Source organism: Rhizobium sp. Root483D2 (assembly GCF_001426685.1).
Taxonomy (GTDB): Bacteria; Pseudomonadota; Alphaproteobacteria; order Rhizobiales; family Rhizobiaceae; genus Pararhizobium; species Pararhizobium qamdonense.
The window spans coordinates 111,697-162,217 of record NZ_LMFB01000038.1 but is presented as its reverse complement, the minus strand read 5'-3'; the positions used below and the strand labels follow the sequence as shown (position 1 = coordinate 162,217).

Genomic DNA, 50,521 nt, shown 5'->3' with positions numbered 1-50,521 from the left:
TGGGAGCAAGCTCAATTTCCCAATTGGCCTGCAGAGTTGTGAGATGAGACCTTTGTCAGCAGCCTGACGGCTCCGCATAAAAGGAGCCCTTTGTCATTTATCCGAGCAGCACCGCTTTGCTGGCAGCCAGAAAATCTTCCAGCGTGGTCAGTGGTGCGCCCGAGAGCTTGCCGGCATCAGTGGTGACGAGGTCGATATGGCCTTCGCGCGTGTTGGTATCGAAGGATACGATGACGGGAATGATGAAGTCCGGCATGCCGGCACCCTTCAGACCGCCTGCCAGCTGCTCGTCGGTGACATCGATGACGTCGAGCGGCTTGCCGGTCACTTTCGAAACAAGGGCTGCGACTTCGCCGGTGGTGCGCTTCGTTTCGCCGGTCAGCGTATAGACGGTGCTTTCGGTTGCGCCGGATGCGAGCGCGTTTGCGGTCGCCTTGGCGATATCGGCGCGGGCGATATGGGCGAGCTTGCCCTGGCCGGAGGCGCTATACCATTTGCCTTCTGACAGCGCGTGCGGCAGAGCCATGAACAGGTTTTCCATGTACCAGCCATTGCGCAGGATCGTGTAGGCGATACCTGTTGCCTTGATCGCATTTTCGGTACCGAGATGATCCGGCGCGAAGGGAATGACCGAGGTTTCCGGGTTGGGCATCGAGGTGTAAAGGATGTGCTTGGCGCCGGCCTTCTTGGCTGCCGCGACGGCTGACAGATGCTGGCGCAGGCGCTTACCGGGTTCGTCCAGTGCGTCGGTGGAGATGATCAGGATGCGGTCGGCGCCCTTGAAGGCGGCATCCAGCGACGCGGCATCATCGAAATCGGCGGCGCGGGTCTGGACGCCCTTTGCCGCGTAATCGGCCAGTTTTTCGGTGTCGCGGCTGGTGGCGATGATATCGGCAGGGGCGACCTTGCCTGCGGCCAGAAGTTCATCGAGGACGAGCCGGCCAAGCTTGCCGGTGGCGCCGGTGACGAGGAGAGTTTCGGACATGATGGTTCCTTTGTGTGTCAAGTGACGTCGGCTTGTTGCCGAAGCATCCCGTTTGAGATATGGTTCCGAAATGAGACCTTCTCTTATTTCGTCATCTGCCGGCGGATGTAAAGGAGGCAGTTTTTTCTACGGTGGTTACGTGAAGGATACCGAGCCCCATGAACAAGATGACCGGAAAGACCGAAGGCGAGCGCGTGATCGTCGTCATGGGCATGGCGTTTTCCCGTGAGCAATGCCCGGTCCGTGACGTCATCGACAATATCGGCGGCAAGTGGAATACGCTGATGATCCTGGCTTTGGCTGATGGCCCCATGCGGTTTTCCGCACTGCGCCGTCTCATCCCGGATATTTCCCAGCGCATGCTGACCCAGACGCTGCGCGACCTGCAGCGCGACGGCTATATCGGCCGTCAGGTCTTTCCGACGCAGCCGCCCAGCGTCGAATATAGCCTGACCCCGCTTGGCCAGTCCTTTCTCGTGCTGGTGAAGGGGCTCGTGGATTGGTCGGTGGAGCATCATCAGGCGATCCGTTCGGCCCGAACCGAATATGATGCCGCCGCGTGAAAAGCATGTGTCTTTCCCGGCTGGACGGTGCGTTGCGCCGGCTGTTAGAGATGCGGCCGGGGCGCTATCCGGATAGGCATGGATGAAACAGATCGATATTGGTGTGGTGGGGGCGGGGCCTGCGGGACTGGCGGTTGCGCTTTTTCTCACGCGGGCCGGTCACCGCGTTGAAATCCTCGAACGGTTCGACACCCCGGCGCCGGTTGGCTCCGGCCTGTTGATGCAGCCGACCGGTCTGACGGTGCTGGCAGCCCTTGGCCTGTTCGACACGATCCACGCACTCGGCAATCGCATCGACCGGCTGCACGGCGCCGATGCCGTCAGCGGCCGCACGGTTCTCGACGTGCGCTACGACGCGGCACCCGGCGGGCGCTATGGGCTGGCGGTGCAGCGCGCGGCTCTGTTCAACTCGCTGCATGATGCGGCGGTTGCGGATGGCATTCCGATCCGCACGGGGATCAATCTGGCTTCGACTGTGCAGCATGGAGGGCGTGCCGAATTGCGGGATCAGGCGGCACGGGTGGTTGGTGCTTATGATCTGGTCATCGATGCCAGCGGCGCGCGCTCGCTGCTGGTGGCGGGATCGGAGCGTGCGCCGCACATTCGCGACCTGGCCTACGGCGCCTTCTGGGCGACGCTGGACGGTGCGGGTGCGCACTATGATCCAACCGCGCTGTCGCAGCGCTATGACAAGGCCAAGGTGATGATCGGGTTGTTGCCGGCAGGCCGCGCCAGCCCTGGTGATCCCGATAGGGTGGCGTTTTTCTGGAGCCTGAAGATTGCCGATGTCGAAGCGGTCAAGGCGGCCGGTCTGTTGCGGTGGAAATCGGTCATCCGCACTTACTGGCCGGACTGTGAGCCGTTTCTCGATCAGATCGGCGATTGGGAGCAGCTGACGCTCGCGCGCTACACGCATCGCACTGCGCTGCCGCCCTATAGCGGCAATCTGGTTTTCATCGGCGACAGCGCCCATTCGACCAGCCCGCAGCTGGGGCAGGGCGCCAATATGGCGCTGCTTGATGCGGCTGCGCTCAGCCATGCGCTTGAAACGTCCGGCGATATCCGCTCGGCGCTGGCCGCCTATGCCTGGGCCCGGCGCAATCATGTGCGGCTGTTCCAGCTGTTGTCGCTTGCCTTCACGCCGTTCTACCAGTCGGATTCCGCTGCGATTGCCTGGATACGCGACCGGCTGGTCTCGACCATTGCCAAAGTGCCGCCCATGCCGGGCCTCTTGGCCGCAATCGTCGCAGGCACCGTGATCGATCCGTTCAAATCCGCCGGGCTGACGGAGCATGACTGGCTTTCGAAGCCCTATCAGGCGGATGGAGCTGTGCCGGAATCTGGGGCCGTCAGGTCCAGCGCCCAGATCTGACCGTTGAGGTCCTTGCCGAACGAGTGGTGCGGCTCTTGCCGCTCCAGCGTGAACCCGGCGGCGACATAGATTTTTCGTGCGGACACGAGAATATCATTGGTCCACAGTTCCAGCCGCCGGTAACCGGCGTACTTGGCAAAGGCGATGCATTCATCGACCAGTCTCGTGCCGAGACCTTGGCCGCGCGCGGCGGCTTCGACGCTGAGAAGGCGCAGCTTAGCCGTCCCTTCGCCGCTACCCTTGACCAGAAAAATGCTGCCGAGAAACACGCCGTTGCGTTCTGCGATCCAGCAACGTTCGCAGGCGGGATCGAAATTGCGGATGAAGGCAGCGCAGATCTCCGCGACCAGCGCCTCATATTCGCCGTTCCAGCCATAGGTCTCGGTATACGCCTTCGCCTGGCTGGAAATCACCATGCCCATATCGCCGATCCGGTGCGGCCGGATGGTGATGGGAGCCTCGGTGCTGCTGGCGCCGGAAAGCAATGTTTGCACCAAAGCCATGGCGGCAGCGAGATCGCGGCGGCCTTCTTCTGCGATCGGCTGCAAAAGCGCAACGATGCGTTGGCGCGACCGTTGCGCAAGGTCGGTTGCGACCCCGCAGCCGCGCAGCGTCAGACGCAGCAGGCGGCCACGGCCGTCGGCCGGGTCCTTGGTGGTTTCGAGAAGACCGGCATCGCTGAAGGATTTGAGCATGCGGCTGAGATAGGCGGGGTCGAGCGACAGCTCCTCCGTCAGCCGGGACGCCGAGGTGGTACCCTGGGCTGCAAGCTCATAGATCACGCGCGCCTCGGTCAGCGTATAGGGCGTGTCCATAAAAGCGCGGTCGAGCACGCCGATCCGGTTGGTGTAGAACCGGTTGAAGGCGCGGATCGCTTCGACCTCGTCGTCGCCAATGTCAGTAAAGGCCTGATGGGACGCAGCGGGCAGGCTGTGTTGCGGCATGGCATTCTCCTTCGAACGCCATGATCGCAATTTATTTGACTGAGTCAAGTATTATGGGGCGGACTTCAAGCCGCTTTTTTGCCGCCCTGCGACACGCCTTCGAGCGCGAAAGCGACTGCGGCATCCGCGTGGATGGCGGTGGAATCAAAGCCGGGCAATGGCAGGTTTTTCGGGTCCAGGATCAGGCAGATCTCGGTGCAGCCGAGAATGATGGCGTCGGCGCCCTGGCTTTTCGCCCCCTCGATGACTGCCATCAAAGCCTGGCGGGAACTGTCGCGGATGATGCCGGCGCAGAGTTCGCTGAAGATGATGTCGTGCACGAGGGTGCGGTCCTCGGCATTCGGCACCATGACATCGACGCCGTCGGCAGCCATGCGGTTGGTATAGAAGCCATGCTCCATCGTGTAGCGCGTGGCTAAAAGCAGCGGACGCTTGATGCCGGCGGCCTTCATCGAGGCAGCCGTTTCGTCGATGATGTTGATCAGCGGCACGGCGATTGCGGCCTGAACCTCGTCGGCGATCAGGTGCATCGTGTTGGTGCAGATCAGGACGCAGGAGGCGCCGGCGGCTTCCAACCCTTGTGCGACCTCGGACAAACGCCGGGCGGCGTCATCCCAGCGCCCGGCCTTCTGCATATCGACGATGGTCTGGAAATCGACGGAATGCAGCATGACTTCGGCGGAATGCAAGGCACCCAGCCGTTCGCGCACGGCTTCGTTGATCATCCGGTAATAGACTGCCGAGCTTTCAAAGCTCATTCCACCGATGAGGCCGATCTTGCGCATGATGCTGTTCCTGTACCGCTGTGTTTGTTTATGCGCAGATTGTCACTGATACCAGACGGAAAGAGTTCGCTTTGTTGCGTGACATCAGCGGCGTTTGCGCGTATTTTTTGCGCGATTTTAAATCGTGGCGCAAATATTTCTCGTTTACGCCCATGTGCCAGGGAGAGCAGGGCGTGCTGGACGAAAGAGACCGGAAGATTCTGTCATTGCTGCAGGAGGATGCGAGCCTGTCGGTTGGCGACCTCGCCGACCGCGTCAGCCTGTCGATCTCCGCCTGTTCCCGCCGCATCCAGCGGCTGGAGGAGACCGGTTATGTCGCCCGCCGGATCGCGGTTCTCGATCGTGACCGGATGGGAGTGCCGACCACGGTCTTTGCGCTGATCAAGACCGCGCATCATTCCGACGACTGGATCGACATCTTTCGCAAGGTGATTGCCGATATCCCCGAGATCGTCGAAGCGCACCGGCTGACCGGCAATTACGATTATATCCTCAAGGTCGTCCTGCCGCGCGTCGAACATTACGATGTCATCTACAAGCAGATCGTCCGCAAGGTCGAACTGTTCGATGTCTCGGCCTCGATCTCGATGGAAATTCTCAAGAGCGGAATGTCGGTGCCGGTCGAATATGCGCGATAGATGCCGATAGAGTTACCGGCCGGACGGCGCAGGGGTGTCATGCCGAAAGCACAGTTGTATATCTCCCGTGCAAGCTTAGAGATTAAACTGAAAAAACAGGAGATCGGATCATGCCGCAGGATAGTCTTCACCATGTCGTCGTCATCGGTGGCGGGTTCGGCGGATTGCAGCTGGTCAAGGATCTCAAGGGTGCGCCCGTCAGGATCACCCTGATCGACCGGCGCAATCATCACCTTTTCCAGCCGCTGCTCTACCAGGTCGCGACGACGCTGCTGGCAACATCCGAGATCGCCTGGCCGATCCGGCGGCTGTTTCGCGACAGGCCGGAGGTGACGACGCTTCTGGCTGCGGTGGAAAGCGTCGATCCGGTGGCCAAGACCCTTGCGCTGGATGGCGGCGAGATCATCGCTTACGACACGCTGGTACTGGCGACAGGGGCGACGCATGCCTATTTCGGCCATGACGAATGGGAGCCCGTGGCGCCGGGTTTGAAGACGCTTGAGGATGCGACCACCATCCGCCGCCGTCTGCTGCTTGCCTTCGAGCAGGCCGAACTGGAGACAGATGCCGAGGCGCAGGCCGCACTCTTGACTTTCACCATCGTCGGCGCCGGGCCGACCGGCGTCGAGCTTGCGGGGATCATTGCAGAGCTTGCGCATGTCACCCTGCCGCAGGAGTTCCGCAATATCGATACGCGCAAGACACGGGTGATCCTTGTCGAGGCGGGGCCAAGGGTTTTGGCGAGCTTCGCCGAGGAATTGTCCGTTTATGCGCAGGGTGCGCTCGAAAAGCTCGGTGTCGAGGTGCATACCGGAGAGCGTGTGACGGACTGCAGCGCGCAGGGCGTGATGATCGGCGAGCGGTTCATCGGCAGCCGGACGATCGTCTGGGCAGCCGGCGTGCAGGCTTCACCTGCTGCCAAGTGGCTCAACGTCGCGGCCGACAAGGCAGGCCGCGTCATCGTCGAAAAGAACCTTGGCGCACCCGGTCTTGCCGATGTCTTCGTGGTCGGCGATACCGCCTCCGTCATTCAAGACGACGGCAAGCCGGTGCCGGGAATTGCGCCGGCTGCCAAGCAGCAGGGCGCCTATGTGGCCGGGGTCATCAAGGCGCGGCTGGCGCTAAAGCCCAGTTTGCCCCCCTTCCGCTACCGCCATCAGGGCAGCCTTGCGACGATCGGGCGGCGCTCGGCGATCATCGATTTCGGCCGGTTCAAGCTGAAGGGCGCGCTCGCCTGGTGGATCTGGGGCCTTGCCCATATCTACTTTCTGATTGGCACCCGCAGCCGCTTCGTCGTCGCCTGGAGCTGGCTGTGGATCTATCTCAGCGGCCAGCATACCGCCCGGCTGATCACCCAGAAGGAAACGCTGCCGGCGCCGCCAGCCGGGAATGATCAGGGCAGATAGCCGCGACACAGATGAGATGTTGCGGGTTGCGGCCATCCGGATGCCGGATGGCCGAAGCATCGTTGGATTACGGAATGATCCGCTGGGCACGCATCTCGCGGAAAACCGACAGGAACATCTCGTCGGTCTGCACGTAGCCGTGAAAGCCCAGCCGCCGTGCCTTGCTGCCATCGGCAAAGAAATCGTAGTTCCAGCTGAACACCGCATCGCCGAAACCCCAGGACGAGACGGCCTCATAGGGGTGATCGGCAAGCCCGTATTTTTCTTTCATCGTCTGCCAGAGTGCGGCTTTGTCCGCCATCACCCCATGGAGCGACATCGGCAGCGGTGCCGCCGTCTCCATGTCGAAAAAGCGGGCGATCTTCGGCCACATCTCGTTCCAGCGGAACAGGTCGCCATTGGTGATGTTGAAGGCCTGGTTGGCGCATTGCGGATGGGTGGCGGCCCAGACGGTTGCCCTCGCCAGAAGGCCGGCATCGGTCATTTCGAGCAGCGTATCGTAGGCGCCGGGCTTGCCGGGGAAGCGCAGGGGCAGGCCGAGTTCCTTCGACATCGCCGCATAGAGCCCGATCACCATCGCCAGGTTCATTGGATTGCCGGTGGCGGTGCCGATGACGACGGAGGGGCGCAGCGCCGACCAGGTCCAGGACTTGCCCTGCTGCTGCTTTTGCAGAAAGGCCTGCTGGTCCATGTTGAATTCCGGCGGCATGTGATTGTCTTCGTCTTCGCGGGCCGGCGTCTTGAAGGGGCCGAGATGGGCGCCGTAGACCTTGTAACCCTGCATCAGGCTGACATGGGCAAGGTTCCGCGCCACTTTTTCGATTGTGGTGACGGTATTAACCAGCATGGCAAGATTGGGCGCGACCAGCGCCGCGAAGGTCGGGCGCTCCTGGTAGGCGGCGTGGAAAATGTGAGTCACGCCCGTGAGATCGGCGAGTTTGTTCAAGCAATCTGTGGGATCGAGCAGATCGACGGAGATATGCCGGATCTTCCCGGTCGATTGCCCGCCGCGCCGCGACAGGCCGATTACCGACCAATCGTTCAATGTTTCGAGATGCCGGGCGAGATTGCCGCCGATGACGCCGTTGGCGCCGACGATGAGTGCGGTTTTGTGCTGGTCCATGACAGTCTCCTATGTGTCGATGGATCAGATATGGACGCGCGCCGATTTGAGAACTAGACAACGCTAAGGCATAGGATTTGTGAGGTGACGGCACAATGGCGCGGTTCGATATCAATCGCTCCGGCGAAATGGAAGTGTTTGTGCGGGTGGTCGATCTCGGTGGCTTCTCGGCCGCCGCCCGTGATTTTGCCATGACGCCGTCTGCGGTGAGCAAACTGGTGACGCGGCTGGAAACCCGGCTGAACGCCCGCCTGGTCAACCGCTCGACGCGCAAGCTGCAGCTGACGCCGGAAGGCTGCCGCTACGACGAACATGGCGTGCAAGTTCTGGCCAATCTCGATGAGGCGGAGCGGGCGGCTGCTACCCCCGACAGCCCGAGCGGCCGCATTCGCGTCAGCACCAATGTGCCATTTGCCCGCCACATGCTATTGCCGGTGCTTCCCGAATTCCTGGCGCAGTTTCCCGAGGTCTCGCTCGACCTGTCGCTCACCGATCACGTCGTCGATCTACTTGACGATCGCACTGATGTCGCCGTGCGGGCGGGGCCGCTTAAGAGTTCGGCGCTGATGGCGCGCAGGCTTGGTGCCGTGAAGATGCATATCACTGCCGCACCCGCCTATCTCGAACGCAAGGGCATGCCCCGGCATCCCGGCGATCTGGCTGATCACAATCTGCTCGGTCCGAACTATGTCCGCGCAAGCGGCGGCTGGCCATTCTGCATCGATGGCGTGGACCGGGTGATCAAGCCGGTGGGCAGCATCCAGGCGAGCGATGGCGAGGCGTTGCGGGAATTGGCGCTGTCGGGCGCCGGGTTAGCGCGGCTTGCGGATTTTCAGGTGCGGCGCGATTTCGCGGCAGGCCGGCTGTTGCCTGTTCTGGAGGCATTTGCGGCATCAGACAGCGAAGAGGTGCACGCGATCTTTCTCGGGCAGGGCGGCCATATGCCGGCGCGGGTGCGGGTGTTTCTCGATTTTCTGGCCGAACGCTGCCGGGTTGGCTGAGGTCGCCCTGCTCATCAGGGCTTCAGGCGTTTGCAGTCGAACATGTCGCCGCTGGCCATCGACAGCCATTGCATCGACGTTGGCGTGACGCTTGAAAGGCCGATCTGGTAGTTGCCGTCGAAGGAGAGGATATAGTTGCCGTCCTGCTTTTCGACCTTGCGGATCGGCATCGGCCCTTCGCCGGCATCGTAGCTATCCACCGTGAAGCTGAAGGTCGCGACGTCGCAATCCCAGCGCCCGGCATAGGGCGCGTCTCCGGCGGCAAGCACCGGCGTTGTGGTGGCAAGAGCAATGACGGCTATCGACGCGATAATATCAAAGCGCATGGTTTCCCCCAGGCGTTCAATTGTTGATGCTGATCACGGCCCAATGGGACGAACTGCAATCACCGGTGTCGCAGACATTGCTCATCCAGACGGCACCGTCGGCCAGCATCACACCGTCACTGTTGACGAAGAGCTGTGCGAAGCTCTGGCCGGCGACCGCATCGCGGGTATCCTGCGTCACCAGCGTGTCGAAATTCTCGATGAAATCGTCGGCGTTCTGGATCTCGTAGCTTTCGCCATTGGCCGCCACCCGCAGCGGATATTCGGCAAGTCCGGCGATCGTTGCCGCGTCATCACTGCCCATCGCTTCCACGAGGCTCAGCAGCGGTTCGCTGAGGTCTCCGGCATTGCCATGCAGGGATTCGATGCGGTTATAGACCTCCTCGTCGGATTGAGCGGCGGCGGCTACGGGGAAGAAGGCAAGCGTCGCCGACAGGAGCAGGGCTGATATGGGCAGGCGGGGCATGAAAACTCCGGGCTATAGTGTGTCTGGGGCCGCACACTAGCCGAGCATACCCCGAAACGGAACGGGACCTGATGGCGCTGAGGTGTCCATTTTTGGGGCTGGCGGTGATTATTCTTTCGACCTTGAGGGGGGCTTCTGTTTGCGGTGTGGAGGGTTTGTTTGCGCTTTCTCTGCTTCCTCAAATTCCATCGCAAACGGGGTTGACCGGTCCAGCTCTTTGCGGCATAAGCGGCGAACCGTACCGTACGGTACTGTTGATAAGGACGATTTCTTGCAGCTTGCCGCCCACCCGCACCAGCCGGACTATTCGCCGCGCCAGAATGATGTTCTGGACAGCGCGCTGCGTCTGCTGGTCGATGGCGGCGAGAAGGCTCTGACGACGGCGGGCGTGGCGCGGGCGGCCAACTGCTCGAAGGAAAGCCTGTATAAATGGTTCGGCGATCGCGACGGTCTCCTGTCGGCGATGATCGGCTTTCAGGCCAGCAAGGTCCGGACCTTCGACGATACCGCCGAAACGCTGACATCAGTGACTTTGCAGGAGCATCTGGTGCTGTTTGCGCGCGACCTGTTGGAGGTTTTGGCCGGCGATGTGTCGCTGGCGCTCAACCGGCTGGCGATCGGGCAGGCGAGCCGCGATGGTTCCAAGCTTGGATCCATGCTGCAGGAGCGCGGCCGCCGGCAGATCGGCAAACGGGCAGGGGCGCTGCTCGAAGCGGGTCGCGACGCCGGACTGCTGGTGTTCGATGGTCGCGACGATGCCTATGATACGCTCTACGGCCTGATCGTTTCCGACCTGCATCTGCGCATGCTGCTCGGTGAGGATAGCGGCCGTTTGGCCAAGGATTTCGGCCGCAGAGCGCAGAAGGCGGTATCCGCCTTTCTGCGCCTCTACGGCAGTGAAAAAAGTTCGGCACAGTCCTGAGGGCGGCCGGAAGAGTTTAGAAGAGACAAGCAAAGGGAAGGAAATTACAATGCGCGTCTATTACGATCGTGATGCTGATCTCAACCTCATCAAGTCCAAGAACGTCGTTATCGTCGGTTACGGCAGCCAGGGCCGCGCGCACGCGCTGAACCTGAAGGATTCGGGCGCGACCAACGTCGTCATCGCGCTCAAGGCCGGTTCCGCCACCATCAAGAAGGCCGAAGCCGATGGCTTCAAGGTCATGACCGTTGCCGAAGCCGCCAAGTGGGGCGACCTGTTGATGATGGCGACCCCGGACGAACTCCAGGCCGACATCTACAAGGCCGACATCGCTGGCAACATCCGTGATGGTGCTGCCATCGCCTTTGCTCACGGCCTCAACGTTCATTTCGGCCTCATCGAGCCGAAGGACACGCTCGACGTCGTCATGATCGCACCAAAGGGCCCCGGCCACACGGTTCGCGGCGAGTACCAGAAGGGCGGCGGCGTTCCCTGCCTCGTTGCCGTTGAAAAGAACGCTTCGGGCAACGCGCTTGATCTCGCTCTCTCCTACGCCTGCGGCGTCGGCGGCGGCCGTTCGGGCATCATCGAAACCAACTTCAAGGAAGAGTGCGAAACCGACCTCTTCGGCGAACAGGTCGTTCTGTGCGGCGGTCTCGTCGAGCTGATCCGCGCCGGTTTCGAAACGCTGGTCGAAGGCGGTTATGCGCCGGAAATGGCCTATTTCGAGTGCCTGCACGAAGTCAAGCTGATCGTCGACCTGATCTATGAAGGCGGCATCGCCAACATGAACTACTCGATCTCCAATACGGCAGAGTGGGGCGAATATGTCTCGGGCCCGCGCATCATCACGGCGGAAACGAAGGCTGAAATGAAGCGCGTTCTCACCGACATCCAGACCGGCAAGTTCACCTCCGACTGGATGCAGGAATACCGTTCGGGTGCAGCCCGCTTCAAGGGTATCCGCCGCATGAACGACAACCACCAGATCGAAGAAGTCGGCGCCAAGCTGCGCGGCATGATGCCGTGGATCGCCAAGAACCAGCTGGTCGACAAGGCCAAGAACTAATATTGCTGCAAAGCAAAATTAGCGTATTGCACTTGCGTAATACTGAAGAGGCCGGGGGTATCTCCCGGCCTCTTTCGTTTTTACAAGTAATATTTGGAAAATTGCCAGTTTAGGAGTATTCTATTCGCCAGGAGGATACTGCTATGACAACGTTCTTCTATCATTTCGCCATGTTCGACGCTTTTATCGTGGGTGCCATCGTGCTCCTGATCGGATTGAGCATGGTCGGGCATCACGAAGCCTGATGCCCTGATCGCCTTTGCCCGGCTCTAAGGGACGGTCCTAATAGGTGATGACGAAGCGGCCGGCGGCCTTGCCTTGGTCGAGTTCGCTCAGCGCGCGCGAAACGCCCTCGAGCGCGATCGGCACGATGTCGTTCTCCAGCGGTTTTGCAGCGTGAAGGTCGACGACCGCGCGCATCTCTTCCCGTGTTCCAACGCTCGTTCCCGTGATGACGACGCCGGTTGCCGTCAGCCATTCCTGGCTGACCGGGACAGGGTCCGGCACCAATGCTGCCGCGACGATACGGCCGCGTGGCCGGATCGCTGCTATCATCGGCGCCCAGGTTGCGGCGGTGGGGGCGAAGTTGATGCAGACATGGCTTTTGTACGTGGGCGTACCCAGCGTTTCCGTCAGCGCACCGTCGGCGAGCAGGGTGAGGGCTGCACCGTAGCGGCTTGCAAGCTCAAGCTTGGCTGGGTCCCGGTCGATAGCGATGACGCGTGCGCCAAGCCTGGCGGCAATCTGGACCGCGTAGAGGCCAAGGCCGCCACAGCCGAAAATCGCACAGGTTTCGCCAGAGCGAAGGCCTGAGCGTTTCACCGCGCCATATGCGGTCACCCCGGCACACATGATCGGTGCCAACGCCACCGGATCGAGGCCATCCGGTAACGGGACGGCATAGGCGGCATCGGCGATCACATATTCGGCAAAGGCGCCCGGCACATTCAGGCCATGCGCCCGCTGGTTCTGGCAAAAGGATTCCATGCCATCCGCGCATTCGTCGCAATGGCAGCAGGTATCATGCAGCCAGGGCACGCCGGCGCTGGCGCCGATCTGCCAGCCGGTGACGCCCGGCCCGGTGGCAAGGACGGTGCCGACACCCTCGTGGCCGAGGATGAAGGGGACGGGATCGGATGGCGGGCGGACATGCCCTTTCCAGATGTGCACATCCGAATGGCAGACGCCGCAGGCCTTCAGCTTGACGAGGATCTGGCCGGGGCCGGGTCTCGGGACGGGGACTTTGCGCTGTTGCAGCGGCGCGTCATAAGCTTCAAGCACCGCCGCATTCATGAAATCCTGGATAACGCTCACGGCTGAAGCCCCAGGGCGGCCTGCACTGCGGCAAGGGCGGGCGCGCCGTCGAAGGTGGTGACGCCGGCAAGCCAGCTGTTAAGCTTTTCCGGATGGTCCTTGATCATCTGCTTGGCAGCGTCTTCCGCAGACAAACCCTTGTTCGAAATCAGGTCCATGCCGACATTTTCATAAGTGAGGTCGAACACCAGATTGGCAAACAGCTTGGCCGTATTCGGGCATTCCGCCGCATAACCGCCGCGGGCAATGGTGCGCACCGTCGCGCCGCCGAAATTCGGACCATATTCCTTGTCGCCGCCGGAGAGATAGGTCAGGTCATACATCAGGTTCATCGGGTGAGGTTCCCAGCCGAGGAACACGACCCAGTCCTTGGTCTTTGCCGTCTTGGCCACCTGCATCAGCATGGCTGCTTCGCTGGATTCGACCACTTCCCAACCGGCGAGCTGGTGGTTTCCGGCGGTGATCATGTCGAGCAGCGGCTGGTTCGATCCCGGTTCGATCCCATAGATCTTCCGGTCGAACTTGTCGGCATGGGCGGCGAGATCGTCATAGGATTTGACACCGGCCGCAGCGACATAGGTCGGGACCGCAAGGGTGAATTTAGCGCCTTCGAGATTGGTGGCCAGCGGCTCCACCGACTTCTCGTCGAAATAGGCCTTGAACTGCTCGTCCTGGACCGGCCGCCAATTGCCGAGGAAAATATCGAGCTGCTTGCTCTTGAGCATTTCATAGGTCACGTTGAGGCCAAGAAGCGTCTGGGTGGGCTGGTAGCCGAGCGCCGTCAACATGACGGCCGCTGTGGTGTTGGTCAGCGAGATATCCGTCCAGCCCAGATCCGACATGCGCACGGCGCGGCAGGATTCCGCCTCCGCGGCATGGGCCGAAAGCGGCAACAGGGTTGCGCCGAGCGCGGCGAGAGCAAGCTTGCATGCGTTCATATCCATTCCCCTTTTTTTAGGTATTGCTGGAAACGATAGGTCAACAATATTTTTTGTCAAAATAAAAATTTGTTAGAGCGTACAAAAAATCTTTCAGATATTGAAAACGCATGAGCGCACAACCGAAAAAGCAGAAGAAACGCATCGAGGAAATCCGCCGCATCGAGCTGATCGAGGCGGCCTACCGGATTTTCATCAAGGATGGGCTTAAAGGACTGACGACCACGCGCATATGCCAGGAGGCTGGCATGTCGCAGGGGATTCTGACCTATTATTTCAAGGACAAGGACGAGGTCCTGTTCGAGATGGTCCGCCATGCAAACCGCATCCTGATGGATGATGTGGTCGTGCGGCTGCGCGGCGCTGTTACCCGCTGGGACAGGATCATTGCGGTGATCGACGGTAATTTTCCGGAAAGCCGGTTCGAGCGCACCACGGCCAATGCCTGGGTGTCGTTTTACGCCGCAGCCGGGCATAATGCGCGTTATGCCCGGCTGCAAAGGCTGTTTTACCGGCGGCTTCATTCCAATCTGGCATCTGCGCTGGTGCCTGCGGTGGAGCGGGCTGCAATCGATCCGTTCGTGCTCGGTTTTGCCGCCATGCTGGATGGCATATGGCTGCGGCGCGGACATTCGGAAGAGGATATCAGCCTGTCGCAGGGCAAACAGTTGCTGACATGCTACACGCAGAATAGTCTGGGCGCCGCCGCTGTCGAGCGCCTGAAGGCGCTGCCGGTGGCCGGCTGATCGCAGAAAATGCATCTTCACGCCTCAGTATAGGTCAGCATTATTGACTTAATAGGCGCGGCGTGATGTGCTCCGCAAAAAGCATAATCTGAGGAAACTTCCATGCTCGATTGGGAAAATATCTTCGCGACGCGGTCTTCACGGATGCGCGCCTCGGAAATCCGCGAATTGCTGAAACTGTTGGACCGTCCCGACATCATCTCGTTTGCTGGCGGCATTCCGGATCCGGCGCTGTTTCCGGACGAAGAGTTCAAGACTGCCTATGCCGATATTTTCGGTGGCCCGACGGTGAGCGCCGCGCTGCAATATTCTGTCAGCGAAGGCTATCTGCCGCTGCGCCAATGGCTGGCTGGCCGGATGGCCGCGATCGGCATCCCGTGCGAGCCGGAGAACATCCTGATCACATCCGGATCGCAGCAGGCACTCGATTATCTCGGCAAGCTGTTCCTCTCGCCCAACGATACGGCACTGGTCACCTGGCCGACCTATCTTGGCGCGCTGCAGGCGTTCAATGCCTATGAGCCGTCTTATGATCAGCTGTCGCCTGGCGGCAACCGCACGCCGCAGACCTATCGCGATGTGGCAGCGGAAGCCGGCGGGCGGGTGAAATTTGCCTATATGTCGGCCGAGTTTGCCAATCCTACTGGCGAAACGCTGGATCTGGCCGCGCGCGAAAAGGTCCTCGATCTTGCCGAGGAGCTGGATATCGCCGTGATCGAGGATGCCGCCTATCAGTCCTTGCGCTACGACGGCGAGGCCGTTCCGCCGATGCTGGCGCTCGAGATCGCCCGCAAGGGGTCAATCAACGACACAAGGACGATCTATTGCGGCAGTTTCTCCAAGACTCTGGCGCCAGGGCTTCGCGTCGGTTTCGTGGTTGCGGCCATGCCGATCATCCGTAAGCTGGTTCTGATGAAGCAGGCGGCCGACCTGCATTCCTCAACCATCAACCAGATGGCCATCTGCCATGTGGCCGAGCGCGGCTTTGACGCGCAGGTCAACAAGATCCGGGCCGTCTACAGCAAGCGGCGCGACGCCATGCTGGCAGCACTTGGAAAATACATGCCGAACGGTGTCAGCTGGACGGTTCCGGAAGGCGGCATGTTCGTCTGGCTGACTTTGCCGGCGGGCATGGACGGCGCCGACCTTCTCGCCAAATCGCTGGTCACGGCCAAGGTCGCCTTCGTTCCCGGCAAGGCCTTCTTCGCCGACGGCTCCGGCGCCAACACGCTGCGCGTCAGCTTCTCTTGCGCCGACGAGGCCATGATTGAAGAAGGCATCTCCCGCCTCGGCCGCCTGATCGGCGAAGAGGCGGCAGCGATTGCTGCATAGTCCCGCTCAATCAGAGCGTTGATATTGGGGCATCGCTGAGCACGTTGCCCCAATATTTGGTATTTTAGCCGCTTCTGGAAGGCTCGCTTCTACATGCTGGGTTCGATCCCCCACAGCCGGTCGCGCACCGCATAATCTGACAGAATTGCATCATTCAGCCGGTTCAGCCCCATTTGCCCGGCCAGTGTCGTTTGACCGGACAAAAGAGAAACGCCAAGGGCCGCTTTTCGGCCAGGAAGGGTGTAGCCGAGCGCTTCCAGCAGTGTCGGATAGGTATCGACCATGGTTGCTGCGGTTGCGTTGAGCTGGGGCGCAAGCCCATCCTTCAGGAGGATGAATGTGTTTTTCCGGTCTTTGCTTTTCAATTGCCGGTAGATTTCGTTGCGCATGGCGAGATGATCACTCTGAACGACGACGACTGTGTTCTTCAGAAGACCTGTCTTGCCCAATCTGTCGATGAAGGCCTCAGCAAGTTTGTTGGTGCAATAGAAGGCTTGCAACGTTTTGTTTGGCAGCGCCATGACATCGGGATTGGCAAGACAGCTGCGCGAGATGTAACCCGCAGGGCTATGTCCGCCAATGGTGGTCATCGTCACACCAAAGGGTTTTTTCAAGCCGGACAGGGCGGTGATTTCTTTGAAGGCGGCATCGAACAGATCCTCGTCGTCGATACCCCACGGATTGATGGGCACTCCCAGTGCGTTGACACGTATAGGGTAGTTTGCCCCGATCTGTTCGTAGCCAATTCCCTTTTGATAGCTATGCGCGCTTACGAATCCGTCGGTTCCGGCAAATTCAAGCTTTGCGCCCTTCATAAACGTCAGATTATAGCCGTCACGGACCAGAATATCGCTGAGACATACGGCTTTTGGAAGCAGGGCATCAACGTTGCCAAAGTCATTGCGGTCGATCGCGCCCAAGCCCAGCAATGGTGTTCCGCAGTTGCTGGCAACATGGCCCGCGAGTGTCCAATTGGTCATTTCCGATTCGGCGATGCCGGTTGCCGAGAAACCCCGGTTTTCCAGACGTTTCAAAGGCGATGCCGCTTTTCCAAACAGGCTTTCGTCCCAAAGGGTCCGCTCGGTGCTTTCGAGATAGATTTGGATCAGATTGGGTTGCTGGCCTTGCGGCCTCATAGCCAAGGAAGCATCGCTGAAATGGTCCATGAGGTTGGTTTGATCGGAAGCATTGGCGCGCATGACATGATCGCCAATTCCAAGCGTAAACGGATTAAGCAAGAGGCAAGGAACGGTCAGCCAACTGCCAAGCGTCTGCATCCCGTGATGGCCACGCGCGGCCTGCCGCCAGCATACAAACACCAAGATGAACGGCAGCAATTCCAGCGCTATCTGAAACGCCACAGAACTCACAACACCGTTTGATTCCATGTCGTATTGAAAATGGAACAGGATCGGAGCAAGGGAGAAATAGCCGAAAATCCGCACGAAGACATACCAGATCATCAGCATCGATAGCGGGATCAAAGGAAGCCACCACCCGCTGGTTGGGCGTCCGTTGGACAGCTTCCTGCCAAAACCGGCGGCGATCAAGATGAGGAACAGAAGCGGAAATCCATAAAGGATCAGTTTTTTGTCCTCGTCCAATGTTTTCACGGCAATGTTGAGGACCGCGATTGCAAATATCGCCGCCCAGATCATCCAATAAGGACGTGTCGGTTCCGACCGGTCCGCCTTCCAAAAAATCCACATTTTGTAAATTTCCGCAATCTATCGTAGTGATAACATTGCGGGAATTTAAGGATGAAATACTAACGGCGGGTTGAAATTTCAACCGTGACGATTGCTTTCACGAAACGCATTGAAAAAACTCTATCGAATGTCCCTGCGGTGCCATTGGTCTGATGCAAGTGAATTGTTGCCGTGACAGCGCAAGCAGCCGGTAAAGTCAGCCAGCCGCTTAATCTTCCTCTGAAAGGCAGGCGAGAGCCGCCTCGTAGATGATGTCGGGCAGGATTTCGAATGTGTAGGGCATGTGGACGCGCTCCCATTTCTGGTGGTAGTCGCGGCCCCAGGGGCCGATATTGACAACGGGATAAGACAGAAGTCCGTCTGGTGCCTGGTCGACGAAGGCCGAGCAGGGGGTGTTGTCTGAAAGAAGCTGTGTCTGTCCGGCGGCTGGCCGATGGCCGAAGAAGCTCATGTCTGAAATGCCGGCGAAGAACTGTTTGGGCTTGATGCTTGTCTTGTGCCGTTTCGCGCATGCCGTGGCGGCCGCCATGATGGTGTGTTCGAATGTTCTGCCGTGGTCTGCGGCGCTGTCCAGATGCACGCGCGGATAGTGCAGTGTCGAAAAACCGATAATCACCAGCGGGCCTTCGAGGCCGGCTTCGGCGAGCGTTGCCGCAACGATCTGGCGTGTGATCGATAGCGGGTCTTCGCCGTCTGCCAGCGACTGGTCGAGCGCCCTTAGCCGGGCAACTGCCGCCTCTCCGCCATGCAATAGGGCAAGTTGGTAGAGCTCGGCATAGGTGAGGACCTGTCCCTCATGGGATTCTGCGCGGCCCGAACCCTGGCGTTCGAAGAAGGCTTTTGCGTTGCGCGCCTGCGCATCCAGCGCCGTGCGCACGGCTGCGGTGGCAAGGGCGTGGAACGCGGTCAGAACGTCTTCCGGCGTGCGCTGATGCGTCAGCCAGTTGAATGACAGCCAGACATGCGCCGGGGTCGTCACCTCGTAGCCGTGGCGGACGTCTTTGGCCTCGAGGCAGACCGGGGCGGGGGAGATCTCGCCATGGGCTTTGTCGCAGAGGGCGCTGTTCATCTCCATGGCTCGCATGATTTCGGCGCCGATCAGATGGGCGCTGACGCCGTCGAAGGCATAGCCGGCATGGGTGGGACGGCCGGCGACGAAAGCAAACGGCGAAAACTTGCCGACCGATCCGAGATAGACGGCGCGGCCTTCTTCGCCGTCGCCATCATCGCCGCTGGCATCGAGATTGATGCCGCCGATGATGTCGAGATCGAATTCTTGCGCAATCGTGGGCAGGGCGTCGCGCAGGGACCGCATGCCGCGCGACCGGTTTTCCTCATCCGGCGTTGCGACGAACAGCAGATTGCCGGGCGGTTCATCCAGTTCCGCAAAGCGCTCCAAGGCGGCAATGCCGGCGGCCAGGCCGCTCTTCATGTCGAGCAGGCCCCGGCCGGCCAGGAAATTGCCGGTCAGCAAATCGGCCAGCGCATTTTCTTCGGCCGGATTGCGGGTCTTCACCGTGAGCTCGTCGATCAGGGCTGCAGTGAGGGCTTCCGGTTCGCAGGCAAGCGAGACCAAGGAGCTGTAATTGGCAATCGACACCGTGTCGAAATGCCCGGCGAGAACCAAGCACCGGCGGCCTTTGCCGCGCACCAGCGCCAGCACATTCTGCCGCGCCGGCGTTCCGTGGCTGTCGATGGCCAGAAGGTTTTCCGGATGCTTCTGGAAATAGGATGTGGCGCCGAGCAGGTCCGTCAGGCAGCTTGAAAATGCGGCTTCGCCATCGCTTTCCGTGACACTCGGCCAGCGCGTCATTTCAATCGAAAGCGCGCCGGCGCGGGACAGGGAATTGCGAAGGGATGGTCGGTCGGCAGACGGCATTTCGGTCTATCCTCTAGCTTTGCGAATGGCCTCATGGGATCAGGCTTATGAACTCTAGCGGGCGGCCCCTTGAAGCGAAATGGCAATTTTATGGAAATATGCTTGATATTTTTGGCGAAATGACAGGGTATGCTGGCATAATGACACGAGGCGTACGATCGAAGGCATGACGTCATGGACAATACCGACCGCCGCTTGCTGGCAATCTTGAGAACCGATGGCCGCGCTTCGATCTCGAAGCTGGCGGAGCTGTTGAAAATATCGCGCGGTACGGTGCAAAACCGGATCGACCGGCTCACCGCCGATGGGGTCATAGCCGGCTTTACCGTGCGCATTGCAGCGGCCGAAGACCCGCACGCCGTCCGCGCCGTCATGCTGATCGAGATTACCGGTCAGAAAACCATCTCGGTGGTCAAGGTGCTGCGCGGCATCCCGGAGATCCGGGCGCTGCACACGACCAATGGCGCCTGGGATCTGGTGGCCGAAATCGAAACCGAAAATCTGTCCGAATTCGACCGTGTCCTGCGTCATGTCCGGGCTCTGGACGGGGTCTCCAAATCCGAGACCAGCCTGTTGCTGACAACGATTTGAGAAGGCCTAGCGCCTATACATGCGGTCCAAGCAGGGACAGATCAGCCTCTCCAAGCCGGTCCTTGGCCGTGCGGACCTGGTGCCAATAAGGGTAGAGGATCGGCGGGGCGCTGACATCGTCGAGGCGCTGGCGTTCGTCTTCGGTGAGGATCAGTTCCGCACTGGCGAGATTGTCCTTGAACTGGGCTTCCGTACGGCCGCCGATGATGACGGAGGTGACGGCCTTGCGGCCGATCAGCCAGGCGAGCGCAACCTGCGCGCCGGAAACATTGCGGCTTTCGGCGATCTCGACGAGGACATCGACGATATTCCACAACCGGTCCTCATCACGGATCGGCGGTTCATCCCATCCGGCCAGCTGCCGCGAGCCTTCCGCCGTCTTGTCGCGGCGGTGCTTGCCGGAGAGCAGGCCGCCGGCAAGCGGGCTCCAGACAAGCACGCCGAGCCCCTGATCGATGGAGACCGGCAAAAGCTCGTATTCGGCTTCGCGGGCTTCGAGCGTGTAATGGATCTGCTGGCTGACGAAACGCTGGCGATGCTCAGCCGCGCTGACGCCGAGCGCCTTCATGATATGCCAGCCGGAAAAATTGGAGGAGCCGATATAGCGCACCTTGCCATGGCGCACGAGCATATCGAGCGCTTCCATGGTTTCTTCCAGCGGTGTGAGACCGTCCCATTCATGCAACTGATAGAGGTCGATGACATCGGTCTTCAGCCGCTTCAGGCTCGCCTCGCAGGCGCGCACCAGATGATGGCGCGATGATCCGGCATCGTTTGGACCTTCGCCCATCGGGAAACGGGCCTTGGTTGCAAGCAGCACGCCCTCGCGGCGCTTGCCGATGATCTCACCGACGATTTCCTCGGAGACACCCTGCGAATAGACATCCGCCGTATCGATCAGGTTGACGCCGGCATCCAGAGACATGTCGACGAGCTTGCGGGCTTCCGCAACGCCGAGGTCGCCGACGGTCTTGGCCCAGCCCTTGCCGCCAAAGGTCATGGTGCCGACGGTCAGTGCCGAAACCTTGAGGCCGGAGCGGCCGAGAAGACGATAGTCCATGGTGATGTCCCGATCTGTTTGACATGCGAAGCCCAGGCTAAGCTAGTCGCAGTCCTGCGAAATGGAAGAGGTGGGCCGTTGACCACCCCCTGATTTTCCCATCGCCGTTCAGTCCTTCGCCAACACGATGACGCGGTCGGCGGCGTTGTATTGCAGCTTTGCCGACTTTGCCGGATTGACCGTGACTCCGCCGAGGCGGCGCTGGTCGGCGTCTTCGTCACGCTGGCGGCGGTAGCCGATCGCCACTTCGCCGCGCCGCAGGGCTGCCAGGCAGATCGTGTAGAAGGTGACGGGTTCGTTGATCGAGACGTAATCGCTGACCGGACGCATGTAGATTTCCGATCCGTCCTCATCGAGCAGCTCGTCGAAGATCGCGGCCATGCGCTCGTTTTCCGACGCCTGTGCCAGCATCAGGCTGACCAGCTTGTTGCTGACGACGAAATCGTCGGCGCGGGTGACCTCGGCCAGCTCGCGGTTGCGCACATCCGTCATTTCGCTGACGACGCTGATATGGCGGCCGGCATGTTCGGCGATCTTGCGCAGCTGCAGGAGGGTGACCAGCGTGCGGGTGTCGGCCGGCTGCGGGGTCATATGGTCGCTATAGCCGAGCACCAGGACGTGGTCGTAGCTTGGAATATCCAGCGCATCAAGCTCGGCGCGGTTGCTGGTATCGACGATGCGGTAATCGACGGCCATATTGCCGCTGGCGACCTTCAGGGCCGCGATATCGTCTTCAAGCTCAGGCGTATCGGCGGCGATTGTCAGCAGCGAGCCCGGTGCGACGTATCGCGACAATTCGAAGGTGATGATCGGTCCGCGCCGGTTCCAGCCGAGCAGGAGAGTGCGCTCCGGTCCCTGCTTGCGTGCTTCCGGTGCCAGGATCGCGTCTTTCTCGATATGGATGTCGTTGCCGCCGGATTTGATGGCGGCATCGTCCTCGGCGATGATGACGGCGCGTTCGCCCGGTTTGAAGATGCGGCCGGGCGGCGGGTTGAGATGAACCTTGCCGTCCGCATCGCAGAGGCCGATCAGCGTCGATGTTTCATAGGCCATGACAGCGGCGGCAAAGCTCTTGCCGGTGATGTCGGGCTGCTCCAGCGTATAGATTTCGCAGCCGTCGAAATCGAGCAGCTCGGAATAGACGGCGCTCAGGCCGGACTGGCGGCTGGAATGCACGACGATGCGCGAAATCAGGTCGTCGGCCAAAATGAGCTGCAGCTCGTTGCCGCCGACGATGCGGGCCACTTCGGCATTCTTGCTGTTTCGGATTTCTGCGGCGATCTGGTAGGGCTTGGCGCGGCGGCCGGGGGCGTTGACCAGTGCCAGCACGCTCTTGATCACCTGCGAATCCGGATCGTCGCCTTCGGGCGACAGAACGATGACGGAGCGCGAGGTTTCCGGATTGACGATATTGAGGTCGTAGAGGTCGGTCGGATCGCCGCTGCGGCAGATGATCCTGGTATTCTTGAGGTCTGCCACCTTGGTGGCGATCTCGTCCTCCATCTCGACCTTGTCCTTGCTCGCCATGATGACGATGCGCGGCTTCTTGCGGCTGCTATTGGCGATCACCAGTTCCGAAATCACGTCGAAGATCGAGGGCGACCAGTTGAGAATGATCGTGTGGTCGTTTTCCAACACCTGCGAGCGGCCCTTGCGCAACTCGTCCAGCTTGTTTTCAAGGCCTGAGCTCAAGACGCCGATCAGGGCCGAGAAGACGAAGATGCCGGCGATGGTCACAAACAGCGAAACGCCGCGAAAGCTCCAGCCGAGATCGCCGCCCATCGTTCCGGCATCCATGGTGCGCATCAGCGATTCCCAGGCGCCTTCGATGAAGCTCACCGGCTGGCCACCTTCCGGCGCGATCTGGGTCAGCGCCAGGAACGCGCCGGCGATGATGATGACGATCAGCGAGATGATCGCCAGCCAGCCGATCAGCGCGATCGATCCCGCCGCCATGCTCTTGTCGAACTCATAGCGCAGCCGCGCGCCCCATGACGTTGTCTTGCTCATCGATGTCCCCTTGGCCCCGCCACATGCGCCCGGACCGGATTGCAGATATTTCTAATATATTCAACAGGTTTAGGCGGCTGAGCGGCAATCCACCCAGTAATGTTCATCGGATTATCCGGCTATCTATCCACAAGACGCTTGTGGCGGGCTGTTTATTCGCCGCCGGTTGCGCAGGCAGTGTCACATGCCTGTCAAGTGCCGCCACTATCCATCCCTCCATCTGTTCACTTGGGATGAAGACCGATGAAGACGTTGCTTGGTGCGTTCACCGCACTTGTTGCCGCCAGCCTGATCGCCGTTTCGGCGCATGCCGAAAACCTGGTGCTCTACACCAGCCAGCCGAACGAGGACGCGCAGGCCACCGTCGATGCCTTCAAGGCCGCCAATCCGGGCGTGGATGTCGAATGGGTACGCGATGGCACGACCAAGATCATGGCCAAGCTGATGGCCGAGATCGAGGCCGGCAATCCGGTTGCCGACGTACTTTTGATTGCCGATACCGTGACGCTGCAGCGGATGAAGGAAGCAGGCCAGCTCCTGAACTACATGTCGCCGGAGGCTGCCAACTACGATGCGGCGCTCTATGATGCCGATGGCGCCTATTACTCGACCAAGATGATCACCACCGGCATCATCTACAACACGGCGGCATCGCTGAAGCCGGCCGGCTGGAAGGATCTGACCAAGCCGGAAGCCAAGGGTCTGGTGACAATGCCGAGCCCGCTCACCTCTGGCGCTGCGCTGATCCATGCCCAGACGCTGACCGGCATCGACGGTTTTGGCTGGGACTACTACAAGGCACTGGCCGAAAACGGCGCCACGGCCGCAGGCGGCAATGGCGGCGTGCTGAAGGCGGTTGCCACCGGGGAGAAGGCCTATGGCATGGTGGTCGATTTCATGGCGATCCGCGAAAAGGCCAAGGGCGCACCGGTCGAGTTCGTGTTTCCGGCGGAAGGCGTCAGTGCCGTGACCGAGCCGGTCGCGATTCTCAAGACGGCCAGGAATGTCGATACGGCCAAGAAATTCGTCGATTTCCTCCTGTCCGAACCGGGCCAGCAGGTTTCCGTCAAGCTCGGCTATATTCCGGCCCGCAATGGCGTCGCCCTTCCGGAAGGCTTTCCGGCGCGCGACAGTATCAAGGTTCTGCCAATCGATGCCGCCGCAGCCGTGAAGAACTCGGAAGGCGACCTGAAGACCTTCTCCGGCATCTTCGGCACCAACTGATCGGTTCCCATGCCCAGACGATCTGCCAATCGAAGCAGCCAGCCCGCCTGGCTGCTTCCTTTCGTTGTTATCACCGTGTGCCTGCTGAGCGGCCTGCCGCTGGCACGGCTGCTCTATGTCGGATTGCGTTTCTCCCTTGAGGGGAAAGCCACCGGCCTGTTTTCGGAGCCTTCCACCTGGTTTGCCATCCGCAACACGCTGATGACCGCCACCGGCGGCATGGTGATTTCCGTTGTGCTCGGGGCGAGTTTTGCCTTCGTCGTGACGCTCACCGATATCCGCGCGAAAGGCTTTTTCAGCTTCGCCTTCGTGCTGCCGATGATGATCCCGCCGCAGGTGACGGCGCTGGCCTGGGTGCAGATGTCCGGGCCGGCCAGCCCGCTGTTGAAGACGCTCGGCATTGCGCCGCCGCTGGGCAGTCCACAGCCGCTCTATTCACTGGGCGGGATCATGCTGCTCCTGGGCGTGCAACATGCGCCACTGGTGTTTCTGGCGCTCAAGGCAGGGCTTGCAGCCTTGCCGCGCGACGGTGTCGAGGCTGCGCGTCTTTCCGGAGCCGCGCCGATGCGGGTATTTCGCGACATCATCTTTCCGCTGGCAGTGCCCGGCCTGATCGCCGGGGCGGCGATTGCCTTCGTGTCCGGCGTCGGCAATTTCGGCATTCCCGCGATCCTTGGAATTCCTGCATCGATCTTCGTACTCCCGACGCTGATCTACAGCCGCCTTTCGAGTTTTGGCGCGGGCACGTTTGCCGAGATGGCGCAGCTTTCGATGGTGATCGCCGTCATTGCCGGGCTCGGTCTGGTGATCCAGCAGCGGGCTTTGCGGGGCAGGGATTACCGCATCATCGGGCTGTCGGGCCAGAGTGCGGCCTTCGCGCTCGGTCCGTTGCGTTCAATCGCGGAGGCTGGGTTTTCACTGGTGCTGTTCTTCGTCCTTGCCGCACCGCTCGCCGCTCTCGTCGCCAGCTCGCTGGTCCCCGCCTATGGCGTGCCGCTCAATATCCAGACCATGTCATTGCATGCCTATAGCGAGATCCTGTTTCGCCAGTCCGTGACGCTGACGGCGTTTGCCAATTCGCTGTTTCTGGCCGGGACCACGGCCTGCGGGCTGTTGCTGGTCACGGTGCTCACCGCCTATCTGCTTGCCCGCCGCCCCGGAAAACTGGCCGATCTTATTACCGGCCTCATCGAAATTCCCTATGCGCTTCCCGGCATCGTGCTGGCCGTGGCGTTCATCCTGTTGTTTGCCGCACCGTTGCCGCTCGTCAACGTCTCGATCTACGGCACGATCTGGATCATCCTGATTGCCTATTTCTCCAGCTTCTTTGCCGTCAGCCTCAAGCCCGTAGCCGCCGCCTTCCTGCAGCTCGATCCCTCGCTCGAAGAGGCCGCCCGGCTTTCCGGCGCAGGCTTTGGCCGGCGCATGCGCGACATTCTCGTTCCGCTCATTGCGCCTGCTGCTGGCGCTTCGGTCATTCTCGTCTTCCTCATTGCCTGCAGCGAGTTGACGGTGTCGGCACTGCTCTGGTCGGCGGGCACGCAAACGCTCGGCGTGGCGATCTTCAATCTCGACGACAGCGGCAGTTCCGATCTGGCTTCGGCGCTCTCCGTGCTCGTCGTCATCATGGTGGTCATCCTGATGCTCGCTCTGGAAATGCTGGCGAAACACCTTCCAAGAGGCGTACTGCCATGGCGCAACTGATCCTCAATCACCTCAGCAAGGATTTCGGCACCGGCCGGCCTGCGGTCTCCGATGTGTCGCTTACCGTACGCGAAGGCGGCTTCCTGGCCCTGCTTGGCCCATCCGGTTGCGGCAAGACGACGGTGCTGCGCATGATCGCCGGTTTCGAGCAGCCGAGCGACGGGTCGATCGTGCTGGGAGAGCGTACGCTGGCCGATGCCAGCGGCGCGCTGCCGCCGGAAAAACGCAACATGGCGATGGTGTTTCAATCCTATGCGCTATGGCCGCATATGACCGTGGCTGAGAATGTCGGTTATCCGCTGAAAGTGCGTGGCATCACCGGCGCCGCATGGCAGGCGCGCGTCATGGAGGCGCTCTCGGTCGTGCGGCTGGAGGATTTCGCCGAGCGGCGTCCGGCCGATCTGTCCGGCGGTCAAAGACAGCGCGTGGCGCTTGCCCGCTGCCTTGTTACCGCGCCGGACGTGGTGCTGCTCGACGAACCGCTGGCCAATCTCGACCGCCACCTGAAGGCTGCAATGGAAGAGACCTTTCGCGAATTCCATGCCCGGTCCGGCGCGACGATGATCTACGTGACCCACGACCAGGGCGAGGCGATGGCGCTGGCGACCGACATTGCCGTCATGTCCGAAGGGCGGTTGATACAAGTTGCCTCGCCGCAGGATATCTATGCCCGGCCGGAAGGCCGGGTGGTCGGCGGGCTGGTCGGGCAGGGTGCCATTCTGGATCTCGCGCTGCCGGAGCACGGCCCGCGTCTCCTGTCATGGCCAACGATCGAAACAGCCTTCCGCCGGACGTCGGCCCCAGGCCGCGCCGTGCTGGTGCGCCCCGAACATGTGGTAGCGGACCCGGCCGGGATTTTGCTGCAGGTGATAGCCTGCGTCTTCGAGGGCGAGCGCTTTGCCCTATCTCTTCGCACCGCCGGCGGGCAAGGCCTCAAGGCCTATGCCACGCATCCGATGGATTGCGGCGTCCTGCAGCCATTCGTGATCCGGCAGGCATGGCTTTTGTGATTAATCAGTTGGCGCCGGAACATTGCCAGCGGATCACCCGGCAGCTGTCGGAATGATTGGAGCAGGCGGCAAGTGCAGCGCGTTGCGCCCGCCGGCTTCCCGGCGCCCAGTTGGAACCCCAGCCGCCGTCTGCCCCGCGCGCCACCGCTCCGCAGCCATTCTTGAACCAGATCGCAACCCGGCAATCGCCGGCATTCCGGTCGCAATGCGATTGCGCCACCTCATCGGCCTCCGAGCGCGAGGAATAGTCGTACGACCAGCCTGTCGCGCCTGTTTTCGGCGAAAGCGAGATCGCGCCAAAACTGTCGGCATGGGCCGTTGCCGCGCCAAGACCGAGGAAGGCCAGGGCCGATATCACCGCCGTGGCCGTGCGTTTCCAATTTGACATGTCCATTCCTCTCCCTGTGCCGTGCATCCCGCCGGCCAATCTTGCAAGTGGGAAACGGCCTGTCAGGATCAATTATTCGCTCCCTCCGGATCACCCCAGAAATGGCCCCGGTGCAGCCCATCATCCGGCCGGATTGGCAGACGGAGAAAGGCCTTCGCCTTTTGCGGTTGATTGGCTAAAGTCGCCGCGATTGCATCCGGAAACTGCTGATGACCCTTCGCCTTGCCACCTTCAATATCGAGAACCTGATGAGCCGGTTCGATTTTTCCGGCTTTCGCAACAACCTCAAGCAGGATCGCGTTCTCAGGCTCTTCGACGTCAAGACCGAGGCGGAATACCAGCGGCTGGAGGAAGCCCGCACCATCGCCTATACCGATGACACGCGGCAGATGTCGGCGCTCGCCATTGCCGATTGCGACGCCGATATCCTTTGCCTGCAGGAAGCCGACAATATGGCGGCGCTGCAGGCCTTCGAATACGGCTATCTCTTCCGCATGGTCGGCAATGGCTACCGGCAGAAATATCTGATCGAGGGCAATGACAGCCGGGGGATCGATGTTGCGGTTCTTGTGCGCGAGGAGACCCGCGACGGCCAGAAGATCGAATGCGTCGATGTCAAATCGCATGCCGGTGTCACTTACGCCGATTTCAACCTGTTCAACGATGCCCTGGCACTCACCAACGTGCCCGGCGACCGCATTTTCAAGCGCGATTGCCTGGAGCTGGATTTCCGCATCGGCGGCCGGCCGTTCACGCTGTTTGTCGTGCATTTCAAGTCGATGGGCCCGGCGCGCGACGGGCTGGATGGACGCACGGCCACCATGCCGGTGCGCGCTGCCGAGGTGGCTGCCGTCCGCCGCATCGTCGAAAACAGGTTTGGCGCCGATCATCTGAACGGCAAGATGTTCGCGATCTGCGGCGACATGAATGATTATCAGGAGCGTGTCGATGTGCTCGGCGACCGGCGCACCGGCTATCGTTTCGAGCCGCGCCAGGAGGCCGAAAGCGCGCTGGATGTGTTCAGCCATGACGGCTTTGTGGAAAACGTCATGCGCCGGCGCCCGGAGCTCGACCGCTGGACGCTGTTTCACAGCCGCGGGCCACTGGAGCGGCATCTTTGCCAGCTCGACTATATCTGGCTGTCCAAGGCGCTTGCCGAGCGCAATCCCGCGAGCGTGCCCGAAATCATCCGCGGCGGCCAGCCCTACCGGACGATCTTTCCGATGGGGCAGGAGGTCGAACGCTATCCGAGAACCGGATGGGACCGGCCGAAAGCCTCCGATCACTGCCCGGTGGTCATTTCGCTGGACATATGAACCTTTCAGAGCGGATTTTGTGAACCCATGACAAGCACGTTATCCACATGGCCCGGCGATCGGCTGATCTTTCCGGTCGATCGCATCCAAGTCGAAGTGTCGGACGCGCCGCATCCCTTCTGTCTTGCGCGTGAGGCGGAAATCACCGCCAACTGGGACCATGAGGTGGCGGCCAATCCTGCCTTGTTTGACGGCCGCATGCTGTTGATGCGGGCACTGGAGCTTGGCGGCGGCGCTTTGTCTGGCACCTGCCATATCGTTCCCTTCTCGGCGTTTCTGCTCTGGCGCAAGACCCGCCCGGCCGGGGCAGCGCTGCATCTGTTCGGCCTGCCGGTGATCGTATCTTCGGACGGTGCGGTGATCGCCATTCGCATGGGCCAGCACACCGCCAATCCGGGCCGTGTCTATTGCGCTGCGGGCTCGCTCGATCCCGATGACATCAGCGGCGGATATTGCGATATCGACGGCAATATGGCGCGCGAGGTGATGGAGGAAACGGGTCTTGCGCTATCGGACGCCAAAAGCGTCTCCGGTTTCCATGGTCTGCGCCATCAGGACGCCGTGACCCTGTTTCGTGCCTATCATTTTGAGGAGACTGCGGCCGAGCTGATCGACAGGATTCTCGCTCATATCGCTGCCGATCCGGAGCCGGAAATCGACGCCGCCCTTGCCATCCGCACCGCCGATCCCGGGCAGCATCCGTATCCGCCCTTCATGCCGCCGGTTCTGCAATGGGTTTTCGGCACCGTAAAGTGACGCTTTTGCGCTTGCCGGGAGCGACCTGCCATGCAAGGTCTGGTACCTGAAAACAGCAAAGGGAGACCATCGTGGCGCGTCGCTATGCAATCTACGACGTTTTCACCGCCAACAGGCTGGAGGGAAATCCGCTCGCCGTTGTCTTTGACGGCGATGGCCTCAGCGATGCCGCGATGCAGGCGATTGCCGGCGAGTTCAATCTGTCGGAAACGGTGTTTCTGCAGCCGCCGCAAAAAACCGGGCATGCCGCAAAACTGCGGATTTTCACGCCCGCCTATGAACTGCCGTTCGCCGGCCACCCGACGGTGGGCGCCGCTGTTGCGTTAGCGGAAGATGGACGCTCGTTTGACGATAAAGACTATGACCTCGTGCAGATGCTGGAGGAAAATGTCGGCCCGGTGCGCTGCGCCGTGCGCGGCCGCGCAGGCGAGGCGACCTTCGCTGAATTCGACGTGCCACGCAAATCGGTGCGGCTCGATGCCAAATTCGACCGGCAGGCGATCGCCGATGCATTCAGCCTGAAGGCGACGCAGATCGGCTTTGAAAACCATGTGCCCTCGTTCTGGAGCGCCGGGGTCCCTTTCGTGACGATCCCGGTTCACGATGTGAGCGCGGCCGCCGCCGTGGAGTTCGACGCAGCACAGTGGGAGCAGATCACCCCGATCGCCGAAGGCCGGCTCGCCGCCGCCTATCTCTATTGCCGCGGCGGCGTCAACCATGCCGCACGCTTCCACACGCGGATGTTTTCTCCCGCCATGGGCATTGCCGAGGACCCGGCGACAGGCTCCGCGCTTGCCGCCTTTTCCGGCGCCATCCACAGTTTCGATCGGCTGATCGACGGCCATCACCCGTTCCTGGTCGAGCAGGGCGTGGAGATGGGGCGCCCATCGCTGCTGCACCTTCATATCGACGTCTCCGGCGGCGAAATCAGCACGGCCCGGATCGGCGGACAGGCGGTGAAGATCGCGGCCGGTGAACTTTATCTTTGAAAAACAGCCTCTAAACAGCCCACACAGATTTTTTCAAGAAATCCGAAAGAAAATCACCGGCGGAACTAGACAAGCCCGGCGAACCCCATTATACGCCGCATCACACCACAGCAATGTGGTTCTAGAGGCCGCAAACGAAGCGGTTCTGGCGGGTGATTAGCTCAGTTGGTAGAGCAGCTGACTCTTAATCAGCGGGTCGTAGGTTCGAACCCTACATCACCCACCATTCTCTTTTTGTCTTTCAAGACAGGTAAATTTACTTCCACAAAAGCGCCTCCGGCTTGACGCCAGTGGCCGGTGAGACCCCTTGCTCAGGCGGCGACGCGGACGATCAGCTTGCCGAAATTCTGTCCGTCGAGCAGGCCGATAAAGGCGTCTGGAGCATTGTCCAGGCCCTCGATGATATCCTCCTTGTATTTCAGCCGGCCATCGGCAATCCAGGCTGTGGCTTCCCTGTAGAAATCGGCCCGCTGGTCGGAAAATTCCCGCTGTATGAAGCCTCTGATCGTCAGGCTCTTGCGCAGGATGGCGCGCATGACGGCCGGGAGTTGATCCTGTGCGCCGGGCGCGGAACGGTCTTCATTGTAATGCGCGATCAGCCCGCAAACGGGGATGCGTGCGAAATCGTTGAGCAGGGGAAATACCGCGCTCCACACGTGGCCGCCGACGTTTTCGAAATAGACGTCGATGCCATCGGGGCAAGCGGCTTTCAGTTCTGCGGCGAAATTGCTGGACCGATGGTCGATCGCGGCGTCGAAACCAAGCTGGTCGCGCACATAATCGCATTTCTCGCGTCCACCGGCGATGCCGATGGCGCGGGCGCCGAAAATTCTGGCGATCTGGCCAACCGCCGAGCCAACAGCACCGCTGGCGGCGGCAACCACAACCGTTTCTCCGGCCTTCGGCTTCCCGATGTTGCGCAGGCCGGCATAGGCGGTAAATCCAGGCATGCCGAGAATGCCGAGCGCCGTTTTAACCGGCGCCTGGTCCGGGTCGAGTTTCCTCAGGTCGCTGCCATGCGCAACTGCATGGCTCTGCCATCCGGAATGGGAGAGAACGATATCGCCGGGATTGAACGCAGCGTTGCGTGAGTGCAGAACTCTCGCAACCGTTCCGCCCTCCATCACCCCACCGATCTCGACCGGCTTGGCATAGGATTTGGCTTCATCCATGCGGCCGCGCATGTAGGGATCAAGGGAGAGATAGAGAATTTGCAAAAGAACTTCGCCCTCGGCGATATCCCGCAGCGGCTCGTCTTCAAGCCGGAAGTTCCCCACAACGGGTTTGCCAGAGGGGCGCGAGGCAAGGACGATGCGGGTCGAAACGGGGTTGCCTGGCATAGTTATCCCTCACTTTCAGATGTCGCTGACCTGTTTTTCAATAAGTTAGTCACCGCTAACCCTATCGGTTTCACCTGAATAGGCCAGGTGAGTTTTTCTCTCAACGTCTCGCCAAAGAGAATGCCGTTCCTTATAAATCGGTTTGTCTACTGGTTTTATGGACTAAGTTTTGCAACTTAGCGAAGGGATCATCGGCTATGTCCTACCTCCTCAGTCTCCTAGACAAGAGCCCTATCGATGAGGGTGGCACTGCGGTGGAGGCGCTGCGGGCGACGGTTCGGCTGGCGCAGAGGGCGGAGGAGCTTGGGTATCACCGGTTCTGGGTCGCCGAGCATCATAGCATGCTCAACCTGGCAAGTTCAGCTCCGGAAACGCTGATTGCCTATCTTCTGGCCAGGACTGCGCGGATAAGGGTCGGTTCGGGCGGCGTCATGCTGCAGCATTACAGCGCCTACAAGGTTGCGGAAAATTTCAATCTTTTGGCGTCGCTGGCGCCGGGCCGGGTCGATCTCGGCGTCGGCAAGGCGCCGGGCGGCTTTCCGCTCTCGACCCGCGCCCTGCAGGTGGGGATCGATCCTGCGGCGAAACCGGACTTTGCGCAGCAACTCTCAGACATCAATCGCTATCTGGCTGCCGATCCCGCGCAGGACGGTCCGCATGCGACGCCGTTTCCGCCATCTGCACCGGAGCGATTTCTGCTGGGCGCCAGCGTTGAGAGTGCGCAGCTTGCCGCAGCCAAGGGCTGGCGGCTGGTGTTTGCGGGGCAGTTGAACGGCGATCCGGAAAACCTGCGTCTGACGTTCGAGGCCTATGAGCGGATGAGTGGCGGCAGGACGCCGATCCTGGCGCTTGCGGCCTATGCCGCCGAGGATGCGGCCCTTGCACGCCGGGCCGTCGGCGATCTGCGCATCGTCAAGGTTTTCCTCACCGACGGCAGAAGCGTCAATGTCGGTACCGAGGAGCAGGCGTCCGAATATGCGCGCCAGGCCGGCGTCGCCATCGATCGTCTCGAATCAAAGGTGCCGAGCGTGCTGCATGGCACGGCCGCAGATGTTCGCAGCCAGCTCGATGACCTCTCCAGCCGCTACGGCATCGGCGAATTCATCATCGAAACGCCGGCGCTCGCCAGCGCCGAGCGCTTCGCCTCCATCGAACGGCTCGCCAAGGAGCGGCTCTCGCTCGCCGCCTGATACGGACAACAAGGATTTATCCGATGGTTCACACACATATTCCGTTCGGCATCATGCTGCAGGGCCCCGGTGGTCACATGAACGCCTGGAAACATCCAAGCGGTCCCGCTGACGCCAGCGTCAATTTCGAGTTCTTCGTCAACACCGCCCGCAAGGCAGAGGCCGCAGGCATCGCTTTCGCCTTCGTGGCCGATGGACTTTATATCAACGCCCAGTCGATCCCGCATTTCCTCAACCGGTTCGAGCCGATCTCGATCCTGTCGGCTTTGGCGGCATCGACCGCAAAGATCGGCCTGGTCGGCACGGTCTCGACCTCCTATAGCGACCCGTTCACGGTGGCCCGCCAATTTGCCACGATCGACCAGATCAGCGGCGGCAGGGCCGGCTGGAATGCGGTGACGACGCCGCTCGAAGGGTCGGGGCGCAATTACAGCCGCGAGCATCCGGAACACGAGCTGCGTTACGAGATCGCCGACGAATATCTCGATGTGATCAAGGGCCTGTGGGATTCCTGGGATGACGATGCCTTCGTCCGCAACCGGGAAACGGGCGTCTATGCCGACAAGTCGAAGCTGCACACGCTCGGGCACAAAGGCCGCTTCTTCCGCGTCGAAGGCCCGCTGAATATCGGCCGCTCGAAACAGGGGCAGCCGGTCGTTTTCCAGGCGGGCGCGTCCGATTCCGGCATCCGGCTTGCTGGCAAACATGCCGATGCCGTCTTTACCAATGGTGGGCCGATCGAAGACGCGAAGGTCTTTTACAAACAGGTCAAGCAGAGCGCGATTGCGCAAGGGCGCCGGGCCGCAGAGATCGGCATCTATCCCGGCATCGGGCCGGTGGTCGGGGCAACGGCTGAAGAGGCCGAGCAGAAATATCAGGCGATCCGCAATCTCGTCACCATTGAGGAAGCGCTGCTCTATCTCGGCCGCTTCTTCGACCATCATGATTTCAGCGTCTATCCGCTCGACGAAGCTTTTCCGGATATCGGCGATATCGGCAAGAACAGTTTTCGCGCGACGACGGACCGGATCAAGAAGACGGCACGCGAGAAAAACCTGACGCTGCGCGAAGTCGCGCTCGATTCGGCCACGCCGCGCACGGCCTTTATCGGCACGGCCGATCATATCGCAGGCGAGATCATCCGCTGGGTGGAGGAGGGCGCCGCCGACGGGTTCATTCTCGGGTTCCCGGTGATTGCCGAAGGGCTCGACGATTTCGCCACCCATGTCCTCCCGATCCTTGAGCGGCGCGGCTATTTCAATCCTGTGCTCGAAGGTGAGACGCTGCGCGATCATCTGGGGCTGGATTACCGGGAAAGCCGGTACGTCGCGCCCGCTGAAGACGTCGAACGCGGAAAGGCGGTCGGCGCCTGAGGCGCCGGATAAAGCCATGAACATCATCGCACGGACAGAGCAGACCAACGGCCCTTCAGGGGATGATCCCGTGGAGCGCGGCATTGCCGCCTCTCTCGACGAGAGCATCGCGTTTCGCCACGACCTGCATCAATATCCCGAGCTTGCCTTTCAGGAGCGGCGCACCAGCAAGCTGATCGCCGCGCAACTGTCCTCCTGGGGATATGCGGTTACCACCGGCATCGCCGGAACCGGTGTTGTCGCCACGTTGAAGCGCGGCGACGGCGAGCGGCGGATCGGCATCCGGGCGGATATCGATGCCCTGCCGATTGAGGAGGCGACCGGCCTTTCCTATGCCAGCAACAATCCCGATGTCATGCATGCCTGCGGCCATGATGGCCACACCTCCATCCTCCTGGCCGCCGCCCGCTATCTGGCGCAGAGTTCCAGCTTCAACGGGACGCTGCATCTGATCTTCCAGCCGGCCGAGGAAATCGGCGCCGGTGCGAAAAAGATGATCTCGGAGGGCCTGTTCGAGCGCTTTCCGGTCGATGCGATCTTCGGGCTGCACAATTGGCCGGGCGTGCCGCTCGGCCAGTTCGGTTTCGTTTCGGGGCCGGCCATGGCCTCGGTCGATCAGGCAAAGATCCGCATCGTCGGCAAGGGTGGCCATGGGGCAGAGCCGCACCGCGCTGTTGATCCGGTGCTGGCGTCGGCGTCCTTCATCACCGCGCTGCAAAGCGTCGTCTCGCGCAATGTCGATCCGCAGGACATGGCGGTGGCGACGGTCGGATCAATCCATGCGGGGTCCGCCTCCAATGTCATCCCCGAAAGCGTCGAGCTGAAGATGACCATGCGCGCCTTCACAGAAACCGTCCGTCAGCAGTTGCAGGAGCGCATTCCGGCCTTGGCGCGGGCGCAGGCGGAAAGTTTTGGTGCGGTGGCGGAGGTGGACTACCGGCTCGGCTTCCCGGCGCTGATCAACCATCGCGCAGAGACCGAGTTCGCGCGTGGCGTCGCGCTCGACACGTTTGGTCCTGTACGGGTCGAGGAGGGCTTCAAGCCGCGCACGGCGAGCGAGGATTTCGCCTTCATGCTACAGGCGAAGCCCGGCAGCTATCTGTTTGTCGGCAATGGCGAAACAGCGCCGCTGCACAGCGCCCATTACGATTTCAACGACGCGATCATCGCGCCCGCCGCCCGCTACTGGGTGCGGCTGGCGGAAACTTTTCTCATCTGACGGCATCACCACATTTCCACAGGCCAACTTCTCACAGGAATGGCGACCATGAGCGATACGTTTGTCTACACCACGCCCCTCGATCCCCGCGCCAAGCCGCTGATCGATGAACTTACCTATGAATATGACAGCCGTTACGGCTCGTATTTCAACGCGGCGGGTGCAGTCGAGGAGATGAACCGCTATCCGGCCGAAGCCTTTGCGCCGCCGCATGGAAATTTTTTGCTGTTGCAGCGTGGTGGCGCGACGATCGGCGGCGGCGCGTTCAAGCTTTATGACGAGCGCACGGCCGAATTCAAGCGCATCTGGACCCGCTCGGACCTTCGCCGCCAGGGGCTGGCGGTCAAGGTTCTGCTCGAGCTGGAAGTGCAGGCGGCGCGTCAGGGCTATTCGCGCATCTACCTGACCACCGGCTTTCGCCAGCCGGAGGCCGTCGGGCTCTATCTGAAATATGGCTATACCGCACTGTTCGACGTCAAAGCCGATCCGGAAATCTACAAAACGCTGCCGTTTGAAAAAGAGATTGGCCATCTCGCCACTGTCGGCCTGCCGGCCGGCGTGGCTGGCGAACAGCCGTTCCCGCGCGCGGCCGCGCAGCGCTGAGCGGGTAGAAACTTCATTATTGACCGGGGATCACACATGGCGCTCACCACAGATTTTGCAGGCATAAAGCCCAGCCGTAAAGCGGCCGAGCACGGCCAGGACTATTCGCGCTACCGGATCGTCCCTGCGCGCCATCCCGGCCGCCTGGCCGGCACGATATTTGCGGGCCTGGTCATTGCCGTGGCCCTTTATTCGACCTTCACCAACCCGCGCTGGGGCTGGAATGTCTTTGCCGAATGGTTTTTTGCAGAACCGGTTCTGGCCGGTCTTGGCCGGACATTGCTGCTCACGGTTCTCGCGACCATATCCGGTTCGGTGCTCGGCACGGCGCTCGCCTTGGCGCGGGTGTCGAAATCGCCGCTTCTGTCGGGTGTCTCCTGGGGATACGTCTGGCTGCTGCGCTCCATTCCGCTGATCGTGCTGCTGCTCATTCTCAACAATCTCGGCTATCTCTACGAGACGATCCGCATCGCCGAACCGTTCACCGGTACGGTTCTCGTCGATTATCCGACGATGCAGCTGCTGACCCCGTTTGCCGCCGCCTTCCTCGGGCTGACGCTCAATCAATCCGCGTTCTTTTCCGAGATCGTCCGTGGGGGCATCCTGTCGGTGGATCAGGGGCAGCTTGAGGCGGCCGCCGCCCTTGGCCTGCCGCGCCGCCGTCAGGTGTTCCGCATCGTCCTGCCGCAGGCCATGCGCTCGATCCTGCCGACCGGTTTCAACGAGATCATCGGTCTGGCAAAAAGCACCTCCATGGTTTACGTGCTGGCGCTGCCTGAGCTTTTTTACACGGTCCAGGTCATCTATCGCCGCAATCTGGAGGTCGTGCCGCTGCTGATGGTGGCGACGGCCTGGTATCTGGTGATCATGACCGTGCTGTCGATCGCCCAATATTATATCGAGCGCTATTATTCCAAGGGCGCGGTGCGCAATCCCCTGCCTTTGCCCTTTGCGGGTTTGCTCGCTAGGTTTCGTCAGCCGGCACAGCGGCAGACGGCGGCTCCGGGGACACAGGCTGCGCGCAAGACCGGGTTTCGCGATGCGCCGCTGCTGCGGTCCGGCGCCACGGTGCGAATTCACGGCATTTCCAAGAGTTTTGGCGCGCTGAAAGTTCTGGATGGGGTCGATCTGACCCTTCCGGCAGGCAGTGTCACGGCCATTCTCGGGCCCTCCGGTTCCGGCAAATCGACTTTGCTGCGGGCGATCAATCATCTTGAGCGCGTCGATAGCGGCTTCATCTCGGTTGACGGCGAACTCGTCGGTTACCGTCAGAAGGACGAGACGCTCTATGAACTGAAGGAAAAGGACATCCTGAAACGCCGCGCCGATATCGGCATGGTGTTCCAGAACTTTAACCTCTTTCCGCATCTGACCGTTTTGGAAAACCTGATCGAGGCGCCGATGCAGGTCCGGGGGACGGACCGCGCCGAGGCCGTCGAGCTGGCGCGGGAACTTCTCGCCCGCGTCGGCTTGACGGACAAGATCGATGCCTATCCCCGCCAGCTTTCTGGCGGCCAGCAGCAGCGTGTTGCCATCGCAAGGGCGTTGGCGCTGAAGCCGAAGGTGCTGTTGTTCGATGAGCCGACCTCGGCGCTGGATCCGGAACTGGTGGGCGAGGTGCTGGATGTGATCAAGGAGCTGGCACGCACCGGCACGACGCTGGTGATCGTCACCCATGAAACCGGGTTCGCCCGTGAAGTCGCCGATACGGTTGTGTTCATGGAGGAGGGGCAGATCCTGGAAGTCGGACCGCCCGCCCGCATCTTCAGCCAGGCGACCCATCCGCGCACCCGCGAGTTCCTCGCAAAAGTTCTCTAGAAATTTCCGGCCACTCTGAGCGGACGGGATGGGACTGACAGTCAATACAACCATAAGATGAAAAGGAGACGGGAAATGACATTTTTACAGAGTGCTAAACGACTGATGGCAGGTGCGGTGACTGTTGCGGCATTGGGGCTTGGCTCCGCGCAGGCGGCAGACACGTTTGATCTCAGCCCCGAGCAGCCGAACCGGCTTCGGGTGCAGAAGAACGAGAAGCGCATCGAGCAGGTGAAAGACTTCAAATTCGTCGCAGACGGCGTTTTCACGGTCGGCATCAGCACCAGCGGCAATCTTCCGCTGCATGATTATGCGTCCGATTCCAAAACCGTCATCGGCTACGACGTCGATTTCGCGCAGGTGCTGGCCGACAGCCTGGGGCGCAAGCTCGAACTGGTCTCCGTCGCCTGGGCCGATTGGCCGCTCGGCCTCACATCCGGCAAGTTCGATGCGGTGATTTCGAATGTGACGGTGACCGAGGAGCGCAAGCTGAAATTCGACTTCTCCACCTATCGCAAGGATGAGCTCGGCTTCTACGTCAAGGCCGACAGCACCATCAGCGCGATCAAGGAACCGAAGGATATTGCCGGGCTGCGGGTGATCACCGACGCTGGAACCAACCAGGAAAAGATCCTTCTGGAATGGGACCGCCAGAACGTCGCGGCCGGCTTGAAGCCGGTCGAGGTGCAGTATTACGACGATGATGCCGTCCGCAATCTGGCCGTCCAGTCCGGCAGGGCCGATGTCGTTCTCAGCGTCAACGCAACCCAGGCCTATGCGGCCGCGCTGAAAGGCGAGACCAAGCTGGTCGGCACCCTCAGCGGCGGTTGGCCCATCACTGCGGAAATCGCCGTGACCACGCGAAAAGACAGCGGTCTGGCGGCTCCGCTCACGGATGTCATCAACGACCTGATCGCCAGCGGTGCCTATCGCAAGGTTCTCGACACCTGGAGTCTTGCTTCGGAATCGATCGACGAAGCCAAGACCAATCCTCCGGGCCTGCCGAAAAGCGGCTCGTAATCGCCAACGCCGGGCCGGTATCGTTTGGAGATACCGGCCTATTTTTCTGATGAAAATGGAGACCGGGATGATGGCTGGTACATGCACCTTACGTAACGTGACGATGGGCGCTATGCTCACGCTTCTCGGCCTGTGTGGCACCGCTGGGGCGCAAGAGGTGTTCGATCTCAGCCCCGGACAGCCCGCCCGCGTCCGGGCGCAGAAGAATGACGCAGCCATTGCAACCATCGCAAAGGATTTCACCTTCGTCTCGCCCGGCAAGTTCACAGTCGCGGTCAGCCCCGGCGGGCCGCCGCTTGCGACCTATGCGACGGATGCAAAGACTGTCGTCGGAGCCGACCCGGATTACGCTTCCGCCATTGCCGACAGTCTGGGGCTGGAACTGGAACTGGTACCGGTCGCCTGGATCGACTGGCCGCTTGGCCTGGTATCGGGCAAATATGATGCCGTCATTTCCAATGTCGGGGTCACCGAACAGCGCAAGGAGAAATTCGATTTTTCCACGTACCGGCAGGGGCTGCACGGCTTTTTCGTCAAGTCGGATAGCGCTATCGGTGCAATTCGGGAGCCGAAGGACACGGCCGGCCTGCGCATCATCGTCGGTGCCGGCACCAATCAGGAGCGTATTCTGCTCCGCTGGAATGACGATAATATCGGTGCCGGGCTGAAACCGCTGGAGCTGCAATATTATGACGACGATGCGGCTGGCCTGCTTGCGCTGGCATCGGCTCGGGCCGACGTCATCGTCCAGCCGCATGCGCAGCTCGTCTATATCGCCGCGCGCGATCACACGATCAAGCGGGTGGGTACCTTGAGCGCCGGCTGGCCCGACCGTTCCGACGTGGCGATCACCACGAGGAAGGGCAGTGGGCTGGCGGACGCTCTGACGGTTGCCACCAACGGGCTGATCGAAAGCGGCGTCTATGCCAAAAATCTCGATCATTGGCATCTGAGCGAGGAAGCGCTACCAAAATCGGAAACCAATCCGCCCGGCCTGCCGAAATCCTGACGCCAAGACTTGAAGGAAGACGACACGATGAGCCGCATCGCCATCAACCATATAGGCTTCCTGACGCCGGGCAATTATGCCGCCGCAGACCCGCTGTCCGGATTGGAAAAGACGCTGGACCTTCTCGAATATGGCGAAGAGCTGGGTTTCCAGAGCGCCTGGGCCCGCCAGCGGCATCTGGAGCCGGGCATCTCGTCGGCGACGGCGTTTCTGGCGGCGGCGACCCAGCGCACCCGCCGCATCGAACTCGGCACGGCAGTCATCCCGATCGGCTATGAAAGCCCCTACAGGCTTGCAGAAGACCTGTCGACGGTTGATGTCCTGTCGCGCGGACGGCTGAATGTCGGCTTGAGCGCCGGCCGGCCGCTGCATGCCGATCTGATCGCGCCGCTGGTCTTTGACGGCGATTGGGAGACCTATGATTTTTCGCATGAGCGGGTTCTGCGCTTCGTCGAGAACCTGAAGAGCAATCCCGTCGGCGAAGAGACGACCCTTATCAAGACGCCTTTCGGGCCGCAGCGGCCGCGGCTGCAGCCGCATGCGAAGGGGCTGACGGATCGCATCTGGTATGGCGGCGGGTCGCTGCGTTCTGCCCGTTGGGCCGGGCTGAATGGTTTCAATCTCCTGATCGGCAATGTCACCACCGGGGAGGAGACGGACGATTTCTTCGTGGCGCAGGCGCGGCAGCTGTCGGCTTACCGGGAGGCTGGCGGGGCGGGCAGGCGCGTCGGTCTCGGGCGGGTCATCGTGCCGACCGACAGCGCCGACGCACAGACGCGCAAACGCTATCGCGACTATGCGGCAGGGCGAAACGAGCGGACGCTGACGCCGCAGGGCGAGCGCCGTACACTCTACGCCCGCGACATCGTCGGCACGTCCTCCGAAATTCTGGAACGTCTGTTCACCGACCCGATCCTGCCGCATGTCAGCGAAATCAGGCTTGAGCTGCCCTATGAGTTTGAGGACGCGCAATATCGCCAGATCATCCACGACTTCATGACGCTCATTGCCCCGCAGCTTGGCTGGATCAACGGCAAAGACCGGCAAAAACGAACGGCCTGATAAGGGCTATCTTTCCATCCCGACAGCGCAGGAATGACAGGCATTGACCAAAATCGTTGAATATTTCTTCTCCATCGGATCGCCTTGGTCCTATATCGGCTTTGACGCCTTCGTCGAACTTGCGGCAAAGAACGGTGTCGAGATCAAACCCTATCTGACAACCGTCGTCGAAGAGAATGGTGGGATCTTTTCGCGCAACCGGCCGCAGGCCCGGCGCAGCTACTGGACGCGCGATCTCAAGCGCTGGGCGCGTGTGCGCGGCAAGGAACTGATCCTGGAAAACCGGCCGGAACTCAGCGATCCCGCACCCGCATCGCTGATCATCATCGCCGCCTATCTCGACGGCCAGGACTGGATCGGCCTGACCCGCGCCCTGCAGCAGGCCTTCTGGAGCGAGGCGAAGGACATCGGCCAGCCGCAGGTGCGCCAGGCCATCGCCGATGCAGCCGGATTTGACGGCGCCGCCCTGTTGAAACGCCAGGCCGATGACGACGTGCGCGCCAAATGGGCGGCCGACCGGGACCATGCCGTGGAGACCGGCGTCTTCGGGTTCCCGACATTCCTCTATGACAGCGAGATTTACTGGGGCCAAGACAATCTGCCCTTCCTGGAACGCCATGTTTCCGGCGACAGGCCTTAGAGCCTCGTACGATCAATGAGACGCATTCTGCCGGAAGGAAAAAAGCATCCGGCCCTTCGGGTTGCCTGAAATCGGCCGCCCACTGCGTCGGATGGCTTGCCCCGATGGGGCGGCATCGCCCTGCGCCATCCTTCTGGTGGATCGGCCGATTTGAGGCAACAGAAGCGCCTCATTGATCGTACGAGGCTCTAGGCTTGCAGGTGCATCTGGACTGAGTGAAAATTACCGCGCCGATGCCCGGCCGGAGATTGCCAAAAACCATAGGGCCCTCGCCGGGACCGCCACCAAAGACATGCAGGACACCATGAGCGACAACGACAGCACGCCAAAGACGACCGGCCCCAACACGCAGCTGGTCCGGGCGGGGCATGACCCCTTCGATTATCACGGTTTCATCAATCCCCCCGTGGTGCGGGCATCGACCGTGCTGTTTCCCACCGCGCATGCCATGGAAACGCACAGCCAGAAATACACCTATGCGACGCGGGGCACGCCGACGACCGACGCGCTTTGCCAGGCGGTCAACGAACTGGAGGGTGCCGCCGGAACCATTATCGTGCCGTCCGGGCTTGCCGCCGTCACGCTGCCGTTTCTGGCCTATCTCACGCCGGGCGATCACGCTCTGATCGTCGATTCCGTCTACGGCAATGTCCGGCATTTCTGCGATACGATGCTCAAGCGTTTCGGCGTCGAGGTCGAATATTACCATCCGTTGATCGGTGCAGGCATCGAAAAGCTGCTTCGCCCGAACACCAGGCTCGTGCATCTGGAAGCGCCGGGCTCCAATACGTTCGAGATGCAGGACGTTCCGGCGATCGCCGCTGCCGCGCACCGTCAGGGCGCTGTGGTGACGATGGACAATACCTGGGCGACGCCGCTGTTTTTCCGGCCGCTCGATTTTGGCGTCGATATCTCCATTCAGGCCTCGACCAAATATCCGGCTGGCCATGCCGATATCCTGCTCGGAACCGTTTCGGCCAATGCCGAGCACTGGCGGCGTCTGCGGCAGACCAATGGCGCGCTCGGTATCTGCGGCGCTGCTGATGATGCCTATCAGGTCCTGCGCGGACTGCGCACGATGGGGGTAAGGCTGGAGCGTCACCAGGCCAGCGCGGTGGAGATCGCCGAATGGCTGGAGGGCAGGGACGAGGTAGCGCGCGTGCTCAGTCCTGTTCTTTCGAGTTTTCCCGGCCACGCGATCTGGAAGCGCGATTTCAAAGGCGCAAGCGGCGTGTTTTCCTTCGTGCTTTCAGTCTCAAACTCGCAGGACTTCAAGCGAAAGGCGCAGGCATTCCTCGACGCACTCTCGCTTTTCGGGCTCGGATATTCATGGGGTGGTTTTGCCAGCCTGGCGCTGCAGGTTGATCTCAGCGAGCGTCAGATTCTCGAAGCCCCCAAAGAAGGTCCGGTTCTGCGGATTCACATCGGACTTGAGGATGTGGCCGATCTCAAGGCTGATCTGGACAAAGGTTTTGCCGCCGCTCGGGCGGTCTGATTCTGCATCATTGCTCAACTTTTCACGTGACGCGGGATCTGGCCCGGCCGCACTGGCGGCAGACTGTCCTGATCCCGGGCAGTCTGCTTTTCCTTCCCCATGATCCCGCCCCCGGCGACGGTGCAATTTCGCCCGTCGCGCGCATCGTGTGAATAAAAGCTTCATTCTTTAGGCAAGTTTTCTTCCGGAAGCTTGTTGTTCCCGGCGAACTGGCTAAAAGGGGCGGATCAAACCCAGGAGCGCAGGTCCGCAGGGACGATTGCGCCGATTTCCGTATCCGGCTGTTCGCTTTGCATTTGAACGCCGATGAAGGACCCGACATCATGCGCGATCTCGTCGCTCGCTTCTTTTCCTATTACCGGCCGCACCGGCGTCTTTTCATCCTGGATTTTTCCTGCGCGGTGACATCAGGCCTGCTGGAACTGGGCTTTCCCATCGCGGTCAAGCTGTTCATCGACGTGCTTTTGCCGACCGGGCAGTGGGGTTATGTGACGGCGGCTTCGGCGGGGCTGATGGTGATCTACCTGATCAATGGCGGCTTGATGGCTATCGTCACCTATTGGGGACATATGCTCGGGATCAACATCGAGACCGAGATGCGGCGCAAGGCGTTCGATCATCTGCAAAAACTGTCCTTCGGCTATTTCGACAACCAGAAGACCGGCCATCTCGTCGCCCGTCTGACCAAGGATCTGGAGGAGATCGGCGAGGTTGCCCATCATGGCCCGGAAGATGTGTTCATCGCGATCATGACGCTGATCGGCGCCTTCCTCCTGATGTTCTCGGTCAATCCCAAGCTTGCGCTGATCACGGCCCTCGTGCTGCCGCTGACGGCGTGGCTGACCACCCGTTATGGCGGCCGCATGACGCGCAACTGGCAGGCGCTCTACAATCGCGTCGGCGATTTCAACGCCCGCATCGAGGAAAATGTCGGCGGCATCCGTGTGGTGCAGGCTTTTGCCAATGAGGATCACGAACGTGGCCTGTTCGAGAAGGACAACCAGCGCTACCGCAAGACCAAGCTCGATGCCTACCGGATCATGGCCGTATCGACGACGCTGAGCTATCTCTCCATGCGTCTCGTCCAGATGGTCGTGCTGGTTGCCGGCAGCTATTTCGTGCTGAGCGGCGAGCTGACGGCCGGCGGTTTTGTCGGGTTCCTGCTGTTGGTCGGTGTGTTCTTCCGCCCGGTCGACAAGATCAATTCGGTCATCGAGACCTATCCGAAGGGCATTGCCGGTTTCCGCCGGTATATCGACTTCCTCGATACGCGCCCCGACATCGCCGACCGGCCGGGTGCCCGCGATATCTCCGGGCTGAAGGGGAATATCTCCTACAAGAAAGCCTCGTTCGGTTACCGCGAATCAAAGGCGATCGTGAAGGAATTGAGCATCGATATTCGCGCCGGTGAAACGGTGGCTTTCGTCGGTCCTTCGGGGGCGGGCAAGACGACGATCTGCGCGCTCCTGCCGCGTTTCTACGAGGTGACGGGCGGTTCCATCAGTATCGATGATATCGATATCCGCGACATGAGCCTGCGGTCGCTGCGCAATCATATCGGCATCGTCAGCCAGGATGTCTTTCTGTTTGCAGGCTCTTTGCGGGAAAATATCGCCTATGGAAGGCTGGATGCCAGCGAAGCGGATATTGTCGAGGCGGCCCGCAAGGCGCGGCTTGAAAGCGTGATTGCCGATCTGCCGCAGGGCCTTGATACGGTCGTCGGCGAACGTGGCGTCAAATTGTCCGGTGGTCAGAAGCAGCGTCTGGCGATTGCCCGCATCTTCCTGAAGAACCCGCCGATCCTCATCCTCGATGAAGCGACATCGGCGCTCGACACGGAAACCGAACGGGCGATCCAGCAATCGCTGGCGGAGCTATCGAAGGGGCGCACGACATTGGTCATCGCCCATCGGCTGGCGACGATCACCAAGGCCGACCGCATTCTGGTCGTGAATGAAGGGGCGATCGTCGAGGATGGCAGCCACACCGAGCTTTTAAGCCGAAACGGTCTCTACAGCCGCCTCAGTCAGATGCAGGCGGGGTAACACGTCCAGGATACATCCGCGTTCGGAACCTTGGCGGCGGTTGGGCGTTCTGTGTCCACTGTTTTACGCCATGTTTACGAAGGAGAAGAAGATGCGGTGGATTTCAAAACCTTTGCTCGCGGGTGCGATGCTTCTGACGGGTACCGGCCTGGCTTCGGCCGAGATGATGGCAACGACGGCAACCGACCTGACGGTCTATTCCGGCCCCGGCGCCGACTATCCGTCCGTTGGCATCGCCACGCGTGGCAGCTCCGCTGCCCTTGATGGCTGCCTCGAGGGCGAAAGCTGGTGCCGCATCGACGTCAACGGCTTGCGCGGCTGGGTTTACGCTCAGGAATTGACGGTCGATTACGATGGTGCCCCCGTTATCGTCCAGGAACGCCGTTCCGATCTCGGTATCCCGGTGGTGAGCTATGAAAAGACCGTCGTTGTCGATGGTCCGGCTTCCCCCGCGCCCGGCGATGAGCTTGTTGGAACGGTCGACAGCAGTGGCGCGATCATCCCGCCGCCGGAAGTGCGCACCTATATCGATGGTGCTCCGGTCGATACGGTCACCTATGATGGCGAGGTCATTGTGGGCGCCACGCTGCCCGGCGACATGGTGATCACCCAGGTGCCGAATTACCAATATAGCTATGTCCGCGTCAACGGTCGCCCGATGCTGGTTGATCCGCAAAGCCGGCGCGTCGTCTATGTCTATGAATAGTTTGAACGAAACAGGGGCCGCGCCAAGCGCGGCCCCTGTTGCCAAGATACCGTTTGCAGCCTGGGGGCGTTAATCATGACTTCTCGCACATTGATGGCGGCCGTCCTTGCCCTGATCGTCGGATCGATCCTCAGCATCCTCGCCGTGCAATATTTCTCCCCGGACGAAAGCGCGAAAAGCACCACGCCGCCGGACCCGCTGATCGTTTCGCCAGAGAATGCGGCCGAAGAGACCAAATAGCCGCACATGTCCTATGCAAAGTTGAGAAATCAGGCGCCGATAGCAAAATCCTGCCGCAGGGCTGTCTCGCATGCCTGGGTCAGAACTGCCGGATCGCGCTCACCGCTTTGGTAGAGCCGGACGATAGCGGCAGCACAAATCTGCATGTCCGCATCCGATCCAGTGGTTTGGTGTCTTTCGCAAAATGTCTCGAAAACCTGCCGCAACGCGTCGATATCCTCGCTGCAAAGGGCATCAGCATGGGGATTGAAATAGGCCATTCGTTTTCCTTCCTTGAGGATGGAAGCTTTGCGCGGGCTCCGTCATTGCCGACAGAACGGCTCTTGGATCTGCACCATAGCGCGATTTGATGACGGCGCTATTCACAAAGACATGTATTGCCGGCCACGAAATGTTTTTTCTCAGGCAACCTTTTGCGTTTTCATGCTTTTTCCCCCGGAAGGAAATTTGCCATGGCCGCGTTCTACTTTAAGGTAATCGATAATGACGGCACAATTCCGGCCGATGATCCCTTCGATTTTCCCGATTTGATCGCCGCCATCCGGCAGGCGAAGATCGTGCTGGCCGAAATGGCGCTCGACGGGTTGCCGGAAGACCCGATCAAAGCCTTGGAAATTGAAGTCCTCAATGCCGATCGCAGACCCGTCGTCAAGATGACGCTCGAACTGCAGATCGAATGGCCTATGGCGTGACCAAGGCCGTGCCGGGATTTTCGTCGCTGGCAGTGCCTGCCTCGATCGCCTGAACCGCCTTCAGCACTGCCGGGATGATGAGCTGGGCGCCCGATGTCGATGGGTGATCGTCATCGAAATAAAATACTTTCCCCGCGCTCAGGCTGTTGATACATCGCTCGTTGATAAAGCTGTTGCAAAAGGTCTCGGCAGGGCGGACGCGGAACAGGTTGGGATGGGTCATGGCATCGAAGGCCGCAATCACCGCACCATTGCGTTGCTGGTAGCGCGCATAGCTCGTGCTGAACTCCAGCTTCTGGACGCCTGCCATCGCACTTTTCGCAACCAGGTCCGGCACGTTCCATCCGGCCTCCGGGATCGGGTAGACGAGCACGACATTGTGCCCGCTATCGAGATAGGCCTGGATGTCGTCGATATATTGCTTGAGCACTCTCGCCTTGCGGGCGGGATCGTCCTGCGCCGCGTGCTCGTTCAGCCGGCTCAGCAGATCCATATAGGTTGGCTGCAGCGGCTCGATACCGCCTTCGCCGTTGTCGAAGGGCGTCCCGTCGATATACAGACTCCAGCGGTTTGCCATGATGATGGTCTTGATGCCGCTTGTGCGGATGTAATCCTCGATACCGGCGAAGAACGGATTGCAGCGCAGCCTGTATTTCAGGTTTGAGACGTAAAATCCGGAAAAGCCGACGCAGGACGAATGGGCCATCACATAGAGATCGACATTGGCGGCATCGAAGCTGCGCAATGCCTCGCCGCCCAGCGCGCCCGCATGCGAATCGCCGATCAGGATGGTCTTGCTCGCGGTCGAATGTTTCGTCAGGCAATCTTTGATGGGATGGGGCAGGGACGCCTCGCCCTTGTCGAACAGGCAGGTCTCCATGACGGGATCGTGGCGTTCCTGTTCAGCGAGGGCATCGAGGGCTGCGGGCGGCAGGCGAAACTGCAGGCCGTTGTTTGACGTGCCATAGAAGCCGGCAAGAATGAAGAGGGCAGCCGCAATGCCGCTGGCGCTGAGGATGCGCGCCGGTGTCGGCAAAAGCTGCGCCGCGCTGTTTTTGCGAAATGGTGTCTCGACGAACCGCCAGGACAGATAGGCAAAGCCGACACAGACAAAAGCGAGAGCGGTCATCAGCACATGCGACGGCTCCGTCAGGCTGCGGATGCGCGCAAAGGCAAACACAGGCTGGTGCCACAGATAGAGGCTGTAGCTGATCAGCCCGATGCCGACCATCGGACGGGTCGAGAGCAGCCGCGCCGTCAGCGTGCCCTCGGCACCGAAAAGGATGATGAGTACGGCGCCGAGAACCGGAACAAGCGCATAGAGGGACGGAAAGGGCGTCGTCTGGTCGTAGGCGAAAATCGAAAAGACGATGATCGCCAGTCCGGCAAGCGACAGGATATTGTTCCGGTAGTGCCTGCCATCCGTGAGCAGGAAAGCGCAGAGCGAGCCCGCCAGAAGCTCCCAGGCGCGGGTCGCCGGCGAATAGAAATTGGCGGTTGCGAAATTGACTGAGCCGTATTGCGCCAGCAGCAGGCTGGCCAGTGCCATCACGGCAATCGCCGCGATCAACGTCCGCCTTCCAGACCGCCAGATCAGGATGATGAACAGCGGAAACAGCATGTAATACTGCTCTTCGACGGCCAGGCTCCAGGTGTGCAGCAGCGGCTGCTCTTCCGATGCGGCCGCGAAATAGCCGCCGCTTTGCGACCAGAAGAAGAAATTGGAGGCAAACAGGCAAACCGCGATGATGCTGCGGCCAAAACTTTCCATCTGCCCCGGCAACATCCAGGCCCAGGCGAATGGCAGGCAGCACAACAGAACGAAGAACAGCACGGGCAAAATGCGGCGGGCCCGGCGCTCGTAGAATTTTAGCAGCGAAAAACGGCCTTTGGCCTGTTCGGAAATGATGATCGAGGTGATCAGGTAGCCGCTGATGACGAAGAAGATATCGACGCCGACGAAGCCGCCGCTGAATTGCTGGAAGCCGGCATGAAACAGCACAACGGGTATCACAGCGACAGAGCGCAAGCCGTCAATTTCGCGTCGATAGTTCATTGGCGGCCCCGGGGAGATCCAAATGGCTGGATGGCTGCGCAGGATGCGACGGCTTACCGGCGCGGATCAAGCCTGTCCGTTGAAAATCGATGAAGAAGCAACAGCATATGTTGCAGTATCGGCTTTCAAGCGGGCTGCGATCTCCGCAATTTGCGTTGGGCATACCAAGCTGGTGACGATCTGCATGGCGTTACCGCAACATACCACCCGGTATGCGACGGAACTGCTGCGCCAGCCGCACGCCAAAAATCCACCCAAGCCGTTGAATTTCGTGACGGCGCGAGAGCTTGCGTCGCAGCCTGTGGCGGGACGCTGCACGTCCCGCCAGCTCTGTTCTTTTTAATCGCGAAAAAGTTTCCAGCGTGTCGGGCGGAAGGCGACGCGGGAATGATCGGATGTGATCTTTTCCGGCGGCAGTTCGATTTCCACCCGGCTGTTGGCAGCGTCGATCGCCAGTTCGACATGGCGGGTACCGGCGACGCGGCGGGTCACGGTGACAACGCCCTCGATGCTGCCGCCATCGAGCAGTTCGATATCATGCGGGCGGAAATAGAGCTGAGCCGTGCCGTCGGCTTCACCCTGCGCGCTGATGCCGATTGTTTTGTCCCCGATCCACAGCTGGCCGTTTTCGATCCGCACGGGCAGGATGTTGGATTGGCCGATGAAACCGAAGACGAAGGGTGAATTCGGCGTATCGTAGATCTCGTCGGGCGTACCGATCTGCTCGATCTTGCCCTTGCTCATCACGACGACCCGGTCGGCCAACTCCAGTGCTTCATCCTGATCGTGGGTGACGAATACGGTGGTATGGCCGGTCCGGTCATGGATTTCGCGCAACCAGCGGCGCAGTTCTTTGCGGACCTGTGCGTCCAGCGCACCGAAGGGCTCGTCGAGCAGGAGGACATTGGGTTCCACCGCCATGGCGCGGGCGAGAGCCACACGCTGGCGCTGGCCGCCGGACAGCTGGGCGGGATAGCGTTTTTCCAGACCGCTGAGCTGCACGAGGTCGAGCAGTTCGAGCGCGCGCTTGCGGATGTCGGCCTTTGAGGGCCTTCGCCCGGCCGGGCGGATCGTCAGGCCGAAGGAGACGTTGTCGAGCACCGTCATGTGGCGGAACAGGGCATAGTGCTGGAACACGAAGCCGATATTGCGCTGCTGGACAGTCTTGCGCGAGGCATCCTCATTGCCGAAATAGACAGTGCCGTCGGTCGGGCTTTCAAGCCCCGCAATCAGCCGCAGCAGCGTCGTCTTGCCGGAGCCCGAGGGCCCCAGCAGGGCAATCAGCTCGCCTGAGCGGATATCGAGAGACACGTCGTTCAGCGCCGGCAGACGGCTGAATTCCTTGCGTATGTTTTGAACGCGAACTTCCATGGAAACTTGACCTTTCAGTGCCGGCGGCTGGCCGCGATCTGAGCGCTGTACTTCATCTCAAGCAGCGACTTCAGAA

General features: G+C 60.8%; 49 protein-coding genes and 1 tRNA gene (1 of these 50 cut by a window edge). 32 read left to right on the top strand and 18 right to left on the bottom strand.

Annotation, left to right across the window (positions count from 1 at the left end; all coding sequences use genetic code 11):
• Window positions 1-97: 97 nt before the first annotated feature.
• Window positions 98-985 (bottom strand): SDR family oxidoreductase, encoded by an 888-nt coding sequence (locus tag ASD32_RS23790; protein ID WP_060640506.1) that lies wholly within the window; start codon window positions 983-985, stop codon window positions 98-100.
• A gap of 158 nt (window positions 986-1,143) precedes the next feature.
• Here ASD32_RS23790 and ASD32_RS23785 point away from each other — a divergent pair, with 158 nt between their 5' ends.
• Window positions 1,144-1,548 (top strand): helix-turn-helix domain-containing protein, encoded by a 405-nt coding sequence (locus tag ASD32_RS23785; protein WP_060640505.1) that lies wholly within the window; start codon window positions 1,144-1,146, stop codon window positions 1,546-1,548.
• An 82-nt stretch (window positions 1,549-1,630) separates the two neighbouring features.
• On the top strand, window positions 1,631-2,920 hold the full coding sequence (locus ASD32_RS23780; protein ID WP_060640504.1) for an NAD(P)/FAD-dependent oxidoreductase: 1,290 nt from the start codon (window positions 1,631-1,633) through the stop codon (window positions 2,918-2,920).
• On the opposite strand, the gene ASD32_RS23775 is transcribed toward ASD32_RS23780, so the two are convergent.
• Together ASD32_RS23775 and ASD32_RS23770 are read right to left on the bottom strand one after the other, a co-directional pair.
• On the bottom strand, window positions 2,863-3,864 hold the full coding sequence (locus tag ASD32_RS23775; protein WP_060640503.1) for a helix-turn-helix domain-containing GNAT family N-acetyltransferase: 1,002 nt from the start codon (window positions 3,862-3,864) through the stop codon (window positions 2,863-2,865). The two genes, ASD32_RS23780 and ASD32_RS23775, sit on opposite strands and share 58 nt — an antisense overlap.
• Window positions 3,865-3,929: 65 nt before the next feature.
• Complete coding sequence (locus ASD32_RS23770) at window positions 3,930-4,649, bottom strand: aspartate/glutamate racemase family protein (protein WP_060640502.1); 720 nt, start codon at window positions 4,647-4,649, stop codon at window positions 3,930-3,932.
• A 173-nt stretch (window positions 4,650-4,822) separates the two neighbouring features.
• On the opposite strand from ASD32_RS23770, the gene ASD32_RS23765 reads away from it, so the two are divergent.
• Together ASD32_RS23765 and ASD32_RS23760 are read left to right on the top strand one after the other, a co-directional pair.
• Window positions 4,823-5,287 carry an Lrp/AsnC family transcriptional regulator gene (locus ASD32_RS23765; RefSeq protein WP_060640523.1) on the top strand — a complete coding sequence of 155 codons (465 nt, stop codon included), beginning with the start codon at window positions 4,823-4,825 and terminating at the stop codon, window positions 5,285-5,287.
• 110 nt (window positions 5,288-5,397) lie between these two features.
• A complete protein-coding gene (locus tag ASD32_RS23760) occupies window positions 5,398-6,693 on the top strand; it encodes an NAD(P)/FAD-dependent oxidoreductase (RefSeq protein WP_060640501.1) in 1,296 nt (431 codons plus the stop codon).
• Window positions 6,694-6,760: 67 nt separating this feature from the next.
• On the opposite strand, the gene ASD32_RS23755 is transcribed toward ASD32_RS23760, so the two are convergent.
• On the bottom strand, window positions 6,761-7,816 hold the full coding sequence (locus ASD32_RS23755) for an SDR family oxidoreductase (protein WP_060640500.1): 1,056 nt from the start codon (window positions 7,814-7,816) through the stop codon (window positions 6,761-6,763).
• A gap of 95 nt (window positions 7,817-7,911) precedes the next feature.
• Here ASD32_RS23755 and ASD32_RS23750 point away from each other — a divergent pair, with 95 nt between their 5' ends.
• Entirely contained in the window at window positions 7,912-8,817 is a 906-nt protein-coding gene (locus tag ASD32_RS23750) for a LysR family transcriptional regulator (protein WP_060640499.1), read from the top strand.
• Window positions 8,818-8,831: 14 nt separating this feature from the next.
• Here the strand turns inward: ASD32_RS23750 and ASD32_RS23745 are convergent, their stop codons facing one another.
• Window positions 8,832-9,143 (bottom strand): hypothetical protein, encoded by a 312-nt coding sequence (locus ASD32_RS23745; protein ID WP_060640498.1) that lies wholly within the window; start codon window positions 9,141-9,143, stop codon window positions 8,832-8,834.
• A 16-nt stretch (window positions 9,144-9,159) separates the two neighbouring features.
• Complete coding sequence (locus ASD32_RS23740) at window positions 9,160-9,609, bottom strand: hypothetical protein (RefSeq protein WP_060640497.1); 450 nt, start codon at window positions 9,607-9,609, stop codon at window positions 9,160-9,162.
• Between the two features lie 271 nt (window positions 9,610-9,880).
• Here ASD32_RS23740 and ASD32_RS23735 point away from each other — a divergent pair, with 271 nt between their 5' ends.
• Together ASD32_RS23735 and ilvC are read left to right on the top strand one after the other, a co-directional pair.
• Window positions 9,881-10,531: a TetR/AcrR family transcriptional regulator gene (locus ASD32_RS23735; protein ID WP_060640496.1), complete on the top strand. Its 651-nt coding sequence runs from the start codon at window positions 9,881-9,883 to the stop codon at window positions 10,529-10,531.
• 49 nt (window positions 10,532-10,580) lie between these two features.
• The gene (gene ilvC, locus ASD32_RS23730; protein ID WP_060640495.1) at window positions 10,581-11,600 is read left to right on the top strand and encodes a ketol-acid reductoisomerase; all 1,020 of its coding nucleotides are present in this window, start codon (window positions 10,581-10,583) and stop codon (window positions 11,598-11,600) included.
• A 282-nt stretch (window positions 11,601-11,882) separates the two neighbouring features.
• Here ilvC and ASD32_RS23725 read toward each other — a convergent pair whose 3' ends face one another.
• Together ASD32_RS23725 and choX are read right to left on the bottom strand one after the other, a co-directional pair.
• Window positions 11,883-12,914, bottom strand: coding sequence for an alcohol dehydrogenase catalytic domain-containing protein (locus tag ASD32_RS23725; protein ID WP_060640494.1), 1,032 nt, complete (start codon window positions 12,912-12,914; stop codon window positions 11,883-11,885).
• On the bottom strand, window positions 12,911-13,852 hold the full coding sequence (gene choX, locus ASD32_RS23720) for a choline ABC transporter substrate-binding protein (RefSeq protein ID WP_060640522.1): 942 nt from the start codon (window positions 13,850-13,852) through the stop codon (window positions 12,911-12,913). The genes ASD32_RS23725 and choX overlap by 4 nt, the downstream gene beginning before the upstream one ends.
• 110 nt (window positions 13,853-13,962) lie before the next feature.
• On the opposite strand from choX, the gene betI reads away from it, so the two are divergent.
• A complete protein-coding gene (gene betI / locus ASD32_RS23715) occupies window positions 13,963-14,598 on the top strand; it encodes a transcriptional regulator BetI (RefSeq protein ID WP_060640493.1) in 636 nt (211 codons plus the stop codon).
• Between the two features lie 102 nt (window positions 14,599-14,700).
• Window positions 14,701-15,930 (top strand): PLP-dependent aminotransferase family protein, encoded by a 1,230-nt coding sequence (locus ASD32_RS23710; RefSeq protein WP_060640492.1) that lies wholly within the window; start codon window positions 14,701-14,703, stop codon window positions 15,928-15,930.
• A gap of 89 nt (window positions 15,931-16,019) precedes the next feature.
• Here ASD32_RS23710 and ASD32_RS23705 read toward each other — a convergent pair whose 3' ends face one another.
• Both ASD32_RS23705 and ASD32_RS23700 read right to left on the bottom strand, forming a co-directional pair.
• Window positions 16,020-17,639: a sulfatase-like hydrolase/transferase gene (locus ASD32_RS23705; protein ID WP_060640491.1), complete on the bottom strand. Its 1,620-nt coding sequence runs from the start codon at window positions 17,637-17,639 to the stop codon at window positions 16,020-16,022.
• Window positions 17,640-17,847: 208 nt separating this feature from the next.
• Window positions 17,848-19,518 carry a M20/M25/M40 family metallo-hydrolase gene (locus ASD32_RS23700; protein WP_060640490.1) on the bottom strand — a complete coding sequence of 557 codons (1,671 nt, stop codon included), beginning with the start codon at window positions 19,516-19,518 and terminating at the stop codon, window positions 17,848-17,850.
• A gap of 174 nt (window positions 19,519-19,692) precedes the next feature.
• On the opposite strand from ASD32_RS23700, the gene ASD32_RS23695 reads away from it, so the two are divergent.
• Entirely contained in the window at window positions 19,693-20,109 is a 417-nt protein-coding gene (locus ASD32_RS23695; protein WP_060640489.1) for an Lrp/AsnC family transcriptional regulator, read from the top strand.
• A gap of 13 nt (window positions 20,110-20,122) precedes the next feature.
• Here the strand turns inward: ASD32_RS23695 and ASD32_RS23690 are convergent, their stop codons facing one another.
• Together ASD32_RS23690 and ASD32_RS23685 are read right to left on the bottom strand one after the other, a co-directional pair.
• The gene (locus tag ASD32_RS23690; RefSeq protein ID WP_060640488.1) at window positions 20,123-21,169 is read right to left on the bottom strand and encodes an aldo/keto reductase; all 1,047 of its coding nucleotides are present in this window, start codon (window positions 21,167-21,169) and stop codon (window positions 20,123-20,125) included.
• Between the two features lie 108 nt (window positions 21,170-21,277).
• On the bottom strand, window positions 21,278-23,179 hold the full coding sequence (locus ASD32_RS23685) for a hypothetical protein (RefSeq protein ID WP_060640487.1): 1,902 nt from the start codon (window positions 23,177-23,179) through the stop codon (window positions 21,278-21,280).
• A gap of 243 nt (window positions 23,180-23,422) precedes the next feature.
• Between ASD32_RS23685 and ASD32_RS23680 the strand changes: the two genes are divergently transcribed.
• Genes ASD32_RS23680 through ASD32_RS23670 form a run of 3 tightly spaced genes read left to right on the top strand, consistent with a single transcriptional unit; the run spans window position 23,423 to window position 27,117 of the window.
• Complete coding sequence (locus ASD32_RS23680; RefSeq protein ID WP_060640486.1) at window positions 23,423-24,403, top strand: ABC transporter substrate-binding protein; 981 nt, start codon at window positions 23,423-23,425, stop codon at window positions 24,401-24,403.
• A 9-nt stretch (window positions 24,404-24,412) separates the two neighbouring features.
• Window positions 24,413-26,107, top strand: coding sequence for an iron ABC transporter permease (locus ASD32_RS23675; protein ID WP_060640485.1), 1,695 nt, complete (start codon window positions 24,413-24,415; stop codon window positions 26,105-26,107).
• Window positions 26,095-27,117, top strand: a complete 1,023-nt coding sequence (locus tag ASD32_RS23670; RefSeq protein ID WP_060640484.1) for an ABC transporter ATP-binding protein — start codon at window positions 26,095-26,097, stop codon at window positions 27,115-27,117. The genes ASD32_RS23675 and ASD32_RS23670 overlap by 13 nt, the downstream gene beginning before the upstream one ends.
• Before the next feature lie 4 nt (window positions 27,118-27,121).
• Here ASD32_RS23670 and ASD32_RS23665 read toward each other — a convergent pair whose 3' ends face one another.
• Window positions 27,122-27,505, bottom strand: a complete 384-nt coding sequence (locus ASD32_RS23665; protein ID WP_060640521.1) for a DUF4189 domain-containing protein — start codon at window positions 27,503-27,505, stop codon at window positions 27,122-27,124.
• A gap of 209 nt (window positions 27,506-27,714) precedes the next feature.
• Between ASD32_RS23665 and ASD32_RS23660 the strand changes: the two genes are divergently transcribed.
• The 4 genes from ASD32_RS23660 (at window position 27,715) to ASD32_RS23645 (ending at window position 30,792) form a co-directional block, all read left to right on the top strand.
• Window positions 27,715-28,821 carry an endonuclease/exonuclease/phosphatase family protein gene (locus tag ASD32_RS23660; RefSeq protein WP_060640483.1) on the top strand — a complete coding sequence of 369 codons (1,107 nt, stop codon included), beginning with the start codon at window positions 27,715-27,717 and terminating at the stop codon, window positions 28,819-28,821.
• Between the two features lie 27 nt (window positions 28,822-28,848).
• Window positions 28,849-29,577: a hypothetical protein gene (locus ASD32_RS23655; RefSeq protein ID WP_060640482.1), complete on the top strand. Its 729-nt coding sequence runs from the start codon at window positions 28,849-28,851 to the stop codon at window positions 29,575-29,577.
• Window positions 29,578-29,648: 71 nt separating this feature from the next.
• On the top strand, window positions 29,649-30,566 hold the full coding sequence (locus ASD32_RS23650) for a PhzF family phenazine biosynthesis protein (protein ID WP_060640481.1): 918 nt from the start codon (window positions 29,649-29,651) through the stop codon (window positions 30,564-30,566).
• Window positions 30,567-30,716: 150 nt separating this feature from the next.
• Window positions 30,717-30,792: transfer RNA gene (locus ASD32_RS23645), tRNA-Lys, on the top strand.
• Window positions 30,793-30,877: 85 nt separating this feature from the next.
• On the opposite strand, the gene ASD32_RS23640 is transcribed toward ASD32_RS23645, so the two are convergent.
• Window positions 30,878-31,906 carry an NADP-dependent oxidoreductase gene (locus ASD32_RS23640; protein ID WP_060640480.1) on the bottom strand — a complete coding sequence of 343 codons (1,029 nt, stop codon included), beginning with the start codon at window positions 31,904-31,906 and terminating at the stop codon, window positions 30,878-30,880.
• A gap of 197 nt (window positions 31,907-32,103) precedes the next feature.
• Between ASD32_RS23640 and ASD32_RS23635 the strand changes: the two genes are divergently transcribed.
• The 13 genes from ASD32_RS23635 (at window position 32,104) to ASD32_RS29790 (ending at window position 46,326) form a co-directional block, all read left to right on the top strand.
• Window positions 32,104-33,096 carry an MsnO8 family LLM class oxidoreductase gene (locus ASD32_RS23635; RefSeq protein ID WP_060640479.1) on the top strand — a complete coding sequence of 331 codons (993 nt, stop codon included), beginning with the start codon at window positions 32,104-32,106 and terminating at the stop codon, window positions 33,094-33,096.
• Window positions 33,097-33,119: 23 nt separating this feature from the next.
• Window positions 33,120-34,469: an LLM class flavin-dependent oxidoreductase gene (locus tag ASD32_RS23630; RefSeq protein ID WP_060640478.1), complete on the top strand. Its 1,350-nt coding sequence runs from the start codon at window positions 33,120-33,122 to the stop codon at window positions 34,467-34,469.
• A 16-nt stretch (window positions 34,470-34,485) separates the two neighbouring features.
• Window positions 34,486-35,688 (top strand): M20 aminoacylase family protein, encoded by a 1,203-nt coding sequence (locus ASD32_RS23625; RefSeq protein ID WP_060640477.1) that lies wholly within the window; start codon window positions 34,486-34,488, stop codon window positions 35,686-35,688.
• A 48-nt stretch (window positions 35,689-35,736) separates the two neighbouring features.
• The gene (locus ASD32_RS23620) at window positions 35,737-36,291 is read left to right on the top strand and encodes a GNAT family N-acetyltransferase (protein ID WP_060640476.1); all 555 of its coding nucleotides are present in this window, start codon (window positions 35,737-35,739) and stop codon (window positions 36,289-36,291) included.
• A 36-nt stretch (window positions 36,292-36,327) separates the two neighbouring features.
• Window positions 36,328-38,109 carry an amino acid ABC transporter permease/ATP-binding protein gene (locus ASD32_RS30990; RefSeq protein WP_082546902.1) on the top strand — a complete coding sequence of 594 codons (1,782 nt, stop codon included), beginning with the start codon at window positions 36,328-36,330 and terminating at the stop codon, window positions 38,107-38,109.
• Window positions 38,110-38,184: 75 nt separating this feature from the next.
• Window positions 38,185-39,129 carry an ABC transporter substrate-binding protein gene (locus ASD32_RS23605; RefSeq protein ID WP_060640475.1) on the top strand — a complete coding sequence of 315 codons (945 nt, stop codon included), beginning with the start codon at window positions 38,185-38,187 and terminating at the stop codon, window positions 39,127-39,129.
• A 70-nt stretch (window positions 39,130-39,199) separates the two neighbouring features.
• Window positions 39,200-40,138: a transporter substrate-binding domain-containing protein gene (locus tag ASD32_RS23600; RefSeq protein ID WP_060640519.1), complete on the top strand. Its 939-nt coding sequence runs from the start codon at window positions 39,200-39,202 to the stop codon at window positions 40,136-40,138.
• Between the two features lie 27 nt (window positions 40,139-40,165).
• Window positions 40,166-41,200 carry an LLM class flavin-dependent oxidoreductase gene (locus ASD32_RS23595; protein WP_060640474.1) on the top strand — a complete coding sequence of 345 codons (1,035 nt, stop codon included), beginning with the start codon at window positions 40,166-40,168 and terminating at the stop codon, window positions 41,198-41,200.
• A 43-nt stretch (window positions 41,201-41,243) separates the two neighbouring features.
• Window positions 41,244-41,840: a DsbA family protein gene (locus ASD32_RS23590; RefSeq protein WP_060640473.1), complete on the top strand. Its 597-nt coding sequence runs from the start codon at window positions 41,244-41,246 to the stop codon at window positions 41,838-41,840.
• Window positions 41,841-42,144: 304 nt separating this feature from the next.
• A complete protein-coding gene (locus ASD32_RS23585) occupies window positions 42,145-43,335 on the top strand; it encodes a cystathionine beta-lyase (protein ID WP_060640472.1) in 1,191 nt (396 codons plus the stop codon).
• Window positions 43,336-43,658: 323 nt separating this feature from the next.
• Window positions 43,659-45,380, top strand: coding sequence for an ABC transporter ATP-binding protein (locus ASD32_RS23580; RefSeq protein WP_060640471.1), 1,722 nt, complete (start codon window positions 43,659-43,661; stop codon window positions 45,378-45,380).
• Window positions 45,381-45,471: 91 nt separating this feature from the next.
• Entirely contained in the window at window positions 45,472-46,086 is a 615-nt protein-coding gene (locus ASD32_RS23575) for a DUF1236 domain-containing protein (protein WP_060640470.1), read from the top strand.
• A 75-nt stretch (window positions 46,087-46,161) separates the two neighbouring features.
• Complete coding sequence (locus tag ASD32_RS29790; protein WP_156383312.1) at window positions 46,162-46,326, top strand: hypothetical protein; 165 nt, start codon at window positions 46,162-46,164, stop codon at window positions 46,324-46,326.
• A gap of 29 nt (window positions 46,327-46,355) precedes the next feature.
• Here ASD32_RS29790 and ASD32_RS23570 read toward each other — a convergent pair whose 3' ends face one another.
• Window positions 46,356-46,586, bottom strand: a complete 231-nt coding sequence (locus tag ASD32_RS23570; RefSeq protein ID WP_060640469.1) for a hypothetical protein — start codon at window positions 46,584-46,586, stop codon at window positions 46,356-46,358.
• Window positions 46,587-46,778: 192 nt separating this feature from the next.
• On the opposite strand from ASD32_RS23570, the gene ASD32_RS23565 reads away from it, so the two are divergent.
• Entirely contained in the window at window positions 46,779-47,018 is a 240-nt protein-coding gene (locus ASD32_RS23565) for a hypothetical protein (RefSeq protein ID WP_060640468.1), read from the top strand.
• Here ASD32_RS23565 and ASD32_RS23560 read toward each other — a convergent pair.
• Complete coding sequence (locus ASD32_RS23560) at window positions 47,008-49,074, bottom strand: acyltransferase family protein (RefSeq protein ID WP_082546901.1); 2,067 nt, start codon at window positions 49,072-49,074, stop codon at window positions 47,008-47,010. The two genes, ASD32_RS23565 and ASD32_RS23560, sit on opposite strands and share 11 nt — an antisense overlap.
• A 22-nt stretch (window positions 49,075-49,096) precedes the next feature.
• Between ASD32_RS23560 and ASD32_RS23555 the strand changes: the two genes are divergently transcribed.
• Window positions 49,097-49,417 (top strand): hypothetical protein, encoded by a 321-nt coding sequence (locus tag ASD32_RS23555; RefSeq protein ID WP_060640466.1) that lies wholly within the window; start codon window positions 49,097-49,099, stop codon window positions 49,415-49,417.
• Here ASD32_RS23555 and ASD32_RS23550 read toward each other — a convergent pair.
• A complete protein-coding gene (locus tag ASD32_RS23550; protein WP_060640465.1) occupies window positions 49,414-50,445 on the bottom strand; it encodes a sulfate/molybdate ABC transporter ATP-binding protein in 1,032 nt (343 codons plus the stop codon). The genes ASD32_RS23555 and ASD32_RS23550 overlap by 4 nt on opposite strands.
• A gap of 14 nt (window positions 50,446-50,459) precedes the next feature.
• Window positions 50,460-50,521: the 3' end of a sulfate ABC transporter permease subunit CysW gene (gene cysW, locus ASD32_RS23545; protein ID WP_060640464.1), read on the bottom strand. Its footprint extends 826 nt past the window's final position; only the last 62 of its 888 coding nucleotides appear in the window; the start codon falls outside the window, past its right edge; it ends in the stop codon at window positions 50,460-50,462.

Bases quoted from the DNA above. Each gene is read 5' to 3' on its own strand.
- ASD32_RS23790 (WP_060640506.1), bottom strand. From the start codon at position 985: ATGTCCGAAACTCTCCTCGTCACCGGCGCCACCGGCAAGCTTGGCCGG.
- ASD32_RS23785 (WP_060640505.1), top strand. From the start codon at position 1,144: ATGAACAAGATGACCGGAAAGACCGAAGGCGAGCGCGTGATCGTCGTC.
- ASD32_RS23780 (WP_060640504.1), top strand. From the start codon at position 1,631: ATGAAACAGATCGATATTGGTGTGGTGGGGGCGGGGCCTGCGGGACTG.
- ASD32_RS23775 (WP_060640503.1), bottom strand. From the start codon at position 3,864: ATGCCGCAACACAGCCTGCCCGCTGCGTCCCATCAGGCCTTTACTGAC.
- ASD32_RS23770 (WP_060640502.1), bottom strand. From the start codon at position 4,649: ATGCGCAAGATCGGCCTCATCGGTGGAATGAGCTTTGAAAGCTCGGCA.
- ASD32_RS23760 (WP_060640501.1), top strand. From the start codon at position 5,398: ATGCCGCAGGATAGTCTTCACCATGTCGTCGTCATCGGTGGCGGGTTC.
- ASD32_RS23755 (WP_060640500.1), bottom strand. From the start codon at position 7,816: ATGGACCAGCACAAAACCGCACTCATCGTCGGCGCCAACGGCGTCATC.
- ASD32_RS23750 (WP_060640499.1), top strand. From the start codon at position 7,912: ATGGCGCGGTTCGATATCAATCGCTCCGGCGAAATGGAAGTGTTTGTG.
- ASD32_RS23745 (WP_060640498.1), bottom strand. From the start codon at position 9,143: ATGCGCTTTGATATTATCGCGTCGATAGCCGTCATTGCTCTTGCCACC.
- ASD32_RS23740 (WP_060640497.1), bottom strand. From the start codon at position 9,609: ATGCCCCGCCTGCCCATATCAGCCCTGCTCCTGTCGGCGACGCTTGCC.
- ilvC (WP_060640495.1), top strand. From the start codon at position 10,581: ATGCGCGTCTATTACGATCGTGATGCTGATCTCAACCTCATCAAGTCC.
- choX (WP_060640522.1), bottom strand. From the start codon at position 13,852: ATGAACGCATGCAAGCTTGCTCTCGCCGCGCTCGGCGCAACCCTGTTG.
- betI (WP_060640493.1), top strand. From the start codon at position 13,963: ATGAGCGCACAACCGAAAAAGCAGAAGAAACGCATCGAGGAAATCCGC.
- ASD32_RS23710 (WP_060640492.1), top strand. From the start codon at position 14,701: ATGCTCGATTGGGAAAATATCTTCGCGACGCGGTCTTCACGGATGCGC.
- ASD32_RS23705 (WP_060640491.1), bottom strand. From the start codon at position 17,639: ATGTGGATTTTTTGGAAGGCGGACCGGTCGGAACCGACACGTCCTTAT.
- ASD32_RS23700 (WP_060640490.1), bottom strand. From the start codon at position 19,518: ATGCCGTCTGCCGACCGACCATCCCTTCGCAATTCCCTGTCCCGCGCC.
- ASD32_RS23695 (WP_060640489.1), top strand. From the start codon at position 19,693: ATGGACAATACCGACCGCCGCTTGCTGGCAATCTTGAGAACCGATGGC.
- ASD32_RS23690 (WP_060640488.1), bottom strand. From the start codon at position 21,169: ATGGACTATCGTCTTCTCGGCCGCTCCGGCCTCAAGGTTTCGGCACTG.
- ASD32_RS23685 (WP_060640487.1), bottom strand. From the start codon at position 23,179: ATGAGCAAGACAACGTCATGGGGCGCGCGGCTGCGCTATGAGTTCGAC.
- ASD32_RS23680 (WP_060640486.1), top strand. From the start codon at position 23,423: ATGAAGACGTTGCTTGGTGCGTTCACCGCACTTGTTGCCGCCAGCCTG.
- ASD32_RS23675 (WP_060640485.1), top strand. From the start codon at position 24,413: ATGCCCAGACGATCTGCCAATCGAAGCAGCCAGCCCGCCTGGCTGCTT.
- ASD32_RS23670 (WP_060640484.1), top strand. From the start codon at position 26,095: ATGGCGCAACTGATCCTCAATCACCTCAGCAAGGATTTCGGCACCGGC.
- ASD32_RS23665 (WP_060640521.1), bottom strand. From the start codon at position 27,505: ATGTCAAATTGGAAACGCACGGCCACGGCGGTGATATCGGCCCTGGCC.
- ASD32_RS23660 (WP_060640483.1), top strand. From the start codon at position 27,715: ATGACCCTTCGCCTTGCCACCTTCAATATCGAGAACCTGATGAGCCGG.
- ASD32_RS23655 (WP_060640482.1), top strand. From the start codon at position 28,849: ATGACAAGCACGTTATCCACATGGCCCGGCGATCGGCTGATCTTTCCG.
- ASD32_RS23640 (WP_060640480.1), bottom strand. From the start codon at position 31,906: ATGCCAGGCAACCCCGTTTCGACCCGCATCGTCCTTGCCTCGCGCCCC.
- ASD32_RS23635 (WP_060640479.1), top strand. From the start codon at position 32,104: ATGTCCTACCTCCTCAGTCTCCTAGACAAGAGCCCTATCGATGAGGGT.
- ASD32_RS23630 (WP_060640478.1), top strand. From the start codon at position 33,120: ATGGTTCACACACATATTCCGTTCGGCATCATGCTGCAGGGCCCCGGT.
- ASD32_RS23625 (WP_060640477.1), top strand. From the start codon at position 34,486: ATGAACATCATCGCACGGACAGAGCAGACCAACGGCCCTTCAGGGGAT.
- ASD32_RS23620 (WP_060640476.1), top strand. From the start codon at position 35,737: ATGAGCGATACGTTTGTCTACACCACGCCCCTCGATCCCCGCGCCAAG.
- ASD32_RS30990 (WP_082546902.1), top strand. From the start codon at position 36,328: ATGGCGCTCACCACAGATTTTGCAGGCATAAAGCCCAGCCGTAAAGCG.
- ASD32_RS23605 (WP_060640475.1), top strand. From the start codon at position 38,185: ATGACATTTTTACAGAGTGCTAAACGACTGATGGCAGGTGCGGTGACT.
- ASD32_RS23600 (WP_060640519.1), top strand. From the start codon at position 39,200: ATGGCTGGTACATGCACCTTACGTAACGTGACGATGGGCGCTATGCTC.
- ASD32_RS23595 (WP_060640474.1), top strand. From the start codon at position 40,166: ATGAGCCGCATCGCCATCAACCATATAGGCTTCCTGACGCCGGGCAAT.
- ASD32_RS23585 (WP_060640472.1), top strand. From the start codon at position 42,145: ATGAGCGACAACGACAGCACGCCAAAGACGACCGGCCCCAACACGCAG.
- ASD32_RS23580 (WP_060640471.1), top strand. From the start codon at position 43,659: ATGCGCGATCTCGTCGCTCGCTTCTTTTCCTATTACCGGCCGCACCGG.
- ASD32_RS23575 (WP_060640470.1), top strand. From the start codon at position 45,472: ATGCGGTGGATTTCAAAACCTTTGCTCGCGGGTGCGATGCTTCTGACG.
- ASD32_RS29790 (WP_156383312.1), top strand. From the start codon at position 46,162: ATGACTTCTCGCACATTGATGGCGGCCGTCCTTGCCCTGATCGTCGGA.
- ASD32_RS23570 (WP_060640469.1), bottom strand. From the start codon at position 46,586: ATGGCCTATTTCAATCCCCATGCTGATGCCCTTTGCAGCGAGGATATC.
- ASD32_RS23565 (WP_060640468.1), top strand. From the start codon at position 46,779: ATGGCCGCGTTCTACTTTAAGGTAATCGATAATGACGGCACAATTCCG.
- ASD32_RS23560 (WP_082546901.1), bottom strand. From the start codon at position 49,074: ATGAACTATCGACGCGAAATTGACGGCTTGCGCTCTGTCGCTGTGATA.
- ASD32_RS23555 (WP_060640466.1), top strand. From the start codon at position 49,097: ATGGCTGGATGGCTGCGCAGGATGCGACGGCTTACCGGCGCGGATCAA.
- ASD32_RS23550 (WP_060640465.1), bottom strand. From the start codon at position 50,445: ATGGAAGTTCGCGTTCAAAACATACGCAAGGAATTCAGCCGTCTGCCG.